Origin of the sequence: Sulfolobus islandicus Y.N.15.51 (assembly GCF_000022485.1) — an archaeon.
Classification (GTDB): domain Archaea; phylum Thermoproteota; class Thermoprotei_A; order Sulfolobales; family Sulfolobaceae; genus Saccharolobus; species Saccharolobus islandicus.
The window spans coordinates 2,144,395-2,199,203 of sequence record NC_012623.1; the positions used below are offsets into that span (position 1 = coordinate 2,144,395).

Below are 54,809 nucleotides of genomic sequence, written 5' to 3' on the forward strand. Positions count from 1 at the left end.
TTAGTAGAGATCTAGCAATGAGGTGCATTGACCTATTGAGAAACGTTAAGATAACTGTTGATACATTTCTATTATTCTGTGCCATAGAAAATAAGCTACCTATAATGATAGATTTTAGAAGGTTAACCCATTATAGACGTCTTACGAGCCAGAACAGTAATAAGGACGTAAATCTATCAGCAATCAGGGTGTATTATGAGGACGCATTATATTTTAAGCGGATATTTAATAGCAAAGTTTTGAAAGATTTTATTGAAATGCCAATTATTCAGCGTGAGCTAATATATAAGATGCTTTCTAAAGAAATTAGTAGGAGAGAAGCCTTAATTGACGTGATAAAGAACTTAAAATATTCTTTAAAATACCCAACTAAATGGAATTTTTTCCTTCAAGGACTCTCTTTGATGGCAGTGTTCTCGGCAGAGAAAAGTAGAAGTTTCTATCTAAAAAAAGTACGTAGTAATTCAATGTTTTCCTAATAGTCATACTTTTAGCTTATCTAAGATAGATAGCAATAGTTTAGTTTGTTTTTGTATAGAAAATTCTTCAGCCCTCTTTCTGCTTTTTATAGTAACGTCCTCGGGATAACCTTCACTGTAAATTTTCATCGTTAAACGATAAAATTCTTCTTCATCTGACGCCAACCACCCACTTTCCCCATCTATTATAGTCTCAGACGGTCCACCAGAATATCTAAAAGCGGTAACTGGAGTCCCAGAGGCCATAGATTCTACAGGAATGTAGCCAAAATATTCAAAGTCTACTGGATACAGTGTAACTAACGCGGAAGAATAAAGATCCCTTAATTCTTCATCACTAACTTTCTCTAAATATTCAGCATTAGGTATTTTGTATCCTATAACCTTCATCTTTACCTTTTCAGCAAGTTTACTTAACAACTCAATGTGAGAGGGATATCCTCTCTTTAAAATCGCTAACACGAACTTTTCTTTACTCTTGGAAGGCTTAAAGAAGTCTGTATCTAGGGGTGGATAAACTACTGAGCTAGGAGGTCTATTATAAAATAAAGAAACATAAACTGCTGAAGTTTTACTGTTTGCTAGTACGATCTTATATTTCCTAACGAAATTGGAAAATTTTATTGTATTATGTAGGAGGAAAGAAGACCCTAAAACTGAAATTAACTTATTCTTTCTATAAAATGGTTCCCAGAAGAATACGCTAATTAAAACACCTTGACTCCAATAGACTAAATCGTTTTTAAATTCTGAAAGGGGAACTAGATCATCTGTAGCAACAATAAATTTTCCATCCTCTAACATATACTTTCTAAATGGTCTTAGAGGAGAGGAAGAGCCTAGAAGAATTCTAAAACTAGAAAACATTCCCAAACTTTTACCTAAATTGATTACTTCTATGTTTCCTAGCTTGCTAGTGTCTAGTGAAACTGATAACGAAACGATTACAGGTTCGTAATTGCTTAACCTTTTTATTCCCTTGGCGAAGTTTATTATTGCTCTGCTTGCTCCATCTCTTTCTTTAAGATGGCTGGTAAGTAAAAAGATCTTCACAGAGATTTACTTCTTCTTTGCATATATAAATCCTAAGTTCTTCAACGTATGTTCAACCTTAACTTTATACCCATTTCTGTGTAAGTTATTAACCAAATCTGTATATTCATTATCCCATTCTATGAGCAGTTCACTAATTTCCTTAATGTAAGGGGCAATGATTCTCTCACACCCATCACAATCTATTTTAGCTACATCAAAGGGCCCGTAAAGAGAAACTAATTTTGGCCAACTTATAATATTATTACTATCTTCAACTCCAACACCTTTATCTACTACGGTAACGTTATCAATTCTGTTAACTTTTAGGTTATCTCTCATCAGTTCAACTTTTCTTTTATCTATCTCTACTGCTACTACTTCCTTTGCACCCGCGATAGAGAAGTAAATTGGGGAATCTCCTATCCCGGCTCCTATATCTAACACTCTTTTACCTTTAACGTTAATTCTCCAATAATCCGAGAAAGAATCTCCCGGATAACTTAATTTCCACCCCTTCAAATAAATTTCCCTTCCTTTAAATTGAAATTTCACACTATCTTCATTGAGCTCAGTGATCCTTAGACCGGCTAACAAAACTACTTCATTAGGTTTTAAGTATAAGACTTGTCCATTTCTTAATTTACATTTTATTTTCTCTCTATAAAAATAAATGTCGAGCATTACTGAATACCAGTTTGCGAAAGTTATACTATACTGTCTTATTAATTCAAGTAGTCGTTTAGGCGGGATATACTCCATATTCTCTAATATAAGTTTTTAATTATTAAACTCCTGGTAAAAGACACAATATAGGAGTTTTACGAGTAGCATTTTAGGGAAAATTCTAGAGTTAAATAATTTTCAAAATTATGTGGAGATAAATTTTGAAGTTCCATTATATACATATTAGATTTTTATGGTATTTCATAAAATTAAATATAAATATTAATGGAGCCCTTTATAAGAATATTATAATAAGGATTTTCCAATAAATGCTATACGAGTAGCATTATATTAGGTTAAAGTAGCTTAACATATACTAAAAAGTATTAAGACTAAAAGAAGAAGTTTAGGATCGTAAAACAAGGAGGCAATCTTAGATATACGTTGCAGTGATTATCCAATTACATTAGCAAGCCCTACATAGCTAACAAAAATGGATAGCCTTTTCTAGACGGAAATTGAAAAAGAGTTTAAAGTTTAGTTTGTCGTCTGATTTTATTTTTATCTTATAGCTTTAAATCTCACTTTTCCTATTTCAGACTGTGAGTTTATTCCGTTACGGAGGTTTAAGGATAGAGATACCTATAGGATACGAGTACGTTTATTACTCAACGTTCATAGTAGGTGAGTATGATTTCTTAAGGTTCAAGAAAGAAGACACTGTACTAGATGCCGGAGCTTTTATAGGCGATTTTACAGTGAAAATTGCTAGGAAAGTTAAGGAAGTAGTAGCTGTAGAGCCGTTACCTTGGGCTTTCAAAATTCTGAAGAGGAACGTTGAGGTTAACGAGTTAAAAAACGTTACCTTGGTCAATAAGGCACTTTACGATGAAGATGGGATAAAAATTAGGATATCCGATGAGGGGGTAGGGAGTAAGGTATCAAATGAGGGGATAGAGGTTACTACGACTACCATAGAGTCCCTAGGTAAGTTTTCTGTGGTTAAGATGGATATTGAAGGTACAGAAGGTAGGTTAATTAAAGGTAATTGGTTGAATTCTGTTAGGGAAATTGCCATGGAATTACACGGTAATGAAAAGTTATTAGTATACCGGCAATGTTAAGGGATAAAGGGTTTAATGTAAGGTTTATGAAATGGAGTGATGTAGTAAAAAATTCGGTAAAGAATATCTCTTTACACTTTCTGGACTTTCTTAAAGCAGAAATGAAAACATGGATTATGAGCAACGCAATTAAGGGGTTTCTCACAAGGAATAGGGGTTACACAATCCCTTCTTTAACTAAGGAAGAATTCAAAATACTCTACGGTAGAAGATATAGCTAAACTTTGATGTTAAAAGTTAAACCTCAAAACGCAGAAGCATTAAGGAAAAGTATATAGCAGGATTTTGCTTAAATGCAAACATGGAAAAACATCCCATAAAGGATTTTTATGAAACACACTATGCTAAGTTGGATTTAACTAAGCACATGTTAGAAAGAATTACGTTAACCGAAAAGGCCTTATCCCTCTTTTTAAATGAAAAAAGGACTATAGTTGAAATAGGGTGCGGTAATGGGAAAAATTTGAGGTATTATAAGGAAAGGCTAGGATTTAAAGATGCTTACTGTATTGAAATTGCCTCTTCTGCTGAAGATGAGATAAGGAGGAACGGAATTACGCCATACATAGAGGACGTTAATACATCTAAACTTCCTTTTATGGATTCTAGTGTTAATGCGGTTATTTTTGAAGAGGTTATAGAGCATCTATATAACTCAGATTTAGTATTGAGCGAAATCCATAGAGTATTAAAGAAAGGAGAAAACGGTATTCTAATTTTATCAACTCCTAATCTATCATCATGGATTAATAGGCTGGCACTATTTATGGGTTATCAGCCCTTTTCTCACGACGTATCGTTTGTAAAGGGCTTCGGTAGGTTGGCATATAAAGACCAAACTAATGGCCACATAAAATCTTTCACTTTAAGGGCTATGATTGAGTACCTTGAATATTTCGGCTTCGAAGTCATAGACAAGAGGGGACTTATTGCAGATGGTATCCCTTCATGGCTTTCAGCTCTAGATAGATTTTTCTCCCATTTTCCATCATTAGCTTCTCACATGTTCATAGTAGCTAAAAAAGAACAGTAGCTATTAGATTTTATCTTAATTTTAAGCCAGAGCTTATCGCAAGACTCCATATAACTACTAAAATTAAGTTATGCCTTCAACTAGTTTTTTTGTATGATTTTCCCATGTATATTCCTTCTGTATTTTAGCTATACCTAACTGTAATTCCTTATATTTATTTTCATTCATATTTCTCAGAAATTCTTTAATTTCTTTAATATTGATACCATGGATAACTAAACCTACATTATATCTTGTAGCCAAATTAGCTGTTCCCAATTCATCATTAATTATCACTGGTAATGTATGCTGCATAGCCTCAATAAACGGCGTAGCTAGACCATATTCACCGTAACCAAACCTAATAAGGAATTTGCTTTTATCGTATAACTCGTGGAGTTTACTTTCACTTACACCTTCTAGCATCTCCACTTTACTTTCTATTCCTTCTTCTTTAACTTTCTTCAAAAAATATTCTTTAGCTTTTTTAACTCTCCAATTACCTACAAACAATAGTTTATAATCATCTACATTTTTTATTACTTCTATATAATTCCAGGGCTTTCTGCCTAGATCCCAAAATGAGACTGTTATTAGATAATTTTCCTTTTCTCTAAAGGATTTTTCAGAAATTTTATCCATACCGGGGTAGTTAGATGTTGCGTTTATTCCATGTTTCTCATAGATAGTTCTGGCGACCTTATCAGTAACTGCGAAAACTTTTTTTGCTTTAAGAAATATCTTTCTTTCTAGATCATTGATCATTTTTCCTAAGATCGGAAGGGAATAATTAGTTACCTTTTCGTGAACGAACACGCTAAAAGGAATTTTGTTCCTTTCAAAGGCTTTCAAACAGCCTATTGCTGTAAACTGATCGTGGCAAATTAAATAATCAGCCTTCTCTTCTTTGGCTATATCACTAATTTTCATTATAAGATCTAGATCTACAGTACTTTCAATTCCTCTATCTCTAGCGAACATTTTTGTTCCGACGTAGAAAATCGGCGTGAGTACGCCGTGTCCTTCTCTTATCACCTTGTAATCTACGTCTTTTAACATCTCTTCGTAGCCTTTAGTGTTTGTCCCCCTTAGAAATATGAGCTTAGGCTCATATCCTAATTTTTTTAACCATCTGTATTCGTTGATCGCTATTCTCTGTGCCCCAGCGGTCCAAAGAGTCCTTAGGATTATGAGTATTCTCGTCATAAGGTATTCAATTATTTCGCATATTTTTAATCTTTTGCTCTTTTATATGACAGTACCATGTCTATGACAAACAATGTGAGGAGGAGAACGAACAGTATTAAATCATTATGATACAATTTGCTTTGTTGATCTCTTCAATTTATTTCATAAGCATGATATGATGCACTGAGAATTTTTCAGTAATTAATATTTATTTCAACGTTATTCGCAAGCTCACACCCTAACACCCGGAGCTCTACCAACTAAAGAATTAGCCAAGTGGACCATCCATGCATAAGCCCAGAACTTGAGCTTAGCCTCAACCACTTGTCCTAAAAAACTCCTACGGGGCAATCCACGCAAAACAAGAGAACGAATAAAACCAAGTATTACAAGAGAAAAGGAAATAAACAAGTAAGGAGAAAAACAACATAAGCTCATAGAAAACATGGGGATAAAACCCCATCTACAAGGCTAGCTGTGAAGCCCCTAGAACGATCTAACAAGAGGGGATAAAAACCCCCGAGTAGGAGGTTGTAACAAAATACTCTAGGGGCTGAAACACTTAACACTATGCAAAGAAAACAAGGTATTATGAGAACAAAAAATATCTCGAGAAACGCGTAATACACAACCATGGAATTAAAAGTTACAAACAAGGCCTTCGCAATTGATATTTCACAAAGCAAACTAACAGCAGCAAAGGGAGAACTAGTAGTAGAACAAGAAAAATCAGCAGTATACGTCAAGGAGGTAAAGGAATTCAACCACGACAACGAGGGAATAGAGGAACTAATTAAATTCCTAGGAGAATATAAGGAAGGAATAATAGAGGCAACCGGAATATATTACTTCTACCTACACGAAAAACTAACGGAAAAAGGATACAAGGTAACAGTAATAAACCCACTACACCTAACAGAAATACTAGGGAAAAAGACAGACAAACTCGACGCACAAAGGTTACTAGTAGCACACATGACCGGAGTAATCAAGGGATCATACATACCAACAGGAGAAATAATGGAGCTAAGAGAACTAACGAGATATAGGGAAAGCTTAGTAGAGAAGACAACACAAGTAAAGAACGAGATAAGGAAAATATTAGAATTCGCGGGATATAAAATACAACCATTCGACAAGAAGGGAAGAAAACTACTTGAAAAGCTAGTAAAGGGGGAGGGACTAAGCAAGGAAGAGAAGGAGGAACTAAAAGAAAAACTAGGGAGAAACTTAAACGACGCGGAAAAACTAGCGTTAAAACAATTAGTTGAACTGTTAAAAAACTTGGAGAAAATGATTAAGGAGGTTGAGGATATGATAATTTCCAAGATTCCAAAACCAGTAATTGAGTTGAGTAAGATCCCCGGGATTGGTTTGATTAGTGCTGCAACTATTTACGCTGAGTTCGGTGATGTTTCCCGTTTTTCCAGTTCTAAGGCTGCTAGGGCTTATGCAAGCTTTGCACCCAAAACTAAGCAGAGTGGTGATAGCGAGTCTCACTCCGGTATGATTAGGGGTAATAAGTATTTGCGTAGAGCTCTCTACTTGGTTGCCAAGGTTGCTAGGGGTCTTGAGCCTTTTAAAGGGTATTATGAGAGGCTTATTGCTAGGGGGAAGAGTGTTACTCAAGCTACTTGTGCTCTTGCCGGAAAGCTTGCAAGCATTTGTTATCATGTTATAAAGGACGGTGTTTACAAGGGAGTTGTCAAGAAGAGTTTTAGGATTCCTAGGGGTAAGGAAGTTAATGTCAAGGACTTCGACGTGGGAGACGCGCTAGACTCGTTATCCCCATAGGTTTGTTAGAGGCGTCAGCATGTAGTGCCTTGTAGCCCTAACAGATTCCCCAAAAGTACGCTTCACAGCAGAGAATAAGGACTCAATCCTCCACCTAACACCATAACCCTTCTCCTCCCTCCAACGATTATAACCCAACCTCTTGAACTCCCTTACAGCCTTTCTCCTAGCAGGATGGCCACGCCTAGTAGAAGCGTTCTTCCTAGGTGGGACAACAACCTCAACCCCAGTCTTGTAAACCTCATTAGCATCATAAGCTTTATCTCCATAAAACTTCTTGACCTTCTTTCCCTTATCTTGTAAATCCTTAACTGTCTTAACTGCAGTCTTAACCTCGTTGCTGGTTACTTCAGCGTTTATTACGTTGAATTGGTCCTTATCCATTACTATTTCGATCTTGAGGAATTTTGAGTCCTTGGTTTTTCCCCATTTTGCTATAATGTATTGTCCTCCCTTGTTTGTGCTTATTCCCGTTGCGTCTGCTATTACTTCAAGTTGGTCATTTGCCTCTGGGAATTTTATGTTCATGTTTCTTACTCTTTCCCATATTGTTGAGTAGTCTAGGCTTGTTGGGATGATTTTCAGTCTCTCTAGTGCTCTCAATACTCCTTCTATGGCCCTATAAGGTAGGAAGATGTGGAGGAATGCTAGGAATTCGTTGAACTCCTTTGGTGCCTTGTAGGTTTTCTTGGCATGCCTATTCTCCTCTGCTAGTAAACCAGTGTTCGAAGACGTAGAAGGGGAACATTAGGGTATATCTCGTTATAACGTTCTCGTCGTACTTGTGCCAATCCCTCTTGTACTTACTCTTTCCCATGGGTAATACTCGGTATAATTATTTATAATTTTTGTATAATTCTGAAGTAGCCCACAAAGCAGATACAATTTCAACAGTATATAAATCGTAACTCCTATGACTAGGATTGGAGTAAGGAATACTATGGGTTTTTCCATTTCGTCAGCTGAGTAAAAGGGTGGCTTTAGTAAGTCTATAAGATAAAACACTATAAGTATTAATGCGGATATAAACATGTTTAGGAATGAAAATACAAGTGATGACAGTGTGAATGTAAACATTGTTACTACGTCAATCTTCCAGTTCATAGCTTAGATCTTTACCTCTCACATTTATTTTTAACACATTTATTAAGGCTGTTTAGTAATGCGTGATAAACTAACGCAAATTCAATCTAAAATCAGATAAGTAAGAGGCTGAATCGGCAGATCATAATGAACCGGCTCGTGAGTTTTTAATAAGGCTGATAGAGCAAGTAAAATCGTGTAGGTTCAAGATGTCAAGAATTTCTCATAAGTGGATAAGAATTTCAGTCTTTTAGCTTCTAGCCATATAGTTTTTAACTAAGTTTTATAGAACTTTTACGGCCTATATACATGTGAGTTAGAGTAAATTTTGGGCTTTCTTTATGTATTCCCCCCATAAAGGTGTATCACTTGTTATTTGTAGAAAAGTGCATTTCAGTTTTGTGACTATCACAACGAAAGTCGTGAATGAACTAATTTAAATCTAGAGAGCTTAAGGTCTAAGATTTTGCTGATATCAAATAATAAGCTAACTGTAGAGGAGTTACAAGATCACCTCATATGCTTTGCCGTGATTAATGCATTACTATTTTCTACATCTTACCAAATCGGAAACCATTTGATAATAATTTTCGGAAGTTACCCGTATGCAGAACTAATGTATTCGACAGTGACGTTGAGGGTTTAAAATCGTTGCTCATTTTACTTCTTTTACATTTTATCTCTTTCTATTTACCTATAGCTTCTTCCATGAAATCCTATCATGCAATTCCTCCACTACCCAATGCTGTGATAGACAGCATTAACTTAATTTCGCGTAATGATTCTGGATTAGTCTTAGTTTTAGGAAATTCTACTTTAGCAAGTTATTACTCCGTCCTACCTTCAATACTTTATCCTGCTTATTTTGGTTACATGAATTTTATTGGGAACGGCCTACCTAAGGCCGGAAATGTTGCAAGGTTTTTATCATACTTTGGTATACAGTATGTGGTGATATTACAACCTACTCTCGTTAAGTGCTTTAATTTATTTGTAAACAACTCACATTTCACTCTACTTATATAACAATAGTGGGGTACTTGTATTCAAGAACGAGTTTTACGAATGTCTTCTAATCAAACACTGTATTTACATAGTTTTTAACTACCCAGAAATTTCAAAACAAGTTTTTAGACTTAATTCATCTTTTGTAATTATTCCATTTTACTAAGTTAATAATTTACAGGCTATCTTACCTTACGTTAAGGGATTCATAGGATATAATCTCTCTCGTTAACCTCATACCTTTGCTTGTGAGCAATTCCTCTCATGTGATATCAGCGTCTAATGTGTAATTAAATCAGTACTACACCAACGGTTGGATTCACTACTCAGCTATCTGTATACCAGATATCTTAGATGCGATAGGTGAAGGTAACGGAGTACCGTTAAATTTAACCTTAAAAATACCAGATGGTCAATGCTACGTCTTTATCTTACCAGTAGTAACAACTTTTAATAAGGAAACCGGTAAAAGTGTTATAGTGTATTCTGGAAATAGTTTGAGCATGTCGTTCAGTAATTCAGTATACAATGTTAACTAAGACTTGGCAGGAAAATTACACTTAGTAAACCACGATATTCACATTATTAGCAATGGGCTCGTAATAGTTAAGATAGTCCTAATGCCGTCTTCATGTTATAGTAATTTACTTGATAAAGCTTTATCAATCCTTAAGAGTAGGGAAGAAATTTCTGTTGTCAATAACTCCATAAATGTCAAAGTTGGCGATTATTCACCAGAAGCATATGGGATTTTCATTTTTGCAAACCCATGGATAGGAATTTCTACCTTATGCACATGTTGTCAAGGTTAAAAATTATGTTTATGAGAGTAGTTACTACTTTGGAACGGCCGAGGTTTATATTTCTTTTGACTACCCTAGTATAAACCTCGGATATCCTAATTTCTACCAGAGCTGATTATTAATTTTGTCTTGGATTTAAGTATTATATCATATATCATACACTATTTAAGAAAAAGAGAGTTATAATTGTAATCAACAGCTTATTTAGGCCATTCTTATTATTATACATAAACCTTCAATATGCAATTTTATATATTTTTGCCTAATTAAAATAATTCAGTGCTAATATTGGCTGTCAGGTTAAGAAGTTTCGTTCCCTAGCCTATAATAAACTATCTGTTTAGGGTACGAGCATTGTTACTGCTTTCTTTTTTAATTTTAGATAGTAACACGCGTCTCGTAGTGGAAAAACGATTGGCCATTTCAATCCTAAGTAGCCCAAATGGGTGCTTTAAGAACTGCTTGTAAACATTTCTTAAATCCTCTATTGTTAACTCTCTTTTCCCAAATCCGGATAATATTTCCTCGACTTTCTTCATGTTTTCTTCATCATGAACTTCTATTTCTATTAGTTCCACGTGTTTCAGAGTATTTATGCTGCCAATTAGTGCTTTGCCTTCAGATCCTTCTATATCCATTTTTATTATTCTAGTGCTTTGTGGAATTCTTCAGTTTTTCTCAAAAGGAACATATAATTAACTTTTAACTCAACGTAGGATTTAGAATTTATTTTACTTCTTCTAGTCCAAGACCTAAGAAATTTCAACTAATCCACAAAGCAGTATTCTAGGTTTTGGGCCAGTTTCTTCCACTATCTTATCTATAGTAGTAGTCTCAACTAATCCTTCACCATCTTCAGATACATATGCTCCAACACCTTCGCCTTTTATACTGGATCATTTTGCTAGGTTTGTCATAAAGTGCTTTAGGAATTACAATTACATTATTCAGTTTATTTAATTCCACGTTCTGTTTCAAGATTTTTAGGTTATTTGGTTCTGGTTCTATAGCTATAACCTTTCCTTTATCCTTAACCTTAAAAGATGCTAGGATAGAAAACAAGCCTATGTTTGCACCAGCATCAACAACAACGCCTCCTTCTTTAATGTTGGAGAGTAAAGGAGAGTAAATATTTTCTATTACGACTTGGTAAAATGCTGCAAAGTCACTCCTCCTTAAGAGGATTGCCTTAGCAGGTAAGTTTACAAATGGTTTCAGATTAACTATCATACATTACCATGTAATATAAAATAGGTTCAATAAAATATAGTTAATGTCTAATACCGAGACCGGATTGCGTATAAGTTATTTACACGCTTTGTGGATGAACTGGATTTCGTTAGATCTCGATCTCGTTAGATCGAGGTAAAATCTGAATCTAGTGTTTGATTAAAGCAGATTCACGTTATATCTGATAAAAATGGAAGTGATCCACAAAGCATCTAAAAGAGAAAAAGTTAAAAACTAGGAAATATGTTCTTAACGTCCTTTGATAGTAGTTTAGCTACTTCTAATGTGTATGGAGATATTCCAGAGCTTCTCTTATCATAAGCTGAAATCACGATATTCGAGACAAGTAAGATAATTAAATTATACATAAAAAGTCTTATCATCTTTTACGTTAGTAACAAATACTGAGTGTTTAATATAAAATTTACAACATTAGGTCTTATCTAGTCTATACTGCTTTGTTACTTTTAAAATTAATCAATAATACGTTGATTTCTAAATATTAATTTAATATTAAAGTTAATATAAAATAATATTTCTCAAAATCGTTACACTCTGTAATTCTTATAAATGATATTCGAAAATTATTCCTTTTTCAATAAATAATAAAATATAAACAAGTTAAAATTATATAATTTTAATCTTAATTATAATTCTTCGAAAATACTAATGAGTTCTAGAAATTTCCGTAAAATATTGATTGAGATATAATAAAATTTAGGAAATTAAATTTTAACATTTAATTCTTAGTAAAGCCTTTTAGCTTACCTTAGTCTAGTATATTTTATGAGGTTTCTTATAAGTGGTGGGGCCGGATTTTTAGGTTCGCATTTAATAGAGTATCTAAGAGATCATGAAATAGTAGTAGTTGACGACTTCTCAACTGCTAAATACTTTGAATTGTATAGTAATGTTAAGTTAATAAAAGAAAAGATAGAAAATTTTAATACCAATGAAAAATTTGACTATGTGATACATCTGGCTGCAAGACCTTCACCAGAAGACTATACGAAATATCCAGTTGAAACTATGCTCTCTAATTCCTTGGGAACTTATAGAACGTTAGAAATAGCTAGGAAAAGTGATGCAATATACATGTACACTTCGTCGTCGGAAGTTTACGGTAATGCTGAAATAATACCTACTCCAGAGGACTATTGGGGTAAGGTTAATCCAATAGGAATAAGAAGTTGTTATGATGAAAGTAAAAGATTTTCTGAAGCGTTAATTATGTCGTATTATAGAGAATATGGACTTGATGTAAGAATACAAAGGCCATTTAACGTATATGGACCGAGACTGAGAGAGGACGGAAGCTATGGAAGAGTAGTCTCTAGGTTTATATATCAAGCACTAAAAGGAGAGGACATAACGATTTACGGAGACGGAAAACAGACCAGAGCTTTCTTGTATGTAGAAGACTGGGTAGAGGCAACGTTGAAAATGTTATTTACGAAAGGGCTTAAGGGTGAGGTTATCAATATAGGTTCAGATAAGGAAACTAGAATAATAGACCTAGCAAACATGATAATAACTTTAACTGGAAGCAAATCAAAAATAAGATATCTACCACCTAGACCCGATGATCCCCCCAGAAGAGCTGCTGATATAAGTAAGGCTAAAAGGTTATTAAATTGGGAACCTAAGATATCATTAGAAGAAGGGTTAAAAAAGACAATTGAATGGTTTAAGGGTGTAATAAAGTGAAAATAGGTATAGTAGGTTTAGGTTACGTCGGACTGGTAACAGCTGCAGTTCTGGCAGATCGAGGACATTATATAGTGGGTGTTGACATAGATGAGAATAAAGTAAAGGGACTAAATTGCAGTAGGATACCTATTTATGAACCAGGGTTAGAGGAATTATTGACTAAGAATAGGGATCGCTTACATTTTACTGCCAGATATGAAGAATTAAAAGATGTTGAGTTGGCTTTCATAACAGTTTCGACACCTACAATAAACGGAAAAATTTTCTTAGATTACGTATACTCAGCAGCTAAATCCCTTCAAGTACTACCTAAGGATTCCATAATTGTGATTAAAAGTACTGTAGTTCCAGGCACTTCAAGAAGAGTTAAGGAGATTTCTGGTAGGGAAGTTGTAGCTAACCCCGAGTTTCTAAAAGAGGGCTCGGCAATTTTGGATACGATAAAGCCAGATAGAATTATAATAGGGAGCGAAAATGCTGAGGCTGGAGATATTGTAGAGGAATTATGGAAGTTTACTGGATCTCCTATTTTGAGGACTTCTTTAGAAGAGGCAGAGTTGATAAAGTACGCTGCTAATTCCTTTTTGTCGCTTAAGATATCGTTTATAAACGAAATAGCTAACCTTTGCGAGAAGTTACCTAACTGTGATGTTAAAACCATTGCTAACGCTATAGGTATGGATAAGAGAATTTCCCCATACTTCTTAGACGCAGGTTTGGGATGGGGTGGTTCCTGTTTCCCTAAGGACACTCAAGCCTTTATATCTTTCGCTAGAGATCTTGGGGAGAGACTAAGAACTGTGGAGGCTTCAATAGAAGTTAATAACGAAAGACCTAAGAGAGCTGTAAAGATGTTAAAGGAATTGATGGGCTCTATTAAAGATAAGGTTATATGCGTTTTAGGAGTTGCGTTTAAACCAAATACTGATGATACGAGGGAAAGTGTTGCGTTAAAAATTATTATGCAATTATCAGAGGAGGGTGCTAAAGTGATAGCATATGACCCTAGGGCAAAAACTGATTTAGCGGAAATGGTTAGTTCAAAGGAGGAGTGTATAAATAGGGCTGACGGAGTTATAATAGCTACCGAATGGAAGGAGTTTTATGGCATAGAGGAACTATTAAAGGGTAAATATGTTGTAGATGGCAGGAGAGTTTTAAGAAAGGAGTTAATGGATAAAAGGTACTTTAGGGCTATAGGCTTAAGTACGTGATAGAAATGCAGGCCGTAATAACTGCTGCTGGATTAGGAACTAGAATGTTGCCTATAAGTAAGGAGATCCCTAAGGAAATGTTGCCCATTCCCAATAATGGTGAGTTGAAGCCTATAATTCAAGTCATTTTTGAACAACTTTACGATCAAGGAGTAAGAGAGTTTATTATAGTGGTGAGTAAAAGTAAGAGAGTAATAGAAGATTATTTTACCCCAGATTATTATTTCTTGGAATATTTAGAAAGTGAAGGGAAAACTAAACAAGCTAATAGCTTAAAGAATTTTTATAAAAAAATTGAAGAAAGTAATATAGTGTTTCTAACTCAATACGAACCTAAAGGTTTTGGAGATGCGGTCTTAAGAACAGAACCATATGTTAGAGATGAATTCTTAGTTGTTGCTGCTGATACTATAGTTTACGATCTTAATATTAAACTTATGGTAACTAATTCTTTTCTCGTTACTGAAGTAGAGGATCCTAGACCTTATGGTGTCGTGATTGCAGATAAGGATGGAAAGGTAATTGATGTAGAGGAAAAGCCTAAGGTTCCAAAATCTAATCTTATAATAGTTCCTTATTACTACTTTGATAGGAGAATATTTCAAGCTTTGAAAGAGGTTCGCTTTCAAAAAGAGCTACAGTTAACTGACGGTATTAAAAATTTAATAAGGAAGGGGGTCAATTTCAAAGCTATAAAAGTTAATAATGTTTACGATTTAGGTAATTTTGAGGGATACTTCAATTATTTAAAAGGGAATATAAAATGAAAATAACAATAATAGGAGCTAAGGGGAAATATAATGCCGAGTATTTCTTTATTAAGGCTTTTAAAGAACTAGGTCACAAAGTTAACTTTATAGATCGGTATGAAGGTGTAAAGAGAAAGGACTTAATAAGATTGTTAATGTCTAGAATCTGTGCCTAAAAAAGAAAAGAAGTCTTATGAAGTTACAGAAGACTTAGACGATGTCACGAGTTGGTACTCATATCTTTATAAAGTGCATGAGGTTAAAGTGAAGTTGTTAAAGCGGCTGAAGGTGGAAATATTAGATGAAATTATAGACGAAATTAATAATATGGAAGGTGAGGAGATCGCAGATATCGTAGACCCGCTAGAAGACGTGGATAAGATAATTAAAAACCTTAGGAAATTAGATAAGGATTTAAAAAAGGATGAAAAGGTGGAATATTTATCGTTTTTAAGTCTCGATGCTATAAAGAGTGTGTGTAAGAGGGCAACTACCATATTCAGAGCTAGTTGATGAAGTTGAAAAATACGCTAAAGAACTAGAGAAGAAAAGAAGAAAGTTTGATAAAATAAAGGATGTAGTAGACGTAATTCATGAGTTTCAGCCCATCAAAGAGAAGAAGGAAAAAGATCTTCAACTGCAGCTATACCAATACTTAACCGCAAAATTACATAAAAGAACTATCGAAACTGAGAAGACTATAGGCGGTTATAAAATCGATATTTCTATTGACGACAAGATAGGCATAGAGATTAAGTACCCTAAGAGTAATTCCGATTTGCAAAGGCTTGTGGGGCAAATAGCAGTTTATTCAAAGTACCTAGACTATGTTTTACCGGTAATATTTGCTAAAAAGAGGAGCCTAGACCTAGTTAATTTTATTTATGAAATAGAGAAAAACGATAACGTTAAGGCTATTGTGAAAAAACCGGAAGAAGACTGAAACGTTTACGCGGGAAGATTAGTCTTAAATGCATGCAAATTTATAAGATAGACGATCTATTACGTGGAGTTGATATAATAGTAACCTTTGCTGAAGTGACTTGAGTTAATCACTCTAATTACGAACTTAGAATTTCATGAGATTAACGTTTTAGAGATTTCAATACTTTACGTATTTAGACAATCTACATCTTTACTGATGAAATTTATAGTGATTGTTAAGCAGTTGAGAACTCACCGTTAAGCCCTCATCGCTTTATAGTGCTTCTAAGAATTCAGTTAACCATTCGTTAAGACTTATGTTTGACCTGAAACGTTAAGGCTATAATTTACCAAGCTATCTAGCAGTTTGTTAATAGCTAATATACTGTGTATTATAAATTCTTTCTTTTCACGCAGTCTATTCTGACAAGATTAATAAATAGTAAAATTCCTTAAAGAGCATGGAAACAAAAATTAAAATATCCATTTAACTTATACAATAACTTTTATATCAAATGTTAATAGCTTAGATGAAATCCATTACCTTAAAATCTAACAAAAAATTTTAAGGAATTCTTAAGTCAGTATATTATGAAATTTCTCTTAGAGGAGGAAGAATTAGTTTGTAAATATTTTAATCCTACTAAAGAGTTATACGATCTAGAGTATATAAGGTTAGCAAAAACATTTTTAAACGCTTATCTAAGGCAAGAGTTAATAAAGGAAGGAGAATTTGTTCATTATTTTCCAAGCATAGAATACACTTTTGCTGAAATGCTATCTTTTATCTATGATAAATGTGCTGCTAAATTAGAAAGAGAAGTAGAAAGGAAAAACGAAGAACTGATGAAAATAAAGTATTTAGAGTTACATTCGTTAATTCCTTCTTTAGTTAATTTTAATGCTTCCCTATTTGATATTTTATCCTCAATTAAACTTGGATTTGTATATGACGCTATTTTAAAGGTTGCGGCAGAGGCCTCATGGTATATTGTATCAGAACTAATGTTAAGGAGATTACACGGAATCTTTAGATCTCCTGAAAAATCTAAATTAGCTGATTCATTAAAGATAAAAATACAGCAATTAAACACTGATCCAAGTAAGTTTTTAAAGGAAATTGAAAAATATGTAAAGAGTCCAGAAATAAAAAGATTTATAAATAATGAAATCAGTATCGATGAAATTTTTGTAAAGAGATTAGCTAAAAAATTAAAAAGAGTAAGAAAGAAATACTTTAAGCAAATTACCTTTGATTGATCTAGTTATCTCCCTCTTTAGATGAATATTTAAAACTATCCAAATCTTATACAAGATACTTACCCATACTCTTGGAGGGAAGATGATACCAAATTAAATAAAAACTCTTTATCTTAATCTTTCTCTTTCTCATGTGTTCTCAATTCAAATCCCAGTACTTCACGGTAAGTACTTAAGGGAGGTCTTTGAGTCTATTAGGCTCCAAACCTTTCAAGATTATGAAGTAGTTGTAGTTAACTCTGGAGGGGATGAGATAAGTGATTTGATTAGAGAATACGGTTTCAAAGAAGTGAGGAAAGACGTTAAACTTTTGGAAGCCCGTTATTTAGCAAATAAGGAAAGTAAGGGAGATTATGCCCTTCTGCTTGATGAGACAAGGCCTTTGAGGAAGGATGCACTAGAATTACTCTCTAAAAACCTCCACGACATGGTTATAATTGGTGAGAGGGAGTTAGGGGAGTCTGTATGGGTTAGGGCTGCACAACTAGATAAGGATAACATAATGTACTGTAACTCACCGGAGGCAATTAAGGGATTTGCTTTGCCCAGGGTCTTTAAAAGGGAGCTATTAACGATAGCGTTGGAAACGTTGAGGGTAAACTTGGGCGATGTATTTAGTCAAGTAGTGTTCCCCGACCATGAATTAATTTACTATGAGGCTTCGAGGCTTTCTAACGACGTTTTCGTTATCAAGGACGAGTTAATTTACCATTACGGTGACGTTAAGCTGAGTGATATTATGAGGAAGTATTATCGTTATGGTAAGAGTTTAAAAGTGCTGAAGGGCACTCCTTATTCTTTCATGACTTCGGTTAGTAGAAAAAGGAGGAACATTTGTAAGGGTGGAATTTACGATAGGATTGTCTTATATACCCTTTACTCTGCGAGAGGGATTCCTTTCTTATTAGGAGAAATTCTATAAACAAAGGGGAGTGAAAAGAGTTAGAGACATCAGTTTAGTACTCTTTATAGTGACAACAATACATATATCCCTATTTTTCTGACAAAATTAAATAAAAATTCAGAAGATATTGCGGGTATTTACGTAAAGTTTGAAAGCCCGGTAAGTTTCTGTTAGCGTACTAAACATTTAAAAGTCTTATGAGTGTAGATTTATAAACTTGCAAGGAACGGAAACGCTCATAAACTGAAGGCTTAATGGAATGACTACTTCAGAATTGAGGAGGGTGTAATTCATTATGATGGTGAAGTTGTATAAGAAGCGTGAAAGCTAGAGTTTACCCGCGGTTTAATTAAAAGTAAGGATAAGTTACGCCACGGGTAAACACTCATTAGGGTTAACAAACTTGACTACAGTATGTTTCCTCAAGGAGAAGTAAACATTATAATCATCACTAACCCACCCTCTGGAGCATATTCCTTGAATGCCCTCTCATCCCTATCCCCAACTGAACGTAAAGGCCTAGGGAAGTATAAACAAAACACCCACTTGTAAAAAGCCCTAGTATTCTTGTACAAGTAAGTCCACATCTCATCAACAACCTTAGCAACAACACCACCCTTAACTAAATCCTTAGCCCTACCCCACAACTCAGCTAACTTCTCATACTTCTGCCCACCATAACGCTGTGAACACAGTACCCAGAGGTACGTTAAGCCTAGAAATAGCCCTCATACCATTAGTATTTTCAAAGCCTCCTCCCTCGACTTCCTAGAATGGTAAGTAGCATCACCCAAGAAGTACTTACCACAATCCCTACACAAATACCTCTGCCTACCAGCAGACTTGCCAGACTTAACAACACGATAAGAACCACAAGAGGGACAAGAAACGTCTTGCCTAAATACAGGCTTCCTACCCATAAGTAATACTCGTTATATAAATAGCTTAATGACGACACTATCAGATAATTTTCCAATTTTGCTCATGTTGGATAACGTCATAATCTTTCAAAACATTTTAAAACTCCTAGAAAAGATATAAAATATGAATATAAGTGAGGTAGTTGTAGAGGGTTTTAGGGGACTTAAAATTGCTACTAGGCTTAAGAGGGTTAATATTGTCGTTGGGGAGAACGGTAGCGGTAAGACTTCTTTTCTTGAATCGATTTTTATGTCAACTCTTTTCCAATCAGATATAAATGATAATGATATACACACTTCTCTCATTTATATGCTAAACAGTAGGGGAGATATTCTTTCAGCATTTTCCACTCTGTCTGACTCTAAAGTTAGACTTGATGATGTAGTAACGCAATTTAAGAAGATCGACCCTTACAGTATTGATGTTGAAATAAATAATGAAAAAGTAGCTGAAATTAGAGTAAAATCTGGAATCTTAACAACTGAGAATTTGTCTGGACCGTTGTTTTTGCCAATTGCAAGGGTTATAAAAAGGGTCAATATTAAATATTCTCCTCTTTACATTTCTACATTCTTTGATTCCTCGGGTAATCCGGAAAGAATTTATAGTATTGCGAAAAGAAAAAATAAAAACAAAAAAATAGAATCCAATTTTGAAATATTACAGGATGAATATGGTCATTTTAAGCTATATTATGATAGATTACCCGCCTATGTTATGGGCAGAGGGCTCTTAAAGAGGGAATTAATAAAACTAGCCCTAATGTCATCTGACATCCTCTTAATCGATGAAATTGAAGATTCCCTTCATCCCGATCTTGTAATGGAAGTATTGAATGATATAAAGCGGGAAGAGGGAGTTCAAGTAATTTTCACTACTCACGTAAATGAAGTTGTAAAAATGGCTGGAAAAGTACTTAACGATTCTGAGGCTCAAGTAATTTATCTATCAAAAGCAGGGTATAAAACGTACAGGCTTTCAGAAATTTCTGAATTTGAGAAACCCCTTAGTTGGTTAGGATACGTGTGAAACCTGTGGCTATAAGTTGTGATAGAATATTTGTAGAAGGTGCAACTGAAAAGGTCATTCTTAGTAAGCTAGGTTTTAATGAAGATAATATAGAAGTAAGATATGGAAAGGAAGAGGTGATTAAGGAATTTAAAAAGTACTTGTCTTCCTCTATATCTATCTTGAAAAAGGGAAATGTATGTTTTGTAATAGATGGAGACGAGGAAGGATATAAAGGTGTTTATGATAGACTTAAGAGGGATATAAAAGCACTAGATTATTCTCCACCGTATATAAAAATGTGTAAGGATAACTTATGTTATGTTTTAGTAGTCATAGGCGATAAAAATAATGATTTTAAAGGTTGTATTGAAACAATACTGTTGGAAAAACTAAAGATAGACGAGAAAATTAATGATGTAATACACAGAGTATTAGAATATGAACAACAGAAAGTAGGTCGTCTTTCAATGTGCGATAGAGACAAAATACGTTTTTATTTATCGATATTTTTACTTTCTGGAGAACCTACATTACTTTATCTATCTAAAAGGTTTACAGAAGAATTATTTAGAATAGTTGGAGAGAATGTCATAAGAAATATTATCACCTATTTCATAGAAATCAAATAGAATTACCAAAAAGCTTACGTGAAAAAAGAGAGGTTCACATACCGGCGTAATCCCTTTCTCCTAACTCTTCCATAAGAATTAGCTATTAGTCTGGGTTAAACGTTTAGTCACAGACTTACTGGGAAGTGCCTGCAGCGACTTAAAGCTTTTATCTCGTTAATATAGTATGTCCAACAATCAGTGACGCCTCTTCCTTTCAAGGGACTAGAGCTATGCGATGAAAGCTCCCTATTCATGTGGGGGGCTGAAGGAAAATTTTTGAATAATCTCATATAATAATATAATTAAATAAAAACAACGTTTAGAAGTGATCAAAATAACTATACTATAGTTTTTATATATAATTTATTCACTTCTCATTAGCTTTCGTCATGAAAAGATTAAAGATTGTAGAAACTTTTGTAACTAATAATTATCAAGAAAGCTAAGTACATCTTTTGCTGATTCTAAAATTTTTCTTAGTATGTTTTCATCTATTTTAACATTCTGAGTGCGACCTTTATAGGGATGGCTAGTTAGTGTTACTTTGGTCGGGTTTAAAGTATAATGGTCTACTGCTACACGATAAACATATAAGAGGTATATTTGCGGATCGAGTCCGCTACTGGCTAAGTCTTGAATAAATTGAGTGTGAGGAAAACTATCATTGTTGTAACCCTTACCCTTATTCCCTTTACAAATATTTTTCATTGACCAATAGTTAAATAGAGAGAAATACACTGCGCTAATTATTCTCCTTATAAATACCTCATCTAAACTATTGTTCAAAAGACTCTCAAAATAATTTAACAGTTTATGGGGTTTTAGCTTATTTGCATTGCTTGGTTGCATACTAATACCACTTTACCTGCAATGTCACCTAGACCTTCTCTATTTAGAGTATCTTTAGTATACTTTGCTAGGTACTTCCATTCTTCCCAATCACAATTGTTTATGCGAATTTCTACGAATAATGGTTGCGAGGATTCTACGTCTTCTGTAATACTAATGCTAGAAATATTAATTGGAAATGTATTAATCAGCCATAAGACTATTGATGCTAAACCCCTTAGATCTATAAAATTACTGATACTGTTCACGCAATCCTTATCAATATAAGTTTTCAATATTTCAAGAGCTTCTTTCTTATCAATCATATTAAAAATACTACGGATAGAATTACTATAGGTCTCAGTAGTAGTGGTTATATTATCTGGAATATACTCAGAGGAAATACTGATTTGTGTTGGCTCCAAGTTAGAGTATATAATGAAATTCTCCGTCATGTTTTCTCACCTATTTTGTGCCAGCTTATCTTTGGGGTATATCTTAACGCATATAGAGGCCCTTGTTGCATCTTAAATTGAGTATTTTTAGACGCCATTATCGGTTCTATCTCAAGTCTAATCAAATACTCACCAATTTTCGCATCTTTATAAATTACTTCTTCATAAGCTGAGACTTTATCGTCTATTTCCAATTCTATCCAGCCTTCATTAACTTGTTTACCTGGCTCTAGGATAGGTTTATCCTTGACCTCATTTAGGGCCCTTTCAGAAGGACGCGAAGATATTCCAACGATAAAATTAACATTAAATTCCACACCAAAAGGCGAAGATACTTGCGAAGGTATAACGTCAACAATTGCTGCACGCAAAATAATTATACTACCATCACTGACTTTCGCATAACCTCTAACTGAGTTCCTAAAACTTAAATTATTTAGTAAAGTGCTCATCATAATCAGCTGTCAACAATTTACTATCTACTACAATAATAAAAAGCTATTTCTTATTAATTTAAACGAGATAGTTCTAGGATAACCTAGATTTGAAGTTCACTTACCTAACAGTCATTGCTTTAAAGTCTAACTTAACCTATGTGATAACCAAACAGTTGGGGTTTGGGCTTTATTGAATTTTCATGAATTTGTATCCAATTCTCAGCCCTTGGGCTTCAACAGAGTCACTTCCGTTACCCCTACGCCCCTTTAGCGGGATAACCCCAACCCACACCCGTGAATGTGGGCTGAATCCTTTTTCACGTTGATAGAAATCTTTTTGTCAGTTTATAACGAATTTTTGCTGATAAATGATGATCTCTCACACCGATGTGGGCTATGGTGGAGTGATTGCGGAGATGTGAGCCCCGTGCCGTTGGAGTCCCATGACCCACCTGTGGTTGAGGGCTAAGTCCCTACACTCGATCATGAATGAAGATAAAATGATTGAAATGCAAGTGTAGGGATGAACGGTTTAACAAGAGGTGAATACAACCGTTATCGTGTTAATATGAAAAGTGTTGTTAAAGTTCCTCGCTCAAGATTTTGCTTACATTCTCTTTTAACAACTTATAATTCTCTAATGTTTCATTAAACAACTCTGGATTATCATAAGGTACCTCATGAAACACCCTTATATGGAGTAGATCTTTAGCGATTCTCCATGTTTTATTCAATTTTTCCGCAAGGGCTCTATTCTTAGTTTTCTTATATATTTCATTTATAGCGTGTTGATATGCACATTGTCTGTTCCAGTCTACTTCAATTTTATAGATTTCACTTAGGTGCTTTATTGTTTCCTCCACAACTTTATATATTTTCTCAGCTATCTGCACTATTATCAACAGTTTCTTTATTTCGTTTTCAGTATTATAGAATTCATTTACTAATTTATCTAGTTCATTTAATAATTCTTTTATGAAATTTATCCTAACTTCCTTAGCCATATAAAAAGGTTTTTATCCCTTAACTATTTAAAGATAGCTTAATGAAGGAAAAGAGCCAAACGTCAGAAGTTCTTAGGACATTAGCAATTATTTTGAGTCAGCTGGATTTCGAAAAGAAGATAAAGGGGACTACTGATGCCGAACTCGTTAGAGCAGTTTCTGGGACTATTAAAGATCTTAAGCGGAAGGACAATATTCCCTTCTTGGAAGATATATTATACTTGATAGATCAAGGAAGATTTTCTGAAGCTAGGAGTAAATTGTTAGAATTATCGTATAAGTTATTAGAGTGAGGATAGAAACGGGGGTGAAAGGAAATTATAGTTATTCCAATCCTAATAGAGACCAAGTCCTTATTAAGGGTTGGGGGGACATCTGTTTATTTTGATTATGTATCAGCAGATCTCCCTCAAGCTAAGGTGGTCGTAAACTATAATGGTGTGGATTACCTAATACCTTACATACCCTCAACCTCTTTTAAAGGCTTATTGAGGAGCACTGTTGAGGTGAGTAGGAGAAAATCTGGAAACCCTCCAGCAGATTTTGACAATAAAGTAAAAGAATTCTTATCCGCGTTAAGCGACAAGAGTAAGAAGATTTTTAGGGAGAATTTAGAGAAGGAAGTAGAACTTTTAGCTAACTCTGGCATTATCCCTTATAATTATAAGGACCTAGTGAAAAGAGGTGATGAAGGTTCTTTAAAGGAGGTACTTAGGGTTTACTTTGACGTTAGCGGTTGGAATTCATCTGAGTCGTGTTATTCCACATCAGACCTAGATAGGTGTGAGAACGTTTCGTTAATAGAGGATGAAGATAGGAGGAAGTTCAGAGAATTGTGGAACAGGCTGACTGGGAGGCAACCTATTTGTAGGACTTGTAGACTTTACGGTACCTCAGGTTTAAGGGCATCAGTTAGGTTTAGTAATTTTTACCCGATAGACCCTTTTCCTATACGCATCGATAGACTTACTCACGTTTCAATAGATAGGCGTACGTGGGCTTCATCTCCTCAAAAGTTATATAATGAAGAAGTCATCAGTATGGGTGTTCGTTTTTTAGGATTTGCACTGTTACTTAAAGATGAATATAAGGAAAATATTCTAGATGATCTAAAACTGTTGAGTGATAAGGCGGAGAGGGTTGAGGTCACTTTGGGTGCTAGGGGGAGTGTCGGTTACGGTATGTTTTCCTTAAAGTTTGGGGACTTTGAAGTAGAACTGAGCGATAAGAGTATTTTAGGTAATCTAACCCTGAAATTTAAGGTGAAAGAGGGAGTTGAATATAATGTTACTGAGAAGTTAAAGGTTTTAAATATCTTTTACCCGAGTTATTTGATTTCATCGATAGAGGTGGTAGGAAATCGTGAGGGAGCTAATTAAATGTGAGGAAGTTAATCTAAACCTTAAGTTTAATAGTGAGGAAAGCCTTTTCCATTTTCTATTTCTATTCAAAACTTATCTTAGGTGTAAGTTCAGGGAAAAAAGTATTAGGGAAAAGTACTTTGGTTCTGCGAGAGAGCATTTTATGTCTAGAATCCTTTATACTCCTAAAATAAGGGACTTAGTTATAGAATCTATGGAGGTTTGTATTATAGACAGAGATGCAAGCAATTACGTGATAAATGGTTTGAAGGGAGAAGTCCTTAAACTTTATGAGGTGTTTAGTAAACATGAAATGGAGTATTATGCAAATGAGACCGTAGATTACGTCCCCGATCTTAGAAAATTCTTTAAAAACTGCCTGAGGAGGAAAAAAACGTGGTAAAAAAGTTAGAATTTAAATTAGTACCCGTAATGCCTTATACTCTGTTTAACGGTGATGTAAAGTATAGCATAGGTTATTTGAGTTCTGTTAAGGGGATGTTGAGAACTGCATCAATTTTTGGTTTTAGGACTTTATTCGGAGAGGGTTATTCTTGTGAGGAGTTGTTCGGTAAGACTTGTCCGGAATTGAGTGACGAAGAAAGAAAAAAGTTGAGATTTTTCCCCTGCCCTATATGCAGAACCTACGGAATGACTGGCCTTAGAGGGTGTAAATTTATTGTTACAAATATAAAGGAAGTTATGGGAGGTATCAAGGAAATGAAGTATAGATTCTTATACAGAGGCCCTTATGATCTTAAAGTTTCTAAAGAACCTTTAAGGGTCTCGGTTATTTGCGACGAGACGTTTAAGTGTAATGTGTTTGTAATACTTCTGGGTCTTTATTATATAAACAAGGGAATAATAAGACTCGGTAAGTTTAAATCTAGAGGATTGGGAACATTTAGAGTTGAAATTGAGGGTGATGAATGGAAGAAGTTGATAGAAGACGTCAATGTGTTAAAGGGTCACTTAGAAAAGTGTTTAAGTGAGTAAAAATGCAATTCGATGAGCTAATGAAGAAGTTAGGCTATGAAAATGTAAACCTGGAGGTTATAAAGAATTTATCCCATTTGTTAAAGGATGATAGGTCTAATTTTATCCTCTCCTTTATGAGTAATGACCGTGATAGCCTTGATAAATATGCTGAGAAGATAGATGACATGATAAATAAAATTGACTGTGATGTTAGTGAATCGGAATTAGGGGGGCATGAGGGCTTACTAGTTTATTACATATGCGAGAAATTGAGGAGGAAATATAATGACTTAAAACAGAAGAAATACGAAGTAGTTAGGGAGATATTAGATTCTCTACCACTACTTATTTATCTCCATGATTTATTTAAGGGGCTGAAACTTGGTTCGGGAAAAAATAGAAAAATAGAAAGTGGTCTAAAACAGCTGCTTAAGGATATCTTTGAGGAATATGATAAAATTTCCAGTACTGCAGAGGAGTCTCCAGAACTGATCGGATATGATGAGAAAGTTAAGGAGAATTATCCCGTGGCTATTGTCTCTCCAATCTTCGGTGAAATTAAGGAGATTTATCCCAGGGGAGATACTAAAGATTTTGACGACTACATTTCAAATAAATTAAACGTTACAAGTAGCCCTAAAGAATTAATAGATAAAGAAAAATGGGACGTAATAGCCAAAAGTTTATTACTTAAACCTCAGCGGACGTGGTTCTCCGGAAATGACATAGCGATAATTGCACATTTAAGAGGAGCTTTTTACGCTTATCTACTTTCTAATGGTGCAACCTTAATAAAACTAGAAAACCCCTTCTTTAACACTACGTCGTTAAAGGATCTGTTAGGCTCTTCAAGTATCCTGAGGATATTCTCATATCATTTAAACATGAAAATTTTGGAAAAAATGAAGGTAAGCTTATTATTCTTACCCATAGTGGGCGAGAAGGAAATTAGTATACACGAGTTCAAGGAGATTTTCAACTCACCTTTCATAGAATTATTAACGCCTTTCACTGTTTATACAACGATAGACAGTATGATGCTCCTAATACCTTATAGCATAAAGGGTGAGTTTGAGGAGATAGTAGAGGAGGCCTTTAATGAAACCCTATCCGAAATCTTTAAGGAGTATGTAATTGATAAAAAGGATGAGAATAAGGAGCATATAGAGATTCATTATGATATTATTAAATCCGGCCTTTTAGCGGGGTCTGATGAGCGTGAAAAGGCAAAGCTTTTTAACGAGTTCTTGCTAGCGGAATCCCCAATAACTAAATCGGCTTATGTAGTTCATTATTCAACATATTTACCCTTGTCAGATGATGTTTGTGACAAATGTAAGGTGAGGATGGCTATAGAGGAAGACGAGTTAGAGAAATTAGAGAAAATCGTGAAATTTAGAAATGAGGTCTTAGGTAGAAAAGAGAGATTATGCCACGTGTGTACTGCGGTAAGGTTATCAAGCGTGTTTTTTAGAGAGTATGCAGCTAGCTTAGACGAGGTAGGGAGAGATCTTATATTTATAGCAGTTAAAATTGAGCCTTATGTACCAGAAGGTAAAGTGGATTTTAACAAAATCGTGGATGAAAAATTAGAGATGAAGATCGACGAGCTGAAACAAAAAATAGAACTCATTAGAAGAGAAATGAAGGACGAAGTAATATCACATCTTAAGAAGGAAAACGATGCGATAAATAAAATGCTATCAAAAAATAACGTAAAAAAGGAGGAGTTGATTAAAGCGATGGAAGAGGGATACAAAGGGGAACGTATATCCGAATTCCTTGATCAGTTTGACACAAAAAATAAGAGTGATTACTTAATAACTTTTTGCGCTCTCGCTTTCGAAAAAATTAACGATATTGGAATTTTAAATAATATCTTTAAAGAACTTAAAATTGAAGAGAAAGATGAGCACCAATTAGCCAAACTAATCGACAACATCCAAAAAATCAAAGAGAAATCTTCAACTGGTAATTTGCCTTATAACCTAACTGTTCAAGATTCTATAGATAGGAGATTATCCCAATTAATAGAGTTTTTCCTTTTAATGGAAGAGTTGAAAGAGAAATTACCAGAGGCAGTTGTCCTAGTACCACCATCATCTTTCAATAGTTTTGTTATTTTCGTTATGAACATTGAGAATTTCCGCAAAAATACCGAGAATATAATAAACGTTCTAAATACCTTAAGTAAGAAACCTCACCTGCATTATTATAAACCGATCATACGCGTGTTTATAATAAGGTCGTTATCGGACGTGCCGATGAAAAATATCATAGAACTGATAAGCTCTTTAGACGAGAAGGTAAGTAAGCAAAACGCAGTGGTTTACCTACCAGTATATTTAGGGAGGGGCGTGATGGAGGTCGGTGAACCGACAATTTTAGACAAGTTAGAATTTCCAAACCCAGAAGAACTTGAAGAGTTCCTAAATGCAGTAGTCAAATTAAGTGAGGAGAATAAGTTATTAAATGATAGATTCTTGGAAGATATAAGGAAATATCCTCAAGAAAAATTAAGCGTAGCCAGGTTATTAAAATGAGGTACCTAAGGGTAAAGTTGAGAGTTTATTACGGCTATAAGAAGGAAATTTTGTCCTCTACTACTTTAGCTGGTGCGTTAACGCAATTTTATGCAATAAGCGGTGAAAATAAAGACGTCAACTTTGGTTTTTCAGATTTTACGCTCATAAACAAATTTGTATTTTACCAAAATAGGGTAAACTTAGGTAGAGTGTATTATTCCTCATTCCCCTATCTTCAAAAGTTATATTTATCTAGACATAAGGCTTACGCAGAATATGAGGGGTGTGTTGTTGGGGATATTGAGGAAGGTAGGAATGAGCTCAAAAAATTACTCCTAATCAATTTTTCTGAAGTTGAAGAAGTTAAAGTGGAGGAATCTAAATCGGATCTTTACGCATTAGCAATACCACTAATAAATGTAAATGATGCAAAGACTTTTGGGGATATTGTAAGGATTAGGTTCTTAAGGTTTCATGGTTTAAACGAAATGGAACAACATCCCATCTATGTACTAGAAGGTAAGAATATTAAAAGAACAAAGGAGAAAATAGTAAAGTTAGTAGATGTAAAGTTAACAAGTAAGCCTAAGGAATATAATATATTGTTAGATTTACTTAGCACCATAGAAGGTTTAGATAAGGCTTATATGAAAATGGCTCACGGAGTAGTTGTACCTAAAGAGTGTGTTAAATTATAGCAATGAAAATGTCAGACTTTTCATAGGGATTAATGATTTAATCCCATTCCCTTATCTTATCTTCAACGTGTTCTTTTCCTACGTCTTCTTCAGCAGCCAGCTCTAATAAGGGCGTTCTTATTGAACCTGGGCATACTGCTACACATCTTATAGTAGGCGCGTAGTCTACGGCTGTACTTCTGGTCAGCCCTAAAAGCGCGTGTTTACAGAAAAGGGGGTTGGGGGGCGGAAAGCCTCGCCAGATGGATAGCCCCCTTATAGAAAGTTTAAATCCTTCTTTGCCAAGATTTCATTAATGGCTAGGAGGGGTAATAAAGCGATCAGAGCTACAGTTTCGATGAAGATCGCAGTCTCAGACTCCCTCCTAGTCCTCGTTAATAACTACGTTAAGGCACTCCGTTTCACCCTATTTTGGTTGAAAGAAAACGTTCCAAATCCAAATGAGGATGGGGTGATTTCGAAAGTTCACGAGGAGTTGTACACGAGGTTAAGAGAGGAATATAATTTACCCTCAAAGGTTGCTGAGGATTGTTATAGGGATGCCCTCTCAGTGTACAAGGGTTGGTATAATAATCCTAAGAAGGGTAGGTTTCCAAGAGTATATAAGCCAACAGTTTGGCTAACACCAAAGGCAAGTTATAATGTGGACTTTGAAGCAATGACTGTTAGGATTGCAAGTGTTGGTGAACTCCCAATCTTAGGCTATCCCAGAAACTTGAAGGACTACATGAGTTGGAAGATGAAGGAGGCTAGGTTAGTGATCAGGAATGATAAGGCTTTCCTTAAAGTGGTTTTTGAGAAGAAGAAAGAGAAGGTTGAGCCAAAGGAAAGTATTGCCATAGATATTAATATGAGTGAGATAGTTGTAGGGAAGGACGACGAGCACTACGTTAGGATTCCAACTCGTTTGCATGAGGTTCACCACTGGAAGTCTTTAGCTGAGAACCTACAGAAGAAGTATCCAAGGAGGTGGAGGGAGAATAAGAGGATTTTGTATAGAGTTCGTTCTTTCAATCTAAAGGCTAGGAGGATTATGGAGGACTTTGCTAGGAAGGTTGGGAAGTGGGTTATTGAAATCGCTGAAGATTTTGGTGCCAATGTTATTAAGTTAGAGAACCTAAGGAACCTCATTAAGAATGTTGATAAACTACCTAAAGAGTTTAGGGATAAGTTGTATCTGATGCAGTACCGTCGTTTACAGTATTGGATTTCTTGGCAAGCTAGGAAACACGGAATGATTGTTAAGTTCGTTAACCCCAGATATTCTTCAGTCTCATGTCCAAAATGCGGTAGAAAGATGAGGGAGGTTTCCCATCGTTGGTTTAGGTGTTCATGTGGTTATGAGAATGATCGTGATGTTATTGCAATAGTTAATTTAAACAGGAGGGGGTCTCTGACCCCCTCATCTGCCCACCAAATGAGGGATGTAGCCCCGAACCGATGGTGGGAACGATGAGCCCTCTGGAAGGGAACCCTCGCTCTTCCAGGGCGGAGAGGAAGTCAGTTCAAATGCCTCAACAAAATTCTTTATGTTCGGATATTCCAATTGAACGTTTTGCTGATATAATATCTTCAAAAATTCTTGACCAAACGCAAAATATTTATTTGCAACTTCCCGTTTATTTTTCTTCAGAAATTCAAGTGCATTTTTCCTTATTACCTCCATAACTTCTGCAAGAACAAGATCCGAATATATTGGATCATAGCTCCCAAGTAAGTTAAATAGCTTATTTCTCTTTTCTATAATTATATTAGTATCAACGAGTACTTTCAATTTCACCACTACTTAGAAAGCCAATACAGTTGTTGTGAGAGGTGCTCCTTGTATTTATCCATCGTGAACTCTCCACATACTGGAATAATTTCTTCACCTAAGCCGTTAATCAGAGTCAATGAAAGAACAACGTACTCTACTCTCTTTACCAATCTACAGTCGCTTAGATAAAGGATCTTTGTCTCTCGGTCTACAGGAGTTAGGTTATGCTTTGTTTCTATTTTATATTCCCAACCAAGGTCTTTCATCACTTCTTCCAGGTCTAATGACTTAACGTCAGGTAAAACTATCTCTTCTAAGTCGGAGTCCCTCACGTATTTCAACCAGTCGTCGAATGTGGTAAAATATATTGGATTCCCTTCATTATCATAATCTATACGCAACACTCTGAAAGGTGGAGCATATACACTACTAATAGGATATGAAGATTGTAAATATGTAGTAGTCATTAATAATATATTATTTAGTATTTCAGTTGTAGATCTTAAAGACTCTATCTCGCGCAGCTTTTCTCTAGTCAAGCTTAAGCTAATTTTTCATCACCTCTTACTATCTTCTCTATCTCATTTATTAGACTTTTAATTACATCTACGCTTACTTGCCTATTCCTATAAATTATTTCGACTAAGGATTTCCTCGAGTCGAGAACATAAGGCAAAACATTTATTGACGATAAGTATTCTGACTCTCTTAAGTCGCCTTCGCCACTGTAGTCCAATAACACATAGCCTGCCTTTTTATATTTAGATAATCCGCGTAATTCTACATCCAAGACGTAAATTAACATAACCTCAATTAAATAGTCTATATTTAACAATTTTCCTAGCTCAGATAACTTCAAAATAGCGTCCTCAACTTTCTCATCAGTAGTTTTACCTAATGCTGCCTGCAAAGTAATTTTCTTCTTCTCTGTAAAGGAAACCTCATATATCAGTAATTGCAAGTCATCATAAGTTATGGTAGTAAGAAGGGAAGAAGGAACAGGGACATTAGGATACAACGACTCACTTACAGAAATTAAAGGCAATTTTAGGTTTACTTTATCATTAGACAGTACCTTCAAAATCGCATCCTTACTAGAATTAGTAATAAGCGAGACGGAAGCGTAACGAAACTCAGTCATAATTAAAGTTTAGAGTCAATTCTAATAAAGGTTAATTAATAATTGGATCCTAGTGTCGCCATTTTAAATGAATTTGCCTTTACAAAAGATTGAAAGCCTCGAGAATGGGGGTCGGACTTTCATTGAGGTTTCATGAATTTGTATTCAACCTCTCGTCCTCATTCCCCTTATTTCCCTCCCCATGCCGTCTACGGGAGCGGTACTTAAACCACTCCCTTCAAGGACATGGGGAGTTTCATTGGGCACCTTCCTCCCCCTCACATTGCTCATCGAGTTCATAGTGGCACCCTCCGATTAATTTTTGTAAGTAAAGCTTATAAGCTTTACTTTAAATAATCAATCATGGTTCAAGTTACATTCCATTCAAAAATATTCTCAATGGGCCATGACAAATACGGAGATCCAAAATACGCAATATACGTTCCTAAAAGCATTCATGAGAAGATTAAGGGCTTGTTGGAAAAGGAGGTGATAGTAATTGTCATCCTACCAGATGATGAGGAATAGGATTATCTGTTCTAGGGAAGCCCTCGAAAACTTCCAATTCGTTACAATAAACGGTAAGGTAATTTTTGAAGATAAGGATAAGATAGTTAGAATTGCTAGGGCTTACTCACAAGTAGTTAAGAGTGCTATTAGGCCATTGTTTGATGGGAAGAGTATTGATGAGTTAACCAAGGAGTTTTACAACATCTTACCAAACTACATTTACCTAGAAACTGCTTTAAAGCAAGCTAAGACAATTGTTGATGGTTTGTTGGATAGAGAGAAGGATAAGATTTTGCACGCTAAGATTAAGAGGTTCTGGTTTGGTAGTAGGGGTAACAAAAGTGATAAAGGTAATAGGAATGTGAAGTTCCACGTTTTTCAAGACCACGTTGAAGTTAAAGTTAAAGACCCATGGGGTAAGTGGGTTCACGGGAAGGCATATTTTGGCAAGGAGTACTTACCATTACTCCATGAGTTGGAGGAATTAGCAGAAAGGAAGGAGGAGGGTTACGGTGCTGTAGTAAGTTTCAAGCATTACCCTATGATCCACCTCCAAATCCCACTCTGGTTGTACTTAAAGCACTTCTCTTCGCCGAAACCCAATGGTTACGGTTTGGTTGCTGGTTTCGATTTAAATAGTGATAGGTTGAACGTTGTTGTAGTTAATAAGGATGGTAAAGTTGTTACTAAAAAGACGTGGTGGTATTCAGATGTTACTAGACCAGGTTTTCCTAAAGGGAAAGCTATGGCTTTGCGTTTGAATGCTCTTTCACAAGCTCTTAATTTCCTATCAAGGGTTGGCGTTGATTACGTTGCTTTTGAGGACTTGTTCCTAGTTAAGAAGAGGAGGTTCACTAGGAGTAGGAGTGGTAATAGGAAGGTTTCACGTTTCGCTAAGAAGCAATTGCTAACTCACGGTGTTGTTAAAGCACTTAGGTTGGGTTTTAACGTTGTGTTAGTTAATCCTAAGGGTACTACAAACTCTGAGGATCACGATAGGATAATGAGGGAGAAGGGTTTTGATAGGCATACAGCCTCAGCTTACTTAATAGCCTTAAAAGGATTAGGAATGTTAAATGATATCAAATGACATAAAATTCACGGTTTATCGGAAACTGTTGACAACGGCAAAATACCTTCAGATCCCCGTACGAGAATTAAGTTAGGCAAAGTATCTTTTAACTCATGTTGTTTAATTCTTGGAAAATTTATTATTGCGGGATTTAGTAGAGTATCATATGAGGCTTGAGGAGCTGTATAATGTACAATCATTAGATGAGTGGGAGCTTCTTATGGATGAGGCTATTAAGAATAAGGACAAGGTTGCTATTTTAGTACTTACTGATTATTTGAGGTGGATTCCTAAAGATTTTTCTCCTAAATTCCCGAATGTAAGGGAATACATGCAGCACGTTAAATACCTAATTGATAATTGTAATGATTTGGTGGAGGATTGGCTGAATATTCATTCCTGTGAGGAATTAAGAGAATCGTGTAATTTTAATATTGAAGGGAAGAGAAGCTCCTTTATTCCAATAGATGATAAGGAATTAATACGTTACATAGCTAAAGGGTGTGGAATCTTTTGGCTAGTATGAAGTTCTCTCCATCTATATGGATACCAGTTTTACAAAAGTTCTATAAGTCCTTAGAGATACCAGTAGTCATTTATGGGTCTCAAATAATATATGTAAACTTAGGAATAGCATTTGAGAGTAAGGATATAGACTTACTCATATATGACGTTTATCCGCACACTGTTTTCGTTAATGCGTATAGGAAGGCATTTAGTGAGGAAAACGTAAGAATAGAAGTTTTTGTTAAAAATAGAGAAACAATTTATCACTTATTTACCAAATACGGAGTTTCAATAGAGATTTTTGCTCCACCTAAAGAGGAGTCGCCGTTAACTCTATTTGCTGACGAGATTTTATTTAAGGAAAGAGACGGTATATCATACTGGACATTAAGTTTGGAAGCGTACGCTGTGATTCAAGCCAATAGAAAGGAAGGTATAAGAGATATTGATCTGACTTCCTTCCCGACCTGGAAGGGCGAGGGTTCCCCTCATCGATTCGGGTTTACATCTCTCATTTGAGGGGCAGTCGAGAGGGTCAGAGACCCCCTCCCATTAAGATTCGTGATTGCAATAACGTCACGATCATTCTCATAACCGCAAGAACATTTAAACCAACGATGAGAAACCTCCTTCATCTTTTGCCCGCATTTTGGGCAAGAGACTGATGAATAACTGGGATTAATAAACTCAATAACCATTCCGTGTTTCCTAGCCTGCCAGGAAATCCAATACTGCAGACGGTGGTACTGCATTAAGTACAGTTTATCCCTAAACTCTCTTGGCAGTCTATCCACGCTCTTGATAAGGTTCTTAAGCCTCTCCAATTTGATAACGTTAACACCCATTCTCTTTGCTACATCAACAACCCACTTCCCAACCTTCCTAGCAAAATCCTCCAAAATCCTCCTAGCCTTTTGGTGGAAGGAGTGAATCCCTGTGAAGGATCCTCTTATTTTCCCTTCACCTCTCAATTTATGTACGGTTGTTAATGACAACATTATGCTCAAAACAAATTAATACCTAATAGTATATAATAGGAATTATGGAAGAGTGGGGATTTAGCCAATCCGGTTCTCAGATTTCCACGAATTTTAAGCTCTTATCATTCTCTAGCGCTCCTTTTCAAGTGCTAGTAGATAATGATTTCGGTAATCTTATAGTTGAATTCAAGAGAAGTGTTGAGAAAAGCTTTGAAGGTGAGGCTTTTGTTACTATTGGAGTTGACGAGAACGGTAGAATAGCTTATATCTCAATAGAGCCGTTGGATAAAGATCTAAAAGAAGGTATAAAGGGAATTAAAAATGAGTGAAGTCCTAAATTATGCATTACAAGAAATTCAGGAGGGGAAGTACAAGATAGAAACTGATGAGGAAAACCTAGAGCTAATTCTCCACCCTGTTTTGCTTAAAGTGTTCAAGAAGGATGATAAATACTCTTTCGTGGTTCAGAACATTATATCTGTGAATACTGATAAACCAAGATTTGGCCCTCTTTGCTCTAGCAACACTTTAAATTCTAGACCGGCTAAGATTAGGAAGACAGAGGTTTTAAAAGAGCCTAAGATCGTGTTGAAAATGGATGAGAAAATTTTCAACATTATAATAAATGTTACTAATATTTCAATTTATCCAGATTATAGGGATTCATTTGGCTCACCATGCGTGATGGTCTCAACGGTGGTCCTATATTAAATGTGAATTTACGAGACATGCTCAAGAAAGGCTAAGACTTAGATTATAAGAACTAAGCAAAAATTACGGGATAGAAATAGTAGGTGAAATTCAGAGAGTAATTGACGAATTTTGCAAAGCTGAAAAGATAGCTGCTAAAAAACTTAATGATGAGGAAAGTTATTGCAAAAAATTAAGCTTTAATTGTTTATATCTTATCATGGTTTTTGTACAGTTTGATAAAAGAAGAATTATTACATTATTTCCTACTAATAAACCATCAACGATAAAGAAATTTTGTTAACTTTACCGAAAGGCTATAATATGTATTTATTATCTAACACTGTGGCTTAGCTGACTTCCTTATATAGAACATAGTTATTCATCAGTCTCATGTCCTAAATGCGGCAGGAAGATGGTTGAGGTTTCTCGTCGTAGGTTTAAGTGCGCTTGTAATTATGAAAACGATCGTGACGTAATTGCAGTGGTTAATGGGAGGGAGTTCTGACCCTCTCAACTGCCCCTCAGATGTAGTCCCGAATCGATCAGGAGACCATCGTTAACGAGGAGGAAGTCAGTTCCTCTTAGTTTACAATCAATTATTCTAACCTTGCAGAAATAAAGTTAATTACAAGGGAACATGAATCACTATCTGGAGCTATCACAAAGCATGTTGCTTAAATCTCTCAACCGCCATTGAAAGTGCGGTGGAAAAGTATATTTAGTAGAAAAGTATACTTTAATTTATGGTAACTACAATAAAAGTTAAGGACAAAACCAAGCTCGATCTTGAGAATTTAAGGGCTGAGATCTTGCTGAAGTCGAATACTAAGCTAACTTTGGAGGAACTGCAAGATTATCTCATATCCTTTGCCATTGATAATAAGGAGTCGTTTTTTGATTATATGATGAAGAAGTTTAAAAGGAAAAATTACGAGAAAATGAAGGAAGCTATAAAAGATTGGGGTATTGATACTAGTAATATTGACGTCGACAGTGTAATATATGATAATCCTTGACACGAGCTTCCTAATAGCTTTTTATAATAAGAGGGATTCCAGACACGAAAAAGCCCTGAAGATCTTCGACGAGATAACTAACGACAAGCTAGTAATTTCAGACTATATCTTTGACGAGATAGTGACATTTTTAAGGGCTAAGGTTCCGTGGATAGCCATAGAGGTGGGTGAGAATATTTTAGAGAACTTGGACATTATAAGAGTTAATGATGAGGACTTTAGAACAGCGTGGGAACTGTTCAACAAGTTTAATAAATTAAGTTTTACCGATTGTACTACCTTATCCCTCTCGAAGAGGCTAAAAATTAAGAGGCTAATGACTTTTGATCAAGCATTGTCGAATGCGTTTGCAGAAATTAACAAAAAATGACTGATCAAAAAACTACCTTATGACTGTACGCGTGTTGTCTTAACGACATTACTATGATCTTTATGAATTACTTCAATTTTTATCACGGTTTACGTTAAACCTACTTTTAAATCGACGCTTGATTTCAAATTTAAGGAAAATCGATGAGCTTAGTGTCTAAAAAATTGAACTAGTTCACAAAACGCACTTCTATGATCTTTTTAACAGTTTGAGTCAAAGTCGTGATTAATAACGTCAAATTCGAAAGTTTTAAAGTTTTTTACTACCTTTACTCTTGATGCCATTTGAATTTGAGGAACTAGGCTTAGGTGTGATTTTAATAAAGCCTAAAGCATTTCCAGATAATAGGGGTTATTTTAAGGAAATATTTAAGGAATCCGAATTTAGGAAAATGAATATTCCTACTCCTCTACAAGCTAACGTTTCATTTTCTAAACCTGGAGTCGTAAGGGGTTTGCATTACCAATTACCGCCGAAAGAACAAGGTAAGATAGTTACAGTAATGAAGGGAAGAATAATAGACGTAGCAGTAGATATAAGGAAGAAATCTAAAAGCTTTGGTAAGTACGTTTATGCCGAACTAAATGAGGATAACCATTACATGTTATGGATACCACCTGGATTTGCACACGGCTTCCAAGCACTAGAAGACTCTACGGTGTTATATTTCGTAACACATAATGAGTATTCGTCATACCACGAGAGGTGCATAAATTACACAATGATAGACTGGCCGATAAAAAGTGTAATAGTCAGCGAAAAAGATGCAAAATGCCCACCATTAGAGAGAGCTGAGGTATTTGAGGATTGGTGATGGAAACGACTTGAAATTGTGACGTAAATAGTTTTTACTGCTCACACCACTAAGCTCTGAGCCAGATTAGTGGTTAGTTCAGTTACACTACCGTAACCAAAACCCTTATTATTTCTATTTTAAATCATTTTATATCATGGGAATATTAATAACTGGCGCATCTGGACAGTTAGGCTTTGAGCTTTCTGAGGTTTTAAAAGGTGACATTGTTAAGGTATACAACACGATGGAAGTGCAGGGCGGTTATAAGCTAGATTTAACCAATTACTCGGCAGTGGAAGACTTCATTATTAAAAAGAGGCCGGACGTTATAATAAACACAAGCCTCATTGACCGACGTGGATAAGTGTGAAGTAGAAAGGAGTTTAGCCTTTAAGGTAAATGCTGAGGCAGTGAAACACATTGTTAGGGCTTCCCGCGTTGTAGAAGCTTACCTAATTCACATAAGCACTGATTACGTATTTGACGGTAAAAAGGGACTTTATAAGGAAGAGGACTTGCCAAATCCTATCAACTACTACGGCTTAACCAAACTTCTTGGCGAAACTTACGCATTATCTTACGATGATAGCCTCGTTATAAGGACTTCTGGAGTTTTTAGGCATAAAGGTTTTCCCATTTACGTTTATAAGACGTTGAAAGAAGGTAAGGAGGTTTCCGCATTTAAGGGGTACTATTCACCAATTTCTGCTAGAAAATTAGCTGAGGCTATTTCCGAATTAATCGAGTATAGGAAAACAGGGATATTGAACGTTGCGAGCGAGAGAGTTTCTAGAGTAGATTTGGCAATGAAGATTAAGGAGAAGTTTAATCTAGGCGGTAGCGTAAAGGAAGTTGATGAGGTTAAAGGTTGGATTGCGAAGAGGCCCTTTGACTCCTCTTTAGACATTTCTAAAGCTAAGAAGTTACTTTCTACCGACTTTTATTCCTTAGATGAGAATTTGCGTTATATGGTGGTTTGATTGCAGGCCGTAATTTTACACGGCGGTCAAGGGACTAGGTTAAGGCCTCTAACGCATACCGGGCCTAAACAGTTGATAAAGATTGCAGGAAAGCCCGTTTCACAATGGGTTTTAGAACAGATAAGAGATGCGGGTATAAAGGATATTATAATAATCTTGGGAGATAATAATCCGAATAAGGTTGTAGAGTATTACGGTGACGGCTCACGTTTCGGAGTTAACATAACTTACGTATATCAAGGCAAAGCTAGAGGATTGGCCGACGCGGTATATAAAGTGAAGGACGTGATAACGGAAGATAGGTTTCTGGTTTATTTAGGGGACAACATAGTTCCTTATGACAACCTCCCCTCTTTCCTTTCCTTCAAGGGCTCGGCTTCAATACTTTTGGCAAAGGTTGACAATCCCAACCGTTTCGGAGTTGCGATAATAAAAGATGGTAAAGTGATTAGGCTAGTGGAAAAACCGAAAGAGAAAATTTCCGATTTAGCTTTAGTTGGTGTTTACGCTTTTACTAGGGAGATATTTGAGGTGATAGAAAATCTAAAGCCATCATGGAGGGGTGAGTTAGAAATAACTGATGCAATACAAGGATTGATTGACAGAGGTAGGGAAGTTGAGTATAAGATAATTGATGGCTGGTGGAAGGATACTGGGACACCTAAGGACATATTGGAGGCTAATTCTTTCCTTTTGGATAAATACGCTGAGAGAAAGATAGAAGGAGAGGTTAGGAAATCATCAATTGACGGCAGGGTATTTATAGAAAAAGAAGCGTTAATTGAGAACTCAACTATTAGGGGGCCAGCTTATATAGGAAAGGGGAGTAAGATAATAAACTCCTACATAGGCCCATTTACTTCAATAGGGGATAACTGTGTGATCGAGAATAGTGAGATAGAATACAGCGTAATTTTAGATAACGTAAGGGTGGAAGGTGTATCCATGATGGATTCTTTGATAGGTAATAATTCAAGCGTAATAAAGGGAAAGAAATGGGTTAAGTTAATAATAGGGGAGAACTCAAGGGTTGAAATATGAAGATTGCAGTTTTAGGAGGGGCCGGATTTATAGGCTCTGCCTTTGTAAGGGAGTTGAATAAGAGGGGGATTAGGCCAATAGTTATAGACCTCTTAACTTACGCCGGCAGGGTTGAGAACTTAAAGGACACCGATCACGAATTTATTAAAGCTGATATAAGGGATCAGAAACTCCATGATATTTTGAGGGAACATAAGGTAGAAGTTGTAATTAATTTCGCAGCTGAATCTCACGTTGATAGGTCTATTTATAAACCTCAAGATTTCGTGACTACGAATGTCTTAGGGACGATAAACGTTTTAGAAGCTGCTAGGCGTTTTAATTTTAATTACGTTCACATATCAACGGACGAAGTTTACGGTGAGGAGTGTGGTGATGAGAATTCTCCTCTTAATCCATCATCACCTTATAGCGCTTCTAAGGCTTCAGCAGACTTATTCGTTAAGTCTTACGTAAGGACTTATAACGTTAAGGCTATTATCGTTAGGCCTTCTAATAATTATGGGCCTAGGCAGTTCCCTGAGAAGTTCATTCCGAAAATTATTATTAGGACTTTGCTCGGTTTACACGTTCCAATTTACGGTGATGGTAAACAAGAGAGGGATTGGATATTCGTGGAGGATACTGCAAGGATAATAGTTGACTTACTAGACGAGGCTGAATGGAGAGGAGAAGTTTATAATATCCCAAGGAGGCAGAGGGTTAGTAATCTTGAGTTGGTTAAGTTATTAAGTGAGGTTATGGATAAAGAGGTTAAGATTAAGTTCGTTTCTGATAGGCCAGGGCATGATAGGAGATATTGTATGAGTACTAGGCTTTCTTATGAGGTTACTCCTTTAAAGGAGGGTTTGAGGAGGACTTATGAATGGTATATTAGTAATGAGTGGTGGTGGAGGCCATTGATCGACGATAAGTTCTTTAAGGAAGATGAACCGTGGCGTCAGTAGATTAATTTTCCCTAACTGTTTCCTTTTTTAATACAGCAATGTATCGCAGCAATTATAACGAAGTATAGAATGAAATCTAAAGAGTAAGTAATTGCTAGGCCCAGATACATGTTATGCAAAATGGATTGTAAGTACTGAGTTATCCCTAATATCTCTGGGCGATTCCAATACAAGATATCTGGAAGTGCTAGAAGGAAGAAGTTATAAAGTCCTATGAAAATAGGTACCAATTGTCCACCTAGTCTTGCCCTTACGTAGTAAGGATAAGCTTTACTTATTTTTCCATGTTCTCTAAATCCCCAGCATACTTCTTCTATTGTCTTCATTAAAAGTCTTGTTTTCAATCCAGCAGTTCTAGTTCTTCCAGAAATTCTGTACTGTAAGTGAAAGTGCTATAGTCTTGTTTTCTTCAGAATAGTGTACGTATTTGGCAAAGTTCAGTACCATTATATAGGAGAATATTGCTAAAATTGTAGCTACTATAGATATAATAAAGTTGTGTATATATTCTGTAGCAAAATAAAAGGAAGATAATGTAGAAAAGATTATTATAGGGCTGAATCCTTTCTCACGTTAATAGAAATCTTTTTATATTTATTTATTATCAACTAATCTTGTGGAGAGACTACTGAGACCTAAGGAGGCTTGCCAACTACTCAGCATTTCATACTCAACACTCCTACGGTGGATTAGAGAAGGAAAAATAAGGGTAGTAACAACTGAAGGAGGGAAGTATAGGATACCTTACAGCGAGATAAAGAAGTACTTAGAAAGGAGGGAAGAGACGAGGGCTGTAATTTACGCAAGGGTCTCCTCTACCGATCAGAGAGAAGACTTGGAAAGACAAATAAACTACCTAACAAATTACGCAACGGCAAAAGGTTACAAAGTGGTTGAAGTACTGAAAGATATTGCCAGCGGGTTAAACACACAAAGGAAAGGATTACTTAAGTTATTCAAACTTGTTGAGGGAAGGAGTGTCGACATCGTATTAATAACATACAAAGACAGACTAACGCGTTTTGGGTTTGAGTACATTGAAGAGTTCTTCTCAACCATGGGAGTTAAGATTGAAGTAGTTTTCGGTGAGGAGCCCAAAGATGACGCACAAGAGCTAGTTGAGGACTTAATTTCCGTCGTTACATCATTCGTAGGGAAAATTTACGGAATGAGGAGTCACAAGAAAACACTCCTAGTTCAAGGTGTAAAAAAGTTAATAGGTGAGTTGAGTGGAGAGGACAGTGAAGTTAAGGGTTAAGGTTGACTATTCTACATACTCAGCACTTAAGGAGGTCGAGAAGGAGTACAGAGAGGTTCTAGAGGAGGCAATAAATTATGGGCTGTCAAACAAAACTACCTCCTTCACCAGGATTAAAGCTGGAGTTTACAGGACTGAGAGGGAGAAACATAAGGACTTACCCTCCCATTATATTTACACAGCTTGTGAGGACGCAAGCGAGAGATTAGACAGTTTTGAGAAGTTGAAGAAGAGAGGGAGGAGTTACACTGAGAAACCGTCAGTGAGGAGAGTTACTATTCACCTCGACGATCACTTATGGAAGTTCAACCTTGATAGGATTTCAATTTCCACAAAGAGGAGTAGGGTTTTCATTTCACCAACCTTCCCTAAGATCTTCTGGAGATATTATAACAAGGGCTGGAGGATTGCGAGTGAGGCCAGGTTTAGGCTGATGAAGGGAAATGTTGTAGAGTTCTACGTCATTTTTAAGAGAGATGAGCCTAAACCTTATGAGCCTAAAGCGTTTATTCCCGTCGACCTTAACGAGAATTCGGTCTCGGTGCTCATCAACAGTAAACCCTTATTGCTTGAGACTAACACTAAGAGGATTACTCTGGGCTATGAGTATAGGAGGAAGTTGACAATCACTGGTAAGTCAACTAAGGATAGGGAAGTGAGGAGGAAGTTAAAGAGGCTGAGGGAGAGGGATAAGAAAGTAGACATTAGGAGGAAATTAGCCAAGCTGATCGTTAAAGAGGCTTTTGAAGGCAAGAGTGTCATAGTTTTAGAGGACTTGCCAAGGAGAACTCCAGAGCATATGATAAAGGACGTGAAGGATAAACAGCTTAGGTTGAGGATTTATAGATCTGCATTTTCCTCAATGAAGAATGCTATTATTGAGAAGGCTAGGGAGTTTGGTGTCCCCGTAGTCTTAGTTAACCCATCTTATACTTCCACTGTTTGCCCAATTCATGGGGCGAAGATCGTTTACCAACTCGATGGGGGCGATGCCCCAAGGGTTGGTGTTTGTGAGAAGGGGAAGGAAAAGTGGCATAGGGATGTAGTTGCACTGTACAACTTAGCGAGGAGGGCTGGAGATGTGAGCCCCGTGCCGTTGGGCTCGAAGGAGTCCCATGACCCACCTACAGTAAGTGGGTGGTTGAGGGCTAAGTCCCTACACTCGATCATGAATGAACATAAAATGATTGAAATGAAAGTGTAGGGACAAACGGGTTATTGTTCGTGTTTAGGAGTAATTATTTTAACTTATACTAGAATGAAGTGGTTGTGGAGAAGGATCTTTATAGGGTTGGAGAGGATTACGTGGAGGCTAGGATAATTGAAAGCTTATCTGACCTTCTCCTATCTCTTACTCTATGGAAGGAAGGATATACTAGGAACTCTGCGGGGAAAGCTTTTAGTGCGGTAAAAGCGTTATTAAGCGCTCTCATAGTAACTAATGAAGAGAAGTTAATTAATTTAGCTAAAGATGAAAAGGAAAGGAAATGGATTAAAAAGAAGGCCCACATAGTGCCTACACACGCCATGTACGGTTTAGCACAAGTACTAAAGGATATAGGAATTGACGTTATAAGCCTTGTGAACTATGCTCTAAATCTTCACGATTATCATTATAATGGTTTTGAACCTGGCTTTAGTAGATATAGTAAAAAAGAGGAAGTATTTAGGGATTTAATTACGTTAGTAAAGGAGACTAGGAAAGTGATAGACATTTATTACTCTAAGTACGAAGTTAAGGAAATATTGGGAAAGATTGACGAGCTAATAAAGGAATTAACAGAAGGTAATAAATAAGAGAGTTCAGCCTTGAAACAGTTGCTCTGATCGCTTTATTACCCCTCCTAGCCATTAAGGAAATTTAGAAGAACTTATATTTAAATATAAGGGGGCTATACATTCCCGCTGGCGAGGCTTTTTGCACCTTAACGCCCAATTTTTGTAATTTTGAATAAATCTTAAATAAATGAAATTATTGACCATACTCTAGATTAATATATCTGAATTTTTTTGTTTTTCTAAGTATTAAGAATCTTATACGTTTTATAATATATCTTTTCATTTTAAGTTCTATACCATTGTTCTAGCTTTTTGAGATCTATAAACTCAGCCTCTTCATTAGTTTTTGAAAAGCTTTTTGCAAATATTATGTATTTTTTAACGTCTAGTCCTAAATCTTCAACTTTTCTTTTTAATTCGTAAAGTACTTTCTCCCCATTTATTCCTTCACTCCACTTACATTCACCAGCTATTCCATCTCCATATATATCTATTTCCACATCCTTAAACCAGAGCCTTTCTACCTTAACCTTATATACGTCCTCCACGTACTCTCTAGCTATTTTCTCAAAAATTCTCCCTAAGTATACGTTATACTCGTCCTCTTTTATCTCATAAATTCCTTCCTCTATTAAGCTTAAGTTTGGATAAATGAATGTGAACCAGAAAAGTGTAAAATTATCCTTAATATAATACCTAGCACCCTTCTTCATCTTATAGGGGAACTCCTTTCCTATTATTCCTATTTTCTCAAGTTTATTTAAATATGAAGAAACGTCTCCACTTATTCTAACAAAGTCCTTTATTTCCCCTAACGTATTTTTGCCAGAAGAAATTGCGTGCAATATTTCCTTATACGTACCAATCTCAGAAAACTCGTATCTTAACATAAAGTCTATCTCATCTTTTATAAAAGAGTCAACTTCTTTTAATTCTGCATTGATCCACTTTAAGAATGGAGTTTTAGCCTTTGTGAGGTAAAAAGGCACTCCACCGGCAAAACCGTAAACGTGTATTGCATCAATTAGAGAGAAATTAAATCCTTTCAGATCTTTAAATTTGAGCTCTTTTAATTCCATAGACGCAGTCCTCCTACCGTAAAGAGGGCTTTTATAGGATATTGCGTCTTCCATCATGGAAATGGAAGAGCCAAGTAAAATTAGCTTAGTTTTACTACCTTTTAGAGTCTCATCAACAATTTTTTGGAAGGTTGATAATATGCTCTCATCCTCTTTTATCATATACGGAAATTCATCTATTATGATAATCTTATCTCTCAAATAGTGAAAAATTGCCTCCCAATCTTCCTTTACGTATTTTATGTCTTCGTATTTACTTTCCGTCAATTCCTTGAATTTTCTTAAATTGTTTTTTTCTGTAGCTAAATAATATATGAAATCATAACCATTAACAGCGTTTATGATGAGGAAAGTCTTTCCTATTCTTCTCCTTCCGTAAATTATTATAAGCTCTAAATCATTTGATGAAAGCCTTTTCTTCAAGGCTTGTAACTCTCTTTCTCTATTTACCATATTCATAAATATCATATTCTAAAATATGATATTTAAAATTATGCTTAACGTCTAAGAATAGTAAATGAACAGTAGTTCACGGAAATTTCCTTACCATAAAAAATTATAATATTCGCTCATGAGGGGTCATTCATGCATCCTTTGCGAATTCAGTTTATTTAAAGAATCGTAATGAATTTAATCAAATACCACCCCACTGACTAGGTGGAGATCCACGCTCAGCAGTTTGCTTTGTTATCTCCATCTTATTCATGAATTACAATTCGCAAAAGAGACCTGAATCACCCCAGTCATAAGCAGTTATAGGCCTTGTTAGGTTAAGCATTATTAGAATCTTGTACTTAAGGTTAGTAGTAATGCAGTAATAATGCTTTAGATTGGACTTTTCTAATTATATTGAAGTAAGTTTAGTTTATATAAGAATATAAAATTAAAATAGATCTTTACAATAGAACTATTAAAAATCTAAGGTAACTGAGATGTTAGGAGGAGTAGCGGTCGCGGTTATATGCCATGACAAAAAGAACGACAAGCCTCGCCCCTTCTCGGTAGACCCAAAATCATATTAGAAAAAATATTTCTAGTAGGATAATATCGAATTTATAAAAGATAAAGAAATTTATAAGAGTATAAAGAATTCAATTGAAGAAAGGGTTTAAGGTGAGGGAGATGTGGTATTACCACGTGAGTAAGTGAGATGGTAACACCCGGTCTCCCTCACCAAACATTCAACAAATAGGATATAAATTACTTTCCATGTTGAACTTCCAAGGGGAAAAGGTAGAGAAGGTAGCGAAAACTCTCATCCCCGCGTGTTTGTGGAACGACTCTGTAGAGAACAAGTCCAGAGCGTATGACGTATCCCCACAGACCGTGAGGAATTACGTAGTGAAACAAGGGATGGAAGTGATTGAAAAGCTATTGGAAAGAGCTAGGAAAATATCCTTGGAGATATTAAAGGGGGTAAAGGAGATAGATCTTTCAATAGACTGGACAACCAAGACGTGGTATGGGAAACCAGTGAAAGGGAGCTCTGAAAAAGGAAACTCGTGGAACTACGCAACAACCAAGTATAAGGGGAAAGTACTTTTACTTGCCTTTATTCCGCAAGTGAACGGTATGACTAAGGACGAGATAGTGAAGGTTCTTGTGGAGCAAGTAATGGCAATGGGATTCAAGATAAGGTTGATGACTCTTGACGCTGGTTTCTACACAGTTGATGTGCTCAATTTCATTTCACAGTTTAAGTATATAGTTGCTGTGCCTGTTGGGGATGTTAAGGTTTATGAGGAGTTTGACGGAGAGTATATGACAAATAGTAAGAGGCATAGGAGGGATGGGCAGGTCAAGTTCAGGCTCCTCGTGTACAGCAAGGAAAAAGTGAGGAGAAAGAGTCTTGTTTATTTTGCTAGGGCTACTAATCTAGACCTATCCAAGAGGGAAGTGTTGGATTTGTACAATAAGGTAAGAGGTCCCATAGAGACCTCTTATAGGAACATTAAGGCTTTTCTTCCATTTACTGGTTCTACTAAGTTTGTTTTTCGCACGTTGATCTTCGTGCTGGCCCTTGTACTCTACTCCTTATATACCATATTCAAGGGGGAGGTGGGGAGAGAGGAGTTTAGATTATTATTAATTCTTTTATTTCCTGATTTATTCAATCCAGAGAATTTTACATTTAATATAATTGAAACACTTATTTACACTATAGATTTATTTTTAAGGAGGTGATTTTGGGTCTACCGTTTAGGGCGGGGAGCTTCCGGTATAAAAACCTTTCCATGAAAAATCGAGCATAGTCCACACTACTTACGCAAGTGATGAAACCTGCTTTACTCACTAGCATCAAAGGGCTTATTATAATACAGCACAGCCCAAGTAATAACAGCCAATTTCCTTGCACAAGCAGTAATCAACTTCTTACCCTTTAACCTACCCTTGTGCTCCTCATAAAAACGCTTGATAACAGGATTAACCTTAATAGCAGTCAAAGCTGCCAGGTAAAAAGCCCTCCTCAAAACAGCATCACCTTTTTTAGAAATACCCCTTGAGACAACACTCTTACCACTAGACTCAACAAGAGGATCGAGACCACAATAAGCAACAAACCTCTTCTTATCACTAAAGCGCCTAACATCACCAACCCTAGCCAAAATAATACAACCCAAGGTTTTACCAATACCAGGAATAGTGAAAATCAAACTATCCTTGGAAACAACATTCTCAAGCTCTTTCTCAATCTCCCTCTTCCTAGTTTTAAGCCTCTCAAGCTCCTCCAAAAGAAACCTCAGCCAAGACAATACTATCCCCACCCCTCAAAACCTCCTCCAAGTTTTTCTTAGACAAACTATCCCTATAGCCTAAAAGTACCAAATCCCTCCTCAACCTATTCTTAACCCTAGCAATACTCCTAGTAACAAAATCCCACTGGCTAGTCAACTCCCTAGCATCACTTGTTGTAAACCCACTACCCATACTTACAACTAATTCCGCAAGCTTTTTAGCATCATTCTTATCACTCTTCTTACCCCTAAAACCCTTGAACTTCTTGAGAATAAAGGGATTAATGATCCTAACATCATACTCATTATTCAAGTACTTTGCTAGGTTAACGTGGTAAACTCCAGTACTCTCAATACCCACTTTGCAACCCTTAGGCAAGATCTTCCTTATCTCCTCATAACCTCGCTTATCATTAGTAAACTCGTAGAGTTTACCTTGAAAATACATGATTAATTTATCTTTTGATACATCTATTCCTGCGACTGGGGCCTCCAATTGTACTCACCCTTATGTTTTATTCGGGCTTTTTGCCCAACTTCCGGTTCGAATTGGAGGAGGCCAAGCTCCCCGTCGAGCTTTAAGCCCAAGGAAGTCAACGGCCTACACCCCAGTCAGATCTGTATTACTCAGATCTGACTAATATGTTTTATATAAGGAGGTCAGGATGTTCCTTGTGTCATGCCCACCTATTCCAATGTTAATTCTAGGGTCTTTGTCGAATTTCTTCGCTTGCTCAAGGTTGGGAATTCCGGTCCAATCGTTAGTAGTTATTGGAAATTCTTAGCTGATTCTTTTGCAGAATCAAGATGTTAGCAAGCTACGAACTTATCGGACTTACTAGTGTTGATAATGCTAGCTTTCACAAGTCTTCTTATGTTCTCGCTACTGCTTCTAGGCTTAACATTAATTTGCTCTTCTTGCCTCCCTATTCCTTGGATTTGAATCGTATTGAGTTTGGAAGGATTTGAAGCGTTGGGTTAATACTTATTATAACTTGGATTATGTTCTGGAGTTTATTGAGGATGAATTCTATTATTTGGTTTTTCAAGGTAATTACACTGGTTATTGGATTAACAAGTTTCACGATGTGCTTGAGGACCCTGAGGAAGATAGAAGTGGGGAGAAATTTTCTTCTATTTTGTTTATTATCTATTATCAAGTTTAATTTCACAATAATATAAGCTTTTCCCAATGTTTTTCTATATTTTGTTTTAAGAAAAGTATAAGCTCGTTGCATCTATTATGAAAAAGAACTCTGGTACTATAACTCAGAAACAGATATCTTAACAATTTTTTCTATGAGATCCCTCTTTTTCAATATGTCCTTATCGAAAGTGATAAAAGATTTCGCATTAAGTAATAGAGCTGAAGATATCTGAAGAACATCTAGTGTCTTTAGTTGCAATTTAGTGGAGAGCTCTAATGACTTTCTAAATAGCCTGTTCATATCTAGTTCGACAACCTTAACGTTACTGACTTTAAGTGCGTATTTTGTTGAGGCTTCTGCTAGAATTTCGTCCTTTAACTTTCTTGAGAAAAAGGAATACAGTTCTAGTACTGTAACCTCTGATGTCATTAGATCGTTAATTTCCCTAATTTTTAAGGCCTTGTTATAGTTCACATCTTGTTCCACAAAAGAAATTATGACGTTAGTATCAACAAATATGCTCATACTCTTTCTTCCCTTAAATCTGAAGTGTCTAAACCCTTATACGGGAAACCGTCCTTAAGCCACTTATTTATCAGTTCCTCAACTTTCTCCTCTTTGGTTATCCATTTCTCGATCTCATTTCTACCGTACTCTATTAGCAAGTTTACGGCCTCGTTTTTAGTTTTAGCAATGCCTAAACTTATCATCTTTTCTATTAATTCTGAAATCCGCTTGTCCACTTTAATCGTTATTACTACTGACATATAATATATTATATAGGTATACCAATATAAGTTTTTATCTAACTAGCTACTTTGTTGATATCTTCAATTTATTTCATAAGTATGATACAACGTAAGGAGAATTTTTCAGTAATTAATATTTATTTCAACGTTATTATCAAACTCATACCCCTCTGCCCGGTAGCCGTTTGTCCCTACACTTTCATTTCAATCATTTTATGTTCATTCATGATCGAGTGTAGGGACTTAGCCCTCAACCACCTTATAGGTGGGTCATGGGACTCCTTCGAGCCCAACGACACGGGGCTCACATCTCCAGCTCTCCTCGCTAAGTTGTACAGTGCAACTACATCCCTATGCCACTTTTCCTTCCCCTTCTCACAAACACCAACCCTTGGGGCATCGCCCCCATCGAGTTGGTAAACGATCTTCGCCCCATGAATTGGGCAAACAGTGGAAGTATAAGATGGGTTAACTAAGACCACGGGGACACCAAACTCCCTAGCCTTCTCAATAATAGCATTCTTCATTGAGGAAAATGCAGATCTATAAATCCTCAACCTAAGCTGAGAGTCTTTCACGTCCTTTATCATATGCTCTGGAGTTCTCCTTGGCAAGTCCTCTAAAACTATGACACTCCTACTTTCAAAAGCCTCTTTAACGATCAGCTTGGCTAATTTCCTCCTAATGTCTACTTTCTTATCCCTCTCCCTCAGCCTCTTTAACTTCCTCCTCACTTCCCTATCCTTAGTTGACTTACCAGTAGTTATTGCCTTCCTCCTATACTCATAGCCCAGAGTAATCCTCTTAGTGTTAGTCTCTAAAAGCATCGGTTTTCCATCAACTAATATAGAGACTGAATTCTCATTAAGGTCGACGGGGATGAAACTCTTAGGTTCATAAGGTTTAGGCTCATCCTTCTTAAAAATGACGTAGAACTCTACAACATTTCCCTTCATCAGCCTAAACCTGGCCTCACTCGCAATCCTCCAGCCCTTATTATAATATCTCCAGAAGATCTTAGGGAAGGTTGGTGAAATGAGAATCCTACTCCTCTTTGTGGAAATTGAAATCGTGTCGAGGCTGAACTTCCACAGATGATCATCCAGGTGAATAGTAACTCTCCTCACAGACGGTTTCTCAGTGTAACTCCTCCCTCTCTTCTTCAACTTCTCAAAACTGTCTAATCTCTCGCTTGCATCCTCACAAGCTGTGTAAATATAATGGGAGGGTAAGTCCTTATGCTTCTCCCTCTCAGTCCTGTAAACTCCAGCTTTAATCCTGGTGAAGGAGGTAGTTTTGTTTGACAGCCCATAATTTATTGCCTCCTCTAGAACCTCTCTGTACTCCTTCTCGACCTCCTTAAGTGCTGAGTATGTAGAATAGTCAACCCTAACCCTTAACTTCACTGTCCTCTCCACTCAACTCACCTATTAACTTTTTTACACCTTGAACTAGGAGTGTTTTCTTGTGACTCCTCATTCCGTAAATTTTCCCTGCGAATGAGGTAATGATTGAGATTAAGTCCTCAACTAGCTCTTGTGCGTCATCTTTGGGCTCCTCACCGAAAACTACTTCAATCTTAACTCCCATGGTTGAGAAGAACTCTTCAAGGTATTCAAACCCAAATCTTGTAAGTCTGTCTTTGTATGTTATTAATACGATGTCTACACTCCTTCCCTCAACAAGTTTGAATAACTTAAGCAATCCTTTCCTTTGTGTGTTCAACCCGCTAGCTATATCTTTCAAAACTTCGACCACTTTATAACCTTTTGCTGTTGCGTAATTTGTTAGGTAGTTTATTTGTCTCTCCAAGTCTTCTTTTTGGTCTGCTGATGAAACCCTTGCGTAAATTACTGCTCTTGGTTCTTCCCTCCTCTCTAAGTACTTCTTAATCTCGCTGTAAGGTATCCTGTACTTCCCTCCTTCAGTTGTTACTACCCTTATTTTCCCTTCTCTAATCCACCGTAGGAGTGTTGAGTATGAAATGCTGAGCAGTTGGCAAGCCTCCTTAGGTCTCAGTAGTCTCTCCACAAGATTAGTTGATAATAAATAAATATAAAAAGATTTCTATTAACGTGAGAAAGGATTCAGTCCAGCCTCTCTCTCACTCTTAAGCGAATAACCGTAAGCTACAATCAAGTTACTGCCTAAGTCACTTTCAACTGAGAAAGACCTTTTGCTCAAGGTCGATAAAGTATTTCCATGGGAAACGTTTAGGGGTAAACTTGAGTCACTTTACTCCAAGAAACCCAAGTGGGACGTTATATTACTCCTCAAAGTCCTATTAATCAAGTTCGTCTACGAAATCTCTTGGTTAGAGGGAGAAATTAGGGATAGCAAAATGTTTATGAAATTCTTAGGTGGGAAAGTCCCACCAAAAAAGCATTCTTCTTCTACAAGAAACAGTTGTTGATGAGGGGGAGAGAATGTGGACAACTCTAATGACTCAACAAGGCCTTAGACAAGGTGATTAACGAGTATAGGGAGAAGGGTTTCGAACTTGAGGTAGGAAGAGAAAAAACGACAAATTCGAGAACTATTACATAATTGATACATTCTTCCGCGAGGGAAAGAGGAGTTTTCAAACCGGTCTAGAGAAGATGTCACTTGACCTTGATGAGATGAAATTTAACGACGATTTTCTCCTCATGAGTTATAGTGTTTCTAAGCTCAAGTACTTTACAAGCTTTAGTATAAGGGTGGTTGGGGTAGGAAGCATGGTAAGTCATACTTTGGTTTTAAGGTTTGTTGAAAGGAGGACTAATTTTGTTAGGAATTTTAAGGTTGGCTAATTTGAGTGATTTGGCCTTTTCCTTTGATGGTTTTAAGCTCTTGGCTGATAGGGCTTCTAGGAAGAACATCTTGGTTAAGGGTGTTAGTTCTGCTAGACTTCCCGTTGAGGGATCAAGATTAGGGAAGGTAGGGCTTCAACAACGACTTTGAAGGGTGCTGTGATAGAGGTCTTCTTCCTCAACCTCTATCGCAATCTTGAAGTACTCTTAACGAGGATTGGGACAAGGGTAGGGTTAATTAACAAATTTCGCTTACTAGTTTTAGTTGTGAGTATAACAAATTTTATTGGAAAATTATACAATTATTTGTATAATACTTGTTAATATATATTATATAATCTTTTCTAGTTGAATATAATGAATAATTTTATAACAAGAAATATTATATTCAAGATAATTTTTCAATTTTGCTCAAGCTTGATAACGTCAAGTGAAAAAAATCGTAAAAAGCAACTAACGGTTGAAATAAAGAAGAACTGAGAAGTTAAACTCAATAGACAAGAATGTCGAATTTTTGTGAAAATCTTTATTAATGTCTACGGCTAATAGACACATATGTCTACAGTGATAAGCGTGAGGATAAAGAAGGAGATAAAGGAGGAATTAGAAAAACATGGAGTAGACATTGATCAAGAGGTAAGAAAATTTTTAGAGGAACTTTACCTAAAGGTTAAGGCTAAAGAATACATAAATAAATGGATTGAAGACCTTAAGGACGTTAAACCTAGTGAGGAAGGGTTCTCATCAAATTCCGTGAGGGAAGATCGTGAGAGTCATTGACTCTTCTTCTTTAGTAAAATTTTTCTCTAAAGAGAAGGGTTGGGAAAAGGTTGTGGAAATTATATCTGAAGGAGTGATGACCTTGGACTTATCGATTAAGGAAGTTGCTAACTCCTTGTGGAAAAAGATCCTTTTAGGCGAAATGAAAGAGGACGTCGTAATTAAAATACTTTCTGACTTATTAAAAAGAGAGGCTCTATTGATTGTAAGCCAAGATGAATACTTGATTGAGGCATTTAAGATCGCTAATAGGAATAAAATAACTGTTTATGACTCCTTGTTCATCGCATTAGCTAAGTCGAATAACCTTGAGTTAGTAACGTCTGATAAAAAGCAGTACGAAGTTGCGATAAAAGAAGGAGTTAATACGCTATTAATATAAGGACTAAAAAAGGCAGTCCTTTTCCACTTACTTAGCTTGTTTAAGTTGAAATTATCGAGCACTTTATTTATGTCAATTTACCTCTTGTAGGCGAAATTATTACTAAGTCTTTAATGTTAAATTTCTCCTTAACTTTAGGCCACGCTTTAAATACTCCTCACCCTCAGCCATATACTTCTCAGCCAATTCAATTCTTAACTTAATGCTCTCTTTAGGGTCAATGCGGGACAAAGCTGAAAGTATTAACTCCTTGACGTCAATGCCTTTTTCCTCAGTCCTCTTTATTAACTCCTCCATAAGTTAAACTGAGTGTGGTGGTAGTGTCGTCGTTAAGTTATTTATATTTGTATAACGAGTATTACTTATGGGTAGGAAGCCTGTATTTAGGCAAGACGTTTCTTGTCCCTCTTGTGGTAGTCATCATGTTGTTAAGTGTGGTAGGCCTTTGGGTAGGCAGAAGTTTTTGTGTAGGGATTGTGGTAAGTACTTCTTGGGTGATGCTAGTTATCATCATCATTCTAGGAAGTTGAGGGAGGAGGCTTTGAGAATGTATGCTAATGGTATGAGTATGAGGGCTATTTCTAGGGTGCTTAACGTACCTCTTGGTACTGTTTTCACTTGGATTAAGCGTTATGGTAGGAAAAAGCATGAGAAGTTGGTTGAGTTGTGGGGTAGGGCTAAGGAGCTGGTCAAGGGTAAGGTTGTTGCTAAGGTTGTTGATGAGATGTGGACTTACTTGTACAAGAATGCTAGGGCTTTTTACAAGTGGGTTTTCACTTGTTATGTGTACACGAGATTGGAGTTTACCTCATTTACTCTGTGGGGGATAGGGATGAGAGTACTTTCCTTGAGGTCAAAAAGTATTTGCCTGACGAGGGTAGATGGGTGAGCGATGATTATAACTTGTACTTCTGGTTGAAAGACCACACGGTTGTCTCGCCAGTTAACCCGAACGAGTCCTTTCATTCCTCATTAAGGGATAGGCTAATTAGATTCAAGAGAGCAACGAAGGCAGTAAATAGGAGCATTCGCACCATGATGTACTCCATAGCCCTAGTCTTATGGGAGAGAAGGTTAATCCCAGAATTTGTAGCTTAACGACGACACTATCAGTGTGGTCAACAATTTCATTTAATTGAAATTTATTCAAAATTACCTTAAAGCCTCCTCCTTTGGACACTTTAATTTTACAATAAAAATTTTAATTGAAATTAAAATTACCACTACCCACTTTATTAACTGAAAAATCTTGTGATGAATTGAAAATAAAATTATACTTTATATAATTTGTACTGGATTAACAAAATTGTTGT

The 54,809-nt window shown here is 36.0% G+C and carries 68 protein-coding genes and 8 pseudogenes (1 of these 76 running past the window's edge); 49 read left to right on the plus strand and 27 right to left on the minus strand.

Translation table 11 applies throughout. The features are described 5' to 3' along the window. Positions 1 to 479, plus strand: partial view of a glycosyltransferase gene (locus YN1551_RS11555; protein ID WP_012717908.1) — the final stretch only. It extends 481 nt beyond the left edge of the window; 479 of the gene's 960 nt are visible here — the last part of the coding sequence; its start codon lies beyond the left edge, outside the window; its stop codon occupies positions 477 to 479. A gap of 3 nt (positions 480 to 482) precedes the next feature. Here the strand turns inward: YN1551_RS11555 and YN1551_RS11560 are convergent, their stop codons facing one another. Both YN1551_RS11560 and YN1551_RS11565 read right to left on the minus strand, forming a co-directional pair. Then, positions 483 to 1,532 (minus strand): glycosyltransferase, encoded by a 1,050-nt coding sequence (locus YN1551_RS11560; RefSeq protein WP_012717909.1) that lies wholly within the window; start codon positions 1,530 to 1,532, stop codon positions 483 to 485. A 6-nt stretch (positions 1,533 to 1,538) separates the two neighbouring features. After that, the gene (locus YN1551_RS11565; protein WP_012717910.1) at positions 1,539 to 2,273 is read right to left on the minus strand and encodes a 50S ribosomal protein L11 methyltransferase; all 735 of its coding nucleotides are present in this window, start codon (positions 2,271 to 2,273) and stop codon (positions 1,539 to 1,541) included. Positions 2,274 to 2,779: 506 nt separating this feature from the next. On the opposite strand from YN1551_RS11565, the gene YN1551_RS11570 reads away from it, so the two are divergent. From YN1551_RS11570 to YN1551_RS11575, 3 genes are all read left to right on the plus strand, one after another. Continuing rightward, positions 2,780 to 3,301, plus strand: a complete 522-nt coding sequence (locus YN1551_RS11570) for an FkbM family methyltransferase (protein WP_012717911.1) — start codon at positions 2,780 to 2,782, stop codon at positions 3,299 to 3,301. Beyond that, positions 3,295 to 3,522 carry a hypothetical protein gene (locus tag YN1551_RS17655; protein ID WP_238527833.1) on the plus strand — a complete coding sequence of 76 codons (228 nt, stop codon included), beginning with the start codon at positions 3,295 to 3,297 and terminating at the stop codon, positions 3,520 to 3,522. The genes YN1551_RS11570 and YN1551_RS17655 overlap by 7 nt, the downstream gene beginning before the upstream one ends. Positions 3,523 to 3,602: 80 nt before the next feature. Continuing rightward, complete coding sequence (locus YN1551_RS11575; protein ID WP_012717912.1) at positions 3,603 to 4,334, plus strand: class I SAM-dependent methyltransferase; 732 nt, start codon at positions 3,603 to 3,605, stop codon at positions 4,332 to 4,334. A 63-nt stretch (positions 4,335 to 4,397) separates the two neighbouring features. Here the strand turns inward: YN1551_RS11575 and YN1551_RS11580 are convergent, their stop codons facing one another. Together YN1551_RS11580 and YN1551_RS16745 are read right to left on the minus strand one after the other, a co-directional pair. Beyond that, positions 4,398 to 5,519, minus strand: a complete 1,122-nt coding sequence (locus YN1551_RS11580; RefSeq protein WP_012717913.1) for a glycosyltransferase — start codon at positions 5,517 to 5,519, stop codon at positions 4,398 to 4,400. Between the two features lie 213 nt (positions 5,520 to 5,732). Further along, a pseudogene (locus YN1551_RS16745) lies at positions 5,733 to 5,840 on the minus strand (IS5/IS1182 family transposase); the annotation flags it as partial. A 294-nt stretch (positions 5,841 to 6,134) separates the two neighbouring features. On the opposite strand from YN1551_RS16745, the gene YN1551_RS11590 reads away from it, so the two are divergent. Then, positions 6,135 to 7,295, plus strand: a complete 1,161-nt coding sequence (locus YN1551_RS11590; RefSeq protein WP_012715521.1) for an IS110 family RNA-guided transposase — start codon at positions 6,135 to 6,137, stop codon at positions 7,293 to 7,295. Here YN1551_RS11590 and YN1551_RS11595 read toward each other — a convergent pair. Then, positions 7,284 to 8,112, minus strand: a pseudogene (locus YN1551_RS11595) (IS5 family transposase). The gene YN1551_RS11590 and the pseudogene YN1551_RS11595 sit on opposite strands and share 12 nt — an antisense overlap. Then, on the minus strand, positions 8,058 to 8,399 hold the full coding sequence (locus YN1551_RS17135; RefSeq protein WP_012717914.1) for a hypothetical protein: 342 nt from the start codon (positions 8,397 to 8,399) through the stop codon (positions 8,058 to 8,060). Before YN1551_RS17135 ends, YN1551_RS11595 begins: the two are co-directional and overlap by 55 nt. 687 nt (positions 8,400 to 9,086) lie before the next feature. Between YN1551_RS17135 and YN1551_RS11605 the strand changes: the two genes are divergently transcribed. Further along, positions 9,087 to 9,404: a hypothetical protein gene (locus YN1551_RS11605; protein ID WP_048052366.1), complete on the plus strand. Its 318-nt coding sequence runs from the start codon at positions 9,087 to 9,089 to the stop codon at positions 9,402 to 9,404. 521 nt (positions 9,405 to 9,925) lie between these two features. Further along, entirely contained in the window at positions 9,926 to 10,195 is a 270-nt protein-coding gene (locus YN1551_RS16750) for a hypothetical protein (protein ID WP_012717916.1), read from the plus strand. 323 nt (positions 10,196 to 10,518) lie between these two features. On the opposite strand, the gene YN1551_RS11610 is transcribed toward YN1551_RS16750, so the two are convergent. From YN1551_RS11610 to YN1551_RS17140, 3 genes are all read right to left on the minus strand, one after another. Further along, positions 10,519 to 10,824, minus strand: a complete 306-nt coding sequence (locus tag YN1551_RS11610) for a class I SAM-dependent methyltransferase (RefSeq protein WP_012717917.1) — start codon at positions 10,822 to 10,824, stop codon at positions 10,519 to 10,521. Between the two features lie 217 nt (positions 10,825 to 11,041). Continuing rightward, positions 11,042 to 11,416, minus strand: coding sequence for an FkbM family methyltransferase (locus YN1551_RS11615; RefSeq protein ID WP_012717918.1), 375 nt, complete (start codon positions 11,414 to 11,416; stop codon positions 11,042 to 11,044). 227 nt (positions 11,417 to 11,643) lie between these two features. Further along, entirely contained in the window at positions 11,644 to 11,799 is a 156-nt protein-coding gene (locus YN1551_RS17140) for a hypothetical protein (protein ID WP_012717919.1), read from the minus strand. A gap of 403 nt (positions 11,800 to 12,202) precedes the next feature. Between YN1551_RS17140 and YN1551_RS11620 the strand changes: the two genes are divergently transcribed. The 8 genes from YN1551_RS11620 (at position 12,203) to YN1551_RS11650 (ending at position 18,195) form a co-directional block, all read left to right on the plus strand. Continuing rightward, positions 12,203 to 13,123, plus strand: a complete 921-nt coding sequence (locus YN1551_RS11620) for an NAD-dependent epimerase/dehydratase family protein (protein ID WP_012717920.1) — start codon at positions 12,203 to 12,205, stop codon at positions 13,121 to 13,123. Continuing rightward, positions 13,120 to 14,340, plus strand: a complete 1,221-nt coding sequence (locus tag YN1551_RS11625; protein ID WP_012717921.1) for a UDP-glucose dehydrogenase family protein — start codon at positions 13,120 to 13,122, stop codon at positions 14,338 to 14,340. The genes YN1551_RS11620 and YN1551_RS11625 overlap by 4 nt, the downstream gene beginning before the upstream one ends. A 5-nt stretch (positions 14,341 to 14,345) precedes the next feature. Further along, positions 14,346 to 15,107 carry a sugar phosphate nucleotidyltransferase gene (locus YN1551_RS11630; protein WP_012717922.1) on the plus strand — a complete coding sequence of 254 codons (762 nt, stop codon included), beginning with the start codon at positions 14,346 to 14,348 and terminating at the stop codon, positions 15,105 to 15,107. After that, entirely contained in the window at positions 15,104 to 15,265 is a 162-nt protein-coding gene (locus YN1551_RS16755) for a hypothetical protein (RefSeq protein ID WP_012717923.1), read from the plus strand. The genes YN1551_RS11630 and YN1551_RS16755 overlap by 4 nt, the downstream gene beginning before the upstream one ends. Continuing rightward, positions 15,258 to 15,602: a hypothetical protein gene (locus YN1551_RS11635; RefSeq protein WP_012717924.1), complete on the plus strand. Its 345-nt coding sequence runs from the start codon at positions 15,258 to 15,260 to the stop codon at positions 15,600 to 15,602. The genes YN1551_RS16755 and YN1551_RS11635 overlap by 8 nt, the downstream gene beginning before the upstream one ends. Continuing rightward, positions 15,562 to 16,032 carry a hypothetical protein gene (locus YN1551_RS11640; RefSeq protein WP_012717925.1) on the plus strand — a complete coding sequence of 157 codons (471 nt, stop codon included), beginning with the start codon at positions 15,562 to 15,564 and terminating at the stop codon, positions 16,030 to 16,032. Before YN1551_RS11635 ends, YN1551_RS11640 begins: the two co-directional genes overlap by 41 nt. Positions 16,033 to 16,604: 572 nt before the next feature. After that, on the plus strand, positions 16,605 to 17,273 hold the full coding sequence (locus YN1551_RS11645) for a hypothetical protein (RefSeq protein WP_012717926.1): 669 nt from the start codon (positions 16,605 to 16,607) through the stop codon (positions 17,271 to 17,273). Between the two features lie 133 nt (positions 17,274 to 17,406). Further along, the gene (locus YN1551_RS11650) at positions 17,407 to 18,195 is read left to right on the plus strand and encodes a glycosyltransferase family 2 protein (protein WP_012717927.1); all 789 of its coding nucleotides are present in this window, start codon (positions 17,407 to 17,409) and stop codon (positions 18,193 to 18,195) included. A 366-nt stretch (positions 18,196 to 18,561) separates the two neighbouring features. On the opposite strand, the pseudogene YN1551_RS16135 reads toward YN1551_RS11650, so the two are convergent. Then, positions 18,562 to 19,097 (minus strand): annotated as a pseudogene (locus YN1551_RS16135) (IS1/IS1595 family N-terminal zinc-binding domain-containing protein); the annotation flags it as partial. Positions 19,098 to 19,221: 124 nt separating this feature from the next. On the opposite strand from YN1551_RS16135, the gene YN1551_RS11665 reads away from it, so the two are divergent. Next, the gene (locus tag YN1551_RS11665; RefSeq protein ID WP_012717928.1) at positions 19,222 to 20,127 is read left to right on the plus strand and encodes an AAA family ATPase; all 906 of its coding nucleotides are present in this window, start codon (positions 19,222 to 19,224) and stop codon (positions 20,125 to 20,127) included. Between the two features lie 5 nt (positions 20,128 to 20,132). Further along, the gene (locus YN1551_RS11670) at positions 20,133 to 20,738 is read left to right on the plus strand and encodes a hypothetical protein (RefSeq protein ID WP_048052499.1); all 606 of its coding nucleotides are present in this window, start codon (positions 20,133 to 20,135) and stop codon (positions 20,736 to 20,738) included. Positions 20,739 to 21,143: 405 nt separating this feature from the next. Here YN1551_RS11670 and YN1551_RS11675 read toward each other — a convergent pair whose 3' ends face one another. From YN1551_RS11675 to YN1551_RS11690, 4 genes are all read right to left on the minus strand, one after another. Beyond that, the gene (locus YN1551_RS11675; protein ID WP_012717930.1) at positions 21,144 to 21,569 is read right to left on the minus strand and encodes a hypothetical protein; all 426 of its coding nucleotides are present in this window, start codon (positions 21,567 to 21,569) and stop codon (positions 21,144 to 21,146) included. Further along, positions 21,542 to 22,003, minus strand: coding sequence for a hypothetical protein (locus YN1551_RS11680; RefSeq protein ID WP_012717931.1), 462 nt, complete (start codon positions 22,001 to 22,003; stop codon positions 21,542 to 21,544). Before YN1551_RS11680 ends, YN1551_RS11675 begins: the two co-directional genes overlap by 28 nt. After that, positions 22,000 to 22,455 carry a hypothetical protein gene (locus YN1551_RS11685; RefSeq protein WP_238527834.1) on the minus strand — a complete coding sequence of 152 codons (456 nt, stop codon included), beginning with the start codon at positions 22,453 to 22,455 and terminating at the stop codon, positions 22,000 to 22,002. Before YN1551_RS11685 ends, YN1551_RS11680 begins: the two co-directional genes overlap by 4 nt. Before the next feature lie 566 nt (positions 22,456 to 23,021). Next, on the minus strand, positions 23,022 to 23,444 hold the full coding sequence (locus YN1551_RS11690) for a hypothetical protein (RefSeq protein ID WP_012717933.1): 423 nt from the start codon (positions 23,442 to 23,444) through the stop codon (positions 23,022 to 23,024). A 41-nt stretch (positions 23,445 to 23,485) separates the two neighbouring features. Between YN1551_RS11690 and YN1551_RS11695 the strand changes: the two genes are divergently transcribed. Genes YN1551_RS11695 through YN1551_RS11720 form a run of 6 tightly spaced genes read left to right on the plus strand, consistent with a single transcriptional unit; the run spans position 23,486 to position 29,006 of the window. After that, a complete protein-coding gene (locus YN1551_RS11695) occupies positions 23,486 to 23,737 on the plus strand; it encodes a hypothetical protein (protein WP_012717934.1) in 252 nt (83 codons plus the stop codon). A 45-nt stretch (positions 23,738 to 23,782) separates the two neighbouring features. Further along, positions 23,783 to 24,823 carry an RAMP superfamily CRISPR-associated protein gene (locus YN1551_RS11700; RefSeq protein WP_080513587.1) on the plus strand — a complete coding sequence of 347 codons (1,041 nt, stop codon included), beginning with the start codon at positions 23,783 to 23,785 and terminating at the stop codon, positions 24,821 to 24,823. Further along, positions 24,807 to 25,208: a type III-G CRISPR-associated protein Csx26 gene (csx26, locus tag YN1551_RS11705; RefSeq protein ID WP_012717936.1), complete on the plus strand. Its 402-nt coding sequence runs from the start codon at positions 24,807 to 24,809 to the stop codon at positions 25,206 to 25,208. Before YN1551_RS11700 ends, csx26 begins: the two co-directional genes overlap by 17 nt. Further along, positions 25,202 to 25,801, plus strand: coding sequence for a hypothetical protein (locus YN1551_RS11710; RefSeq protein WP_012717937.1), 600 nt, complete (start codon positions 25,202 to 25,204; stop codon positions 25,799 to 25,801). Before csx26 ends, YN1551_RS11710 begins: the two co-directional genes overlap by 7 nt. A gap of 2 nt (positions 25,802 to 25,803) precedes the next feature. After that, complete coding sequence (locus tag YN1551_RS11715) at positions 25,804 to 28,326, plus strand: hypothetical protein (RefSeq protein ID WP_012717938.1); 2,523 nt, start codon at positions 25,804 to 25,806, stop codon at positions 28,324 to 28,326. Continuing rightward, the gene (locus tag YN1551_RS11720) at positions 28,323 to 29,006 is read left to right on the plus strand and encodes a hypothetical protein (RefSeq protein ID WP_012717939.1); all 684 of its coding nucleotides are present in this window, start codon (positions 28,323 to 28,325) and stop codon (positions 29,004 to 29,006) included. The genes YN1551_RS11715 and YN1551_RS11720 overlap by 4 nt, the downstream gene beginning before the upstream one ends. Positions 29,007 to 29,043: 37 nt before the next feature. Here YN1551_RS11720 and YN1551_RS17900 read toward each other — a convergent pair whose 3' ends face one another. Then, positions 29,044 to 29,265 (minus strand): SDR family oxidoreductase, encoded by a 222-nt coding sequence (locus YN1551_RS17900; RefSeq protein ID WP_338107614.1) that lies wholly within the window; start codon positions 29,263 to 29,265, stop codon positions 29,044 to 29,046. A gap of 36 nt (positions 29,266 to 29,301) precedes the next feature. Here YN1551_RS17900 and YN1551_RS11725 point away from each other — a divergent pair, with 36 nt between their 5' ends. Further along, positions 29,302 to 30,462: an RNA-guided endonuclease TnpB family protein gene (locus YN1551_RS11725; protein WP_012717940.1), complete on the plus strand. Its 1,161-nt coding sequence runs from the start codon at positions 29,302 to 29,304 to the stop codon at positions 30,460 to 30,462. Here the strand turns inward: YN1551_RS11725 and YN1551_RS16150 are convergent. From YN1551_RS16150 to YN1551_RS11735, 3 genes are all read right to left on the minus strand, one after another. Further along, positions 30,409 to 30,786 carry a hypothetical protein gene (locus tag YN1551_RS16150; protein WP_238527835.1) on the minus strand — a complete coding sequence of 126 codons (378 nt, stop codon included), beginning with the start codon at positions 30,784 to 30,786 and terminating at the stop codon, positions 30,409 to 30,411. The two genes, YN1551_RS11725 and YN1551_RS16150, sit on opposite strands and share 54 nt — an antisense overlap. A 2-nt stretch (positions 30,787 to 30,788) precedes the next feature. Beyond that, entirely contained in the window at positions 30,789 to 31,166 is a 378-nt protein-coding gene (locus YN1551_RS11730) for a hypothetical protein (protein WP_238527836.1), read from the minus strand. Between the two features lie 137 nt (positions 31,167 to 31,303). After that, a complete protein-coding gene (locus tag YN1551_RS11735; protein WP_012717942.1) occupies positions 31,304 to 31,903 on the minus strand; it encodes a hypothetical protein in 600 nt (199 codons plus the stop codon). A gap of 342 nt (positions 31,904 to 32,245) precedes the next feature. On the opposite strand from YN1551_RS11735, the gene YN1551_RS17145 reads away from it, so the two are divergent. The 4 genes from YN1551_RS17145 to YN1551_RS11750 all read left to right on the plus strand — a co-directional run bounded on the left by YN1551_RS17145 (position 32,246) and on the right by YN1551_RS11750 (position 34,490). Beyond that, positions 32,246 to 32,410 carry a hypothetical protein gene (locus tag YN1551_RS17145; protein WP_012715820.1) on the plus strand — a complete coding sequence of 55 codons (165 nt, stop codon included), beginning with the start codon at positions 32,246 to 32,248 and terminating at the stop codon, positions 32,408 to 32,410. Next, positions 32,397 to 33,482, plus strand: coding sequence for a hypothetical protein (locus tag YN1551_RS11740; RefSeq protein WP_048052367.1), 1,086 nt, complete (start codon positions 32,397 to 32,399; stop codon positions 33,480 to 33,482). The genes YN1551_RS17145 and YN1551_RS11740 overlap by 14 nt, the downstream gene beginning before the upstream one ends. A 148-nt stretch (positions 33,483 to 33,630) precedes the next feature. Beyond that, complete coding sequence (locus YN1551_RS11745) at positions 33,631 to 33,990, plus strand: hypothetical protein (RefSeq protein WP_238526066.1); 360 nt, start codon at positions 33,631 to 33,633, stop codon at positions 33,988 to 33,990. Then, entirely contained in the window at positions 33,987 to 34,490 is a 504-nt protein-coding gene (locus YN1551_RS11750) for a hypothetical protein (RefSeq protein WP_012715766.1), read from the plus strand. Before YN1551_RS11745 ends, YN1551_RS11750 begins: the two co-directional genes overlap by 4 nt. Here YN1551_RS11750 and YN1551_RS11755 read toward each other — a convergent pair. Beyond that, positions 34,460 to 34,931, minus strand: a pseudogene (locus YN1551_RS11755) (IS200/IS605 family accessory protein TnpB-related protein); the annotation flags it as partial. The gene YN1551_RS11750 and the pseudogene YN1551_RS11755 sit on opposite strands and share 31 nt — an antisense overlap. Before the next feature lie 82 nt (positions 34,932 to 35,013). On the opposite strand from YN1551_RS11755, the gene YN1551_RS11760 reads away from it, so the two are divergent. The 9 genes and pseudogenes from YN1551_RS11760 to YN1551_RS11795 all read left to right on the plus strand — a co-directional run bounded on the left by YN1551_RS11760 (position 35,014) and on the right by YN1551_RS11795 (position 40,794). Beyond that, positions 35,014 to 35,280, plus strand: coding sequence for a hypothetical protein (locus tag YN1551_RS11760; protein ID WP_012715768.1), 267 nt, complete (start codon positions 35,014 to 35,016; stop codon positions 35,278 to 35,280). Beyond that, a complete protein-coding gene (locus YN1551_RS11765) occupies positions 35,273 to 35,662 on the plus strand; it encodes a hypothetical protein (RefSeq protein WP_012715769.1) in 390 nt (129 codons plus the stop codon). The genes YN1551_RS11760 and YN1551_RS11765 overlap by 8 nt, the downstream gene beginning before the upstream one ends. Before the next feature lie 343 nt (positions 35,663 to 36,005). Next, positions 36,006 to 36,175, plus strand: a pseudogene (locus YN1551_RS16160) (zinc ribbon domain-containing protein); the annotation flags it as partial. 212 nt (positions 36,176 to 36,387) lie between these two features. After that, positions 36,388 to 36,660, plus strand: a complete 273-nt coding sequence (locus YN1551_RS11770) for a hypothetical protein (RefSeq protein ID WP_012713077.1) — start codon at positions 36,388 to 36,390, stop codon at positions 36,658 to 36,660. Further along, the gene (locus YN1551_RS11775) at positions 36,647 to 37,030 is read left to right on the plus strand and encodes a type II toxin-antitoxin system VapC family toxin (protein ID WP_012715783.1); all 384 of its coding nucleotides are present in this window, start codon (positions 36,647 to 36,649) and stop codon (positions 37,028 to 37,030) included. Before YN1551_RS11770 ends, YN1551_RS11775 begins: the two co-directional genes overlap by 14 nt. A 277-nt stretch (positions 37,031 to 37,307) precedes the next feature. After that, positions 37,308 to 37,844, plus strand: a complete 537-nt coding sequence (gene rfbC, locus YN1551_RS11780; RefSeq protein ID WP_012715782.1) for a dTDP-4-dehydrorhamnose 3,5-epimerase — start codon at positions 37,308 to 37,310, stop codon at positions 37,842 to 37,844. 136 nt (positions 37,845 to 37,980) lie between these two features. Continuing rightward, positions 37,981 to 38,806, plus strand: a pseudogene (locus tag YN1551_RS11785) (SDR family oxidoreductase). After that, a complete protein-coding gene (locus tag YN1551_RS11790) occupies positions 38,807 to 39,847 on the plus strand; it encodes a glucose-1-phosphate thymidylyltransferase (RefSeq protein ID WP_012717945.1) in 1,041 nt (346 codons plus the stop codon). Further along, complete coding sequence (locus tag YN1551_RS11795) at positions 39,844 to 40,794, plus strand: dTDP-glucose 4,6-dehydratase (protein WP_012715779.1); 951 nt, start codon at positions 39,844 to 39,846, stop codon at positions 40,792 to 40,794. Before YN1551_RS11790 ends, YN1551_RS11795 begins: the two co-directional genes overlap by 4 nt. 11 nt (positions 40,795 to 40,805) lie before the next feature. On the opposite strand, the gene YN1551_RS11800 is transcribed toward YN1551_RS11795, so the two are convergent. Continuing rightward, positions 40,806 to 41,120 carry a hypothetical protein gene (locus YN1551_RS11800; RefSeq protein WP_012717946.1) on the minus strand — a complete coding sequence of 105 codons (315 nt, stop codon included), beginning with the start codon at positions 41,118 to 41,120 and terminating at the stop codon, positions 40,806 to 40,808. A 290-nt stretch (positions 41,121 to 41,410) separates the two neighbouring features. Here YN1551_RS11800 and YN1551_RS11805 point away from each other — a divergent pair, with 290 nt between their 5' ends. The 3 genes from YN1551_RS11805 to YN1551_RS11815 all read left to right on the plus strand — a co-directional run bounded on the left by YN1551_RS11805 (position 41,411) and on the right by YN1551_RS11815 (position 43,849). Further along, the gene (locus YN1551_RS11805) at positions 41,411 to 42,052 is read left to right on the plus strand and encodes an IS607 family transposase (RefSeq protein ID WP_012717947.1); all 642 of its coding nucleotides are present in this window, start codon (positions 41,411 to 41,413) and stop codon (positions 42,050 to 42,052) included. After that, positions 42,036 to 43,256, plus strand: coding sequence for an RNA-guided endonuclease InsQ/TnpB family protein (locus YN1551_RS11810; protein WP_012717948.1), 1,221 nt, complete (start codon positions 42,036 to 42,038; stop codon positions 43,254 to 43,256). The genes YN1551_RS11805 and YN1551_RS11810 overlap by 17 nt, the downstream gene beginning before the upstream one ends. A 65-nt stretch (positions 43,257 to 43,321) precedes the next feature. Next, positions 43,322 to 43,849, plus strand: coding sequence for a PaREP1 family protein (locus YN1551_RS11815; RefSeq protein ID WP_012952556.1), 528 nt, complete (start codon positions 43,322 to 43,324; stop codon positions 43,847 to 43,849). 266 nt (positions 43,850 to 44,115) lie between these two features. On the opposite strand, the gene YN1551_RS11820 is transcribed toward YN1551_RS11815, so the two are convergent. Continuing rightward, positions 44,116 to 45,378 (minus strand): ATP-binding protein, encoded by a 1,263-nt coding sequence (locus tag YN1551_RS11820; RefSeq protein WP_012717949.1) that lies wholly within the window; start codon positions 45,376 to 45,378, stop codon positions 44,116 to 44,118. 682 nt (positions 45,379 to 46,060) lie between these two features. Between YN1551_RS11820 and YN1551_RS11825 the strand changes: the two are divergent. Next, positions 46,061 to 47,094: pseudogene (locus YN1551_RS11825) on the plus strand (ISH3 family transposase). 101 nt (positions 47,095 to 47,195) lie between these two features. On the opposite strand, the pseudogene YN1551_RS11830 reads toward YN1551_RS11825, so the two are convergent. Further along, positions 47,196 to 48,141 (minus strand): annotated as a pseudogene (locus YN1551_RS11830) (IS110 family RNA-guided transposase). A 311-nt stretch (positions 48,142 to 48,452) separates the two neighbouring features. Between YN1551_RS11830 and YN1551_RS18125 the strand changes: the two are divergent. Both YN1551_RS18125 and YN1551_RS17150 read left to right on the plus strand, forming a co-directional pair. Beyond that, on the plus strand, positions 48,453 to 48,614 hold the full coding sequence (locus YN1551_RS18125; protein ID WP_148206476.1) for a transposase: 162 nt from the start codon (positions 48,453 to 48,455) through the stop codon (positions 48,612 to 48,614). A 26-nt stretch (positions 48,615 to 48,640) separates the two neighbouring features. Then, the gene (locus tag YN1551_RS17150) at positions 48,641 to 48,811 is read left to right on the plus strand and encodes a hypothetical protein (RefSeq protein WP_009990339.1); all 171 of its coding nucleotides are present in this window, start codon (positions 48,641 to 48,643) and stop codon (positions 48,809 to 48,811) included. Positions 48,812 to 48,907: 96 nt separating this feature from the next. On the opposite strand, the gene YN1551_RS11840 is transcribed toward YN1551_RS17150, so the two are convergent. From YN1551_RS11840 to YN1551_RS11855, 4 genes are all read right to left on the minus strand, one after another. After that, positions 48,908 to 49,318: a type II toxin-antitoxin system VapC family toxin gene (locus YN1551_RS11840; RefSeq protein ID WP_009990338.1), complete on the minus strand. Its 411-nt coding sequence runs from the start codon at positions 49,316 to 49,318 to the stop codon at positions 48,908 to 48,910. Then, complete coding sequence (locus YN1551_RS11845) at positions 49,315 to 49,560, minus strand: hypothetical protein (RefSeq protein ID WP_012713146.1); 246 nt, start codon at positions 49,558 to 49,560, stop codon at positions 49,315 to 49,317. The genes YN1551_RS11840 and YN1551_RS11845 overlap by 4 nt, the downstream gene beginning before the upstream one ends. A 173-nt stretch (positions 49,561 to 49,733) precedes the next feature. Beyond that, complete coding sequence (locus YN1551_RS11850; RefSeq protein WP_187146877.1) at positions 49,734 to 50,960, minus strand: RNA-guided endonuclease InsQ/TnpB family protein; 1,227 nt, start codon at positions 50,958 to 50,960, stop codon at positions 49,734 to 49,736. Further along, positions 50,932 to 51,573, minus strand: a complete 642-nt coding sequence (locus YN1551_RS11855) for an IS607 family transposase (RefSeq protein WP_012717952.1) — start codon at positions 51,571 to 51,573, stop codon at positions 50,932 to 50,934. Before YN1551_RS11855 ends, YN1551_RS11850 begins: the two co-directional genes overlap by 29 nt. A gap of 145 nt (positions 51,574 to 51,718) precedes the next feature. Between YN1551_RS11855 and YN1551_RS17670 the strand changes: the two genes are divergently transcribed. The 5 genes from YN1551_RS17670 (at position 51,719) to YN1551_RS11875 (ending at position 53,496) form a co-directional block, all read left to right on the plus strand. Continuing rightward, positions 51,719 to 51,955 (plus strand): hypothetical protein, encoded by a 237-nt coding sequence (locus YN1551_RS17670; protein ID WP_148206570.1) that lies wholly within the window; start codon positions 51,719 to 51,721, stop codon positions 51,953 to 51,955. A 187-nt stretch (positions 51,956 to 52,142) separates the two neighbouring features. Continuing rightward, on the plus strand, positions 52,143 to 52,334 hold the full coding sequence (locus tag YN1551_RS17675) for a hypothetical protein (protein WP_080513589.1): 192 nt from the start codon (positions 52,143 to 52,145) through the stop codon (positions 52,332 to 52,334). Between the two features lies 1 nt (position 52,335). Continuing rightward, positions 52,336 to 52,485, plus strand: a complete 150-nt coding sequence (locus YN1551_RS17155; RefSeq protein ID WP_238527837.1) for a hypothetical protein — start codon at positions 52,336 to 52,338, stop codon at positions 52,483 to 52,485. 404 nt (positions 52,486 to 52,889) lie between these two features. Next, positions 52,890 to 53,114, plus strand: coding sequence for a type II toxin-antitoxin system VapB family antitoxin (gene vapB, locus YN1551_RS11870; protein ID WP_009988442.1), 225 nt, complete (start codon positions 52,890 to 52,892; stop codon positions 53,112 to 53,114). Further along, the gene (locus YN1551_RS11875; RefSeq protein WP_012717953.1) at positions 53,101 to 53,496 is read left to right on the plus strand and encodes a type II toxin-antitoxin system VapC family toxin; all 396 of its coding nucleotides are present in this window, start codon (positions 53,101 to 53,103) and stop codon (positions 53,494 to 53,496) included. Before vapB ends, YN1551_RS11875 begins: the two co-directional genes overlap by 14 nt. Before the next feature lie 102 nt (positions 53,497 to 53,598). On the opposite strand, the gene YN1551_RS11880 is transcribed toward YN1551_RS11875, so the two are convergent. After that, positions 53,599 to 53,793 carry a hypothetical protein gene (locus YN1551_RS11880; RefSeq protein ID WP_012717954.1) on the minus strand — a complete coding sequence of 65 codons (195 nt, stop codon included), beginning with the start codon at positions 53,791 to 53,793 and terminating at the stop codon, positions 53,599 to 53,601. A gap of 67 nt (positions 53,794 to 53,860) precedes the next feature. Here YN1551_RS11880 and YN1551_RS11885 point away from each other — a divergent pair. Continuing rightward, positions 53,861 to 54,594 (plus strand): IS1-like element ISC796 family transposase gene (locus YN1551_RS11885; RefSeq protein ID WP_457852655.1). Its coding sequence is split into 2 segments (ribosomal slippage): positions 53,861 to 54,290 and positions 54,290 to 54,594, totalling 735 coding nucleotides; the frame shifts between segments, so codons are not numbered across the junction. Positions 54,595 to 54,809 lie beyond the last annotated feature (215 nt).

Bases quoted from the DNA above. Each gene is read 5' to 3' on its own strand.
- YN1551_RS11565 (WP_012717910.1), bottom strand. From the start codon at position 2,273: ATGGAGTATATCCCGCCTAAACGACTACTTGAATTAATAAGACAGTAT.
- YN1551_RS17655 (WP_238527833.1), top strand. From the start codon at position 3,295: ATGTTAAGGGATAAAGGGTTTAATGTAAGGTTTATGAAATGGAGTGAT.
- YN1551_RS11575 (WP_012717912.1), top strand. From the start codon at position 3,603: ATGGAAAAACATCCCATAAAGGATTTTTATGAAACACACTATGCTAAG.
- YN1551_RS11580 (WP_012717913.1), bottom strand. From the start codon at position 5,519: ATGACGAGAATACTCATAATCCTAAGGACTCTTTGGACCGCTGGGGCA.
- YN1551_RS11590 (WP_012715521.1), top strand. From the start codon at position 6,135: ATGGAATTAAAAGTTACAAACAAGGCCTTCGCAATTGATATTTCACAA.
- YN1551_RS17135 (WP_012717914.1), bottom strand. From the start codon at position 8,399: ATGAACTGGAAGATTGACGTAGTAACAATGTTTACATTCACACTGTCA.
- YN1551_RS11605 (WP_048052366.1), top strand. From the start codon at position 9,087: ATGAAATCCTATCATGCAATTCCTCCACTACCCAATGCTGTGATAGAC.
- YN1551_RS11610 (WP_012717917.1), bottom strand. From the start codon at position 10,824: ATGGATATAGAAGGATCTGAAGGCAAAGCACTAATTGGCAGCATAAAT.
- YN1551_RS11615 (WP_012717918.1), bottom strand. From the start codon at position 11,416: ATGATAGTTAATCTGAAACCATTTGTAAACTTACCTGCTAAGGCAATC.
- YN1551_RS17140 (WP_012717919.1), bottom strand. From the start codon at position 11,799: ATGATAAGACTTTTTATGTATAATTTAATTATCTTACTTGTCTCGAAT.
- YN1551_RS11620 (WP_012717920.1), top strand. From the start codon at position 12,203: ATGAGGTTTCTTATAAGTGGTGGGGCCGGATTTTTAGGTTCGCATTTA.
- YN1551_RS11630 (WP_012717922.1), top strand. From the start codon at position 14,346: ATGCAGGCCGTAATAACTGCTGCTGGATTAGGAACTAGAATGTTGCCT.
- YN1551_RS16755 (WP_012717923.1), top strand. From the start codon at position 15,104: ATGAAAATAACAATAATAGGAGCTAAGGGGAAATATAATGCCGAGTAT.
- YN1551_RS11645 (WP_012717926.1), top strand. From the start codon at position 16,605: ATGAAATTTCTCTTAGAGGAGGAAGAATTAGTTTGTAAATATTTTAAT.
- YN1551_RS11665 (WP_012717928.1), top strand. From the start codon at position 19,222: ATGAATATAAGTGAGGTAGTTGTAGAGGGTTTTAGGGGACTTAAAATT.
- YN1551_RS11675 (WP_012717930.1), bottom strand. From the start codon at position 21,569: ATGCAACCAAGCAATGCAAATAAGCTAAAACCCCATAAACTGTTAAAT.
- YN1551_RS11680 (WP_012717931.1), bottom strand. From the start codon at position 22,003: ATGACGGAGAATTTCATTATATACTCTAACTTGGAGCCAACACAAATC.
- YN1551_RS11685 (WP_238527834.1), bottom strand. From the start codon at position 22,455: ATGAGCACTTTACTAAATAATTTAAGTTTTAGGAACTCAGTTAGAGGT.
- YN1551_RS11690 (WP_012717933.1), bottom strand. From the start codon at position 23,444: ATGGCTAAGGAAGTTAGGATAAATTTCATAAAAGAATTATTAAATGAA.
- YN1551_RS11695 (WP_012717934.1), top strand. From the start codon at position 23,486: ATGAAGGAAAAGAGCCAAACGTCAGAAGTTCTTAGGACATTAGCAATT.
- YN1551_RS11715 (WP_012717938.1), top strand. From the start codon at position 25,804: ATGCAATTCGATGAGCTAATGAAGAAGTTAGGCTATGAAAATGTAAAC.
- YN1551_RS11720 (WP_012717939.1), top strand. From the start codon at position 28,323: ATGAGGTACCTAAGGGTAAAGTTGAGAGTTTATTACGGCTATAAGAAG.
- YN1551_RS11725 (WP_012717940.1), top strand. From the start codon at position 29,302: ATGGCTAGGAGGGGTAATAAAGCGATCAGAGCTACAGTTTCGATGAAG.
- YN1551_RS11735 (WP_012717942.1), bottom strand. From the start codon at position 31,903: ATGACTGAGTTTCGTTACGCTTCCGTCTCGCTTATTACTAATTCTAGT.
- YN1551_RS17145 (WP_012715820.1), top strand. From the start codon at position 32,246: ATGGTTCAAGTTACATTCCATTCAAAAATATTCTCAATGGGCCATGAC.
- YN1551_RS11740 (WP_048052367.1), top strand. From the start codon at position 32,397: ATGATGAGGAATAGGATTATCTGTTCTAGGGAAGCCCTCGAAAACTTC.
- YN1551_RS11745 (WP_238526066.1), top strand. From the start codon at position 33,631: ATGAGGCTTGAGGAGCTGTATAATGTACAATCATTAGATGAGTGGGAG.
- YN1551_RS11750 (WP_012715766.1), top strand. From the start codon at position 33,987: ATGAAGTTCTCTCCATCTATATGGATACCAGTTTTACAAAAGTTCTAT.
- YN1551_RS11760 (WP_012715768.1), top strand. From the start codon at position 35,014: ATGGAAGAGTGGGGATTTAGCCAATCCGGTTCTCAGATTTCCACGAAT.
- YN1551_RS11765 (WP_012715769.1), top strand. From the start codon at position 35,273: ATGAGTGAAGTCCTAAATTATGCATTACAAGAAATTCAGGAGGGGAAG.
- YN1551_RS11770 (WP_012713077.1), top strand. From the start codon at position 36,388: ATGGTAACTACAATAAAAGTTAAGGACAAAACCAAGCTCGATCTTGAG.
- YN1551_RS11775 (WP_012715783.1), top strand. From the start codon at position 36,647: ATGATAATCCTTGACACGAGCTTCCTAATAGCTTTTTATAATAAGAGG.
- rfbC (WP_012715782.1), top strand. From the start codon at position 37,308: ATGCCATTTGAATTTGAGGAACTAGGCTTAGGTGTGATTTTAATAAAG.
- YN1551_RS11795 (WP_012715779.1), top strand. From the start codon at position 39,844: ATGAAGATTGCAGTTTTAGGAGGGGCCGGATTTATAGGCTCTGCCTTT.
- YN1551_RS11800 (WP_012717946.1), bottom strand. From the start codon at position 41,120: ATGAAGACAATAGAAGAAGTATGCTGGGGATTTAGAGAACATGGAAAA.
- YN1551_RS11820 (WP_012717949.1), bottom strand. From the start codon at position 45,378: ATGATATTTATGAATATGGTAAATAGAGAAAGAGAGTTACAAGCCTTG.
- YN1551_RS18125 (WP_148206476.1), top strand. From the start codon at position 48,453: ATGTTAGCAAGCTACGAACTTATCGGACTTACTAGTGTTGATAATGCT.
- YN1551_RS11840 (WP_009990338.1), bottom strand. From the start codon at position 49,318: ATGAGCATATTTGTTGATACTAACGTCATAATTTCTTTTGTGGAACAA.
- YN1551_RS11845 (WP_012713146.1), bottom strand. From the start codon at position 49,560: ATGTCAGTAGTAATAACGATTAAAGTGGACAAGCGGATTTCAGAATTA.
- YN1551_RS17675 (WP_080513589.1), top strand. From the start codon at position 52,143: ATGTCACTTGACCTTGATGAGATGAAATTTAACGACGATTTTCTCCTC.
- vapB (WP_009988442.1), top strand. From the start codon at position 52,890: ATGTCTACAGTGATAAGCGTGAGGATAAAGAAGGAGATAAAGGAGGAA.
- YN1551_RS11880 (WP_012717954.1), bottom strand. From the start codon at position 53,793: ATGGAGGAGTTAATAAAGAGGACTGAGGAAAAAGGCATTGACGTCAAG.